At 62.7% G+C, this 56541-nt stretch carries 50 protein-coding genes and 2 pseudogenes (1 of these 52 only partly in view); 26 read left to right on the plus strand and 26 right to left on the minus strand.

Translation table 11 applies throughout. The features are described from left to right. Positions 1 to 137: pseudogene (locus GCT13_RS30220) on the plus strand (IS5/IS1182 family transposase); the annotation flags it as partial. A gap of 411 nt (positions 138 to 548) precedes the next feature. Here GCT13_RS30220 and GCT13_RS30225 read toward each other — a convergent pair. Beyond that, a pseudogene (locus GCT13_RS30225) lies at positions 549 to 884 on the minus strand (transposase); the annotation flags it as partial. 871 nt (positions 885 to 1755) lie between these two features. Between GCT13_RS30225 and GCT13_RS30230 the strand changes: the two are divergent. Beyond that, a complete protein-coding gene (locus GCT13_RS30230) occupies positions 1756 to 3408 on the plus strand; it encodes an MFS transporter (protein WP_152764381.1) in 1653 nt (550 codons plus the stop codon). A 613-nt stretch (positions 3409 to 4021) separates the two neighbouring features. After that, entirely contained in the window at positions 4022 to 4915 is an 894-nt protein-coding gene (locus tag GCT13_RS30235) for an ATP-grasp fold amidoligase family protein (protein WP_321574718.1), read from the plus strand. Positions 4916 to 4950: 35 nt separating this feature from the next. Here GCT13_RS30235 and GCT13_RS30240 read toward each other — a convergent pair whose 3' ends face one another. From GCT13_RS30240 to GCT13_RS30255, 4 genes are all read right to left on the minus strand, one after another. Further along, complete coding sequence (locus GCT13_RS30240; protein ID WP_152764385.1) at positions 4951 to 5619, minus strand: response regulator transcription factor; 669 nt, start codon at positions 5617 to 5619, stop codon at positions 4951 to 4953. An 18-nt stretch (positions 5620 to 5637) separates the two neighbouring features. Beyond that, positions 5638 to 6543: a S1C family serine protease gene (locus tag GCT13_RS30245; RefSeq protein WP_152764486.1), complete on the minus strand. Its 906-nt coding sequence runs from the start codon at positions 6541 to 6543 to the stop codon at positions 5638 to 5640. A gap of 298 nt (positions 6544 to 6841) precedes the next feature. Then, on the minus strand, positions 6842 to 7444 hold the full coding sequence (locus tag GCT13_RS30250) for an isochorismatase family cysteine hydrolase (protein WP_152764387.1): 603 nt from the start codon (positions 7442 to 7444) through the stop codon (positions 6842 to 6844). A gap of 184 nt (positions 7445 to 7628) precedes the next feature. Then, a complete protein-coding gene (locus GCT13_RS30255) occupies positions 7629 to 8270 on the minus strand; it encodes a FadR/GntR family transcriptional regulator (protein ID WP_152764389.1) in 642 nt (213 codons plus the stop codon). A gap of 217 nt (positions 8271 to 8487) precedes the next feature. Here GCT13_RS30255 and GCT13_RS30260 point away from each other — a divergent pair, with 217 nt between their 5' ends. The 3 genes from GCT13_RS30260 to GCT13_RS30270 are packed head-to-tail and all read left to right on the plus strand — an operon-like array spanning position 8488 to position 12352. Next, positions 8488 to 10272, plus strand: coding sequence for a gamma-glutamyltransferase family protein (locus GCT13_RS30260; RefSeq protein ID WP_152764390.1), 1785 nt, complete (start codon positions 8488 to 8490; stop codon positions 10270 to 10272). Positions 10273 to 10309: 37 nt separating this feature from the next. Continuing rightward, positions 10310 to 11782 carry an MFS transporter gene (locus tag GCT13_RS30265; RefSeq protein ID WP_152764392.1) on the plus strand — a complete coding sequence of 491 codons (1473 nt, stop codon included), beginning with the start codon at positions 10310 to 10312 and terminating at the stop codon, positions 11780 to 11782. Positions 11783 to 11812: 30 nt separating this feature from the next. Beyond that, on the plus strand, positions 11813 to 12352 hold the full coding sequence (locus GCT13_RS30270) for a GAF domain-containing protein (protein WP_227747085.1): 540 nt from the start codon (positions 11813 to 11815) through the stop codon (positions 12350 to 12352). A 115-nt stretch (positions 12353 to 12467) separates the two neighbouring features. Here GCT13_RS30270 and GCT13_RS30275 read toward each other — a convergent pair whose 3' ends face one another. Further along, positions 12468 to 13199, minus strand: a complete 732-nt coding sequence (locus GCT13_RS30275; protein ID WP_087736104.1) for a GntR family transcriptional regulator — start codon at positions 13197 to 13199, stop codon at positions 12468 to 12470. 382 nt (positions 13200 to 13581) lie between these two features. On the opposite strand from GCT13_RS30275, the gene GCT13_RS30280 reads away from it, so the two are divergent. The 7 genes from GCT13_RS30280 to GCT13_RS30310 all read left to right on the plus strand — a co-directional run bounded on the left by GCT13_RS30280 (position 13582) and on the right by GCT13_RS30310 (position 21479). Continuing rightward, the gene (locus GCT13_RS30280; RefSeq protein WP_152764396.1) at positions 13582 to 14898 is read left to right on the plus strand and encodes an aromatic ring-hydroxylating dioxygenase subunit alpha; all 1317 of its coding nucleotides are present in this window, start codon (positions 13582 to 13584) and stop codon (positions 14896 to 14898) included. A 58-nt stretch (positions 14899 to 14956) separates the two neighbouring features. Continuing rightward, complete coding sequence (locus GCT13_RS30285) at positions 14957 to 16393, plus strand: glutamine synthetase family protein (RefSeq protein WP_152764398.1); 1437 nt, start codon at positions 14957 to 14959, stop codon at positions 16391 to 16393. 27 nt (positions 16394 to 16420) lie between these two features. Next, a complete protein-coding gene (locus GCT13_RS30290; RefSeq protein WP_152764400.1) occupies positions 16421 to 16744 on the plus strand; it encodes a 2Fe-2S iron-sulfur cluster-binding protein in 324 nt (107 codons plus the stop codon). A gap of 4 nt (positions 16745 to 16748) precedes the next feature. Further along, entirely contained in the window at positions 16749 to 18005 is a 1257-nt protein-coding gene (locus tag GCT13_RS30295) for an NAD(P)/FAD-dependent oxidoreductase (protein WP_152764402.1), read from the plus strand. Next, a complete protein-coding gene (locus GCT13_RS30300; RefSeq protein ID WP_227747086.1) occupies positions 18002 to 18784 on the plus strand; it encodes a gamma-glutamyl-gamma-aminobutyrate hydrolase family protein in 783 nt (260 codons plus the stop codon). The genes GCT13_RS30295 and GCT13_RS30300 overlap by 4 nt, the downstream gene beginning before the upstream one ends. A 4-nt stretch (positions 18785 to 18788) precedes the next feature. Further along, positions 18789 to 19763, plus strand: coding sequence for a LysR substrate-binding domain-containing protein (locus GCT13_RS30305; RefSeq protein WP_152764404.1), 975 nt, complete (start codon positions 18789 to 18791; stop codon positions 19761 to 19763). Positions 19764 to 20117: 354 nt separating this feature from the next. Further along, entirely contained in the window at positions 20118 to 21479 is a 1362-nt protein-coding gene (locus GCT13_RS30310) for an MFS transporter (protein ID WP_152764406.1), read from the plus strand. Between the two features lie 62 nt (positions 21480 to 21541). Here GCT13_RS30310 and GCT13_RS30315 read toward each other — a convergent pair whose 3' ends face one another. Then, positions 21542 to 22093: a 4-hydroxylaminobenzoate lyase gene (locus GCT13_RS30315; RefSeq protein WP_152764407.1), complete on the minus strand. Its 552-nt coding sequence runs from the start codon at positions 22091 to 22093 to the stop codon at positions 21542 to 21544. A 466-nt stretch (positions 22094 to 22559) separates the two neighbouring features. Here GCT13_RS30315 and GCT13_RS30320 point away from each other — a divergent pair, with 466 nt between their 5' ends. Beyond that, a complete protein-coding gene (locus GCT13_RS30320; RefSeq protein ID WP_152764409.1) occupies positions 22560 to 23693 on the plus strand; it encodes a porin in 1134 nt (377 codons plus the stop codon). A gap of 116 nt (positions 23694 to 23809) precedes the next feature. Here the strand turns inward: GCT13_RS30320 and GCT13_RS30325 are convergent, their stop codons facing one another. The 3 genes from GCT13_RS30325 to GCT13_RS30335 all read right to left on the minus strand — a co-directional run bounded on the left by GCT13_RS30325 (position 23810) and on the right by GCT13_RS30335 (position 27265). Beyond that, positions 23810 to 24511, minus strand: coding sequence for a nitroreductase (locus GCT13_RS30325; protein ID WP_152764411.1), 702 nt, complete (start codon positions 24509 to 24511; stop codon positions 23810 to 23812). A 216-nt stretch (positions 24512 to 24727) separates the two neighbouring features. Further along, positions 24728 to 25900, minus strand: a complete 1173-nt coding sequence (locus GCT13_RS30330; RefSeq protein ID WP_152764413.1) for a thiolase family protein — start codon at positions 25898 to 25900, stop codon at positions 24728 to 24730. A 60-nt stretch (positions 25901 to 25960) separates the two neighbouring features. Further along, positions 25961 to 27265: an MFS transporter gene (locus GCT13_RS30335; RefSeq protein ID WP_152764415.1), complete on the minus strand. Its 1305-nt coding sequence runs from the start codon at positions 27263 to 27265 to the stop codon at positions 25961 to 25963. A 326-nt stretch (positions 27266 to 27591) separates the two neighbouring features. Here GCT13_RS30335 and GCT13_RS30340 point away from each other — a divergent pair, with 326 nt between their 5' ends. Both GCT13_RS30340 and GCT13_RS30345 read left to right on the plus strand, forming a co-directional pair. Next, positions 27592 to 28359 carry an SDR family oxidoreductase gene (locus GCT13_RS30340; protein WP_152764417.1) on the plus strand — a complete coding sequence of 256 codons (768 nt, stop codon included), beginning with the start codon at positions 27592 to 27594 and terminating at the stop codon, positions 28357 to 28359. Between the two features lie 11 nt (positions 28360 to 28370). Continuing rightward, the gene (locus GCT13_RS30345) at positions 28371 to 29174 is read left to right on the plus strand and encodes an enoyl-CoA hydratase/isomerase family protein (protein WP_152764419.1); all 804 of its coding nucleotides are present in this window, start codon (positions 28371 to 28373) and stop codon (positions 29172 to 29174) included. 41 nt (positions 29175 to 29215) lie between these two features. Here the strand turns inward: GCT13_RS30345 and gcvA are convergent, their stop codons facing one another. Further along, the gene (gene gcvA, locus GCT13_RS30350; protein WP_152764420.1) at positions 29216 to 30115 is read right to left on the minus strand and encodes a transcriptional regulator GcvA; all 900 of its coding nucleotides are present in this window, start codon (positions 30113 to 30115) and stop codon (positions 29216 to 29218) included. 175 nt (positions 30116 to 30290) lie between these two features. Between gcvA and GCT13_RS30355 the strand changes: the two genes are divergently transcribed. Further along, entirely contained in the window at positions 30291 to 32276 is a 1986-nt protein-coding gene (locus GCT13_RS30355; protein WP_152764422.1) for a CaiB/BaiF CoA-transferase family protein, read from the plus strand. 177 nt (positions 32277 to 32453) lie between these two features. Here the strand turns inward: GCT13_RS30355 and GCT13_RS30360 are convergent, their stop codons facing one another. The 4 genes from GCT13_RS30360 to GCT13_RS30375 all read right to left on the minus strand — a co-directional run bounded on the left by GCT13_RS30360 (position 32454) and on the right by GCT13_RS30375 (position 38475). Then, positions 32454 to 33068, minus strand: coding sequence for an HD domain-containing protein (locus GCT13_RS30360; RefSeq protein ID WP_152764424.1), 615 nt, complete (start codon positions 33066 to 33068; stop codon positions 32454 to 32456). A 91-nt stretch (positions 33069 to 33159) separates the two neighbouring features. Further along, complete coding sequence (locus GCT13_RS30365) at positions 33160 to 34209, minus strand: patatin-like phospholipase family protein (RefSeq protein ID WP_152764426.1); 1050 nt, start codon at positions 34207 to 34209, stop codon at positions 33160 to 33162. A 252-nt stretch (positions 34210 to 34461) separates the two neighbouring features. Then, positions 34462 to 37920: an adenylate/guanylate cyclase domain-containing protein gene (locus GCT13_RS30370; RefSeq protein WP_152764428.1), complete on the minus strand. Its 3459-nt coding sequence runs from the start codon at positions 37918 to 37920 to the stop codon at positions 34462 to 34464. A 273-nt stretch (positions 37921 to 38193) separates the two neighbouring features. After that, positions 38194 to 38475, minus strand: coding sequence for a hypothetical protein (locus GCT13_RS30375; RefSeq protein WP_152764431.1), 282 nt, complete (start codon positions 38473 to 38475; stop codon positions 38194 to 38196). Positions 38476 to 39405: 930 nt separating this feature from the next. Here GCT13_RS30375 and GCT13_RS30380 point away from each other — a divergent pair. Next, positions 39406 to 39603, plus strand: a complete 198-nt coding sequence (locus GCT13_RS30380; RefSeq protein WP_152764432.1) for a hypothetical protein — start codon at positions 39406 to 39408, stop codon at positions 39601 to 39603. A gap of 1004 nt (positions 39604 to 40607) precedes the next feature. On the opposite strand, the gene GCT13_RS30390 is transcribed toward GCT13_RS30380, so the two are convergent. The 8 genes from GCT13_RS30390 to GCT13_RS30425 form a co-directional block, all read right to left on the minus strand. After that, positions 40608 to 40937 (minus strand): hypothetical protein, encoded by a 330-nt coding sequence (locus GCT13_RS30390; RefSeq protein ID WP_152764436.1) that lies wholly within the window; start codon positions 40935 to 40937, stop codon positions 40608 to 40610. A 280-nt stretch (positions 40938 to 41217) separates the two neighbouring features. After that, positions 41218 to 42147, minus strand: coding sequence for a LysR family transcriptional regulator (locus GCT13_RS30395; RefSeq protein WP_152764438.1), 930 nt, complete (start codon positions 42145 to 42147; stop codon positions 41218 to 41220). A gap of 74 nt (positions 42148 to 42221) precedes the next feature. Continuing rightward, a complete protein-coding gene (locus tag GCT13_RS30400) occupies positions 42222 to 43472 on the minus strand; it encodes an acyl-CoA dehydrogenase family protein (RefSeq protein ID WP_152764440.1) in 1251 nt (416 codons plus the stop codon). A 31-nt stretch (positions 43473 to 43503) separates the two neighbouring features. Continuing rightward, positions 43504 to 44268: an SDR family oxidoreductase gene (locus GCT13_RS30405; protein ID WP_152764442.1), complete on the minus strand. Its 765-nt coding sequence runs from the start codon at positions 44266 to 44268 to the stop codon at positions 43504 to 43506. Between the two features lie 51 nt (positions 44269 to 44319). Next, on the minus strand, positions 44320 to 45366 hold the full coding sequence (locus GCT13_RS30410; protein ID WP_152764444.1) for a phosphotransferase: 1047 nt from the start codon (positions 45364 to 45366) through the stop codon (positions 44320 to 44322). A gap of 24 nt (positions 45367 to 45390) precedes the next feature. After that, entirely contained in the window at positions 45391 to 46065 is a 675-nt protein-coding gene (locus GCT13_RS30415; RefSeq protein WP_152764446.1) for a histidine phosphatase family protein, read from the minus strand. A gap of 222 nt (positions 46066 to 46287) precedes the next feature. After that, positions 46288 to 46521 carry a hypothetical protein gene (locus tag GCT13_RS30420; protein ID WP_152764447.1) on the minus strand — a complete coding sequence of 78 codons (234 nt, stop codon included), beginning with the start codon at positions 46519 to 46521 and terminating at the stop codon, positions 46288 to 46290. Positions 46522 to 46630: 109 nt separating this feature from the next. Next, positions 46631 to 47095: an Lrp/AsnC family transcriptional regulator gene (locus tag GCT13_RS30425; protein ID WP_152764448.1), complete on the minus strand. Its 465-nt coding sequence runs from the start codon at positions 47093 to 47095 to the stop codon at positions 46631 to 46633. A 133-nt stretch (positions 47096 to 47228) separates the two neighbouring features. Here GCT13_RS30425 and GCT13_RS30430 point away from each other — a divergent pair, with 133 nt between their 5' ends. Continuing rightward, positions 47229 to 47858, plus strand: coding sequence for a LysE family translocator (locus tag GCT13_RS30430; protein ID WP_152764490.1), 630 nt, complete (start codon positions 47229 to 47231; stop codon positions 47856 to 47858). A 27-nt stretch (positions 47859 to 47885) separates the two neighbouring features. On the opposite strand, the gene GCT13_RS30435 is transcribed toward GCT13_RS30430, so the two are convergent. Continuing rightward, positions 47886 to 48059 carry a DUF1289 domain-containing protein gene (locus GCT13_RS30435; protein WP_152764449.1) on the minus strand — a complete coding sequence of 58 codons (174 nt, stop codon included), beginning with the start codon at positions 48057 to 48059 and terminating at the stop codon, positions 47886 to 47888. Positions 48060 to 48232: 173 nt separating this feature from the next. Here GCT13_RS30435 and GCT13_RS30440 point away from each other — a divergent pair, with 173 nt between their 5' ends. Next, the gene (locus GCT13_RS30440; RefSeq protein ID WP_152764450.1) at positions 48233 to 48553 is read left to right on the plus strand and encodes a YnfA family protein; all 321 of its coding nucleotides are present in this window, start codon (positions 48233 to 48235) and stop codon (positions 48551 to 48553) included. Between the two features lie 157 nt (positions 48554 to 48710). On the opposite strand, the gene GCT13_RS30445 is transcribed toward GCT13_RS30440, so the two are convergent. Continuing rightward, on the minus strand, positions 48711 to 49223 hold the full coding sequence (locus GCT13_RS30445; RefSeq protein ID WP_152764451.1) for a DUF1993 domain-containing protein: 513 nt from the start codon (positions 49221 to 49223) through the stop codon (positions 48711 to 48713). A gap of 308 nt (positions 49224 to 49531) precedes the next feature. Between GCT13_RS30445 and GCT13_RS30450 the strand changes: the two genes are divergently transcribed. From GCT13_RS30450 to GCT13_RS30470, 5 genes are all read left to right on the plus strand, one after another. Further along, positions 49532 to 51094, plus strand: coding sequence for a S53 family peptidase (locus GCT13_RS30450; protein ID WP_152764452.1), 1563 nt, complete (start codon positions 49532 to 49534; stop codon positions 51092 to 51094). Between the two features lie 104 nt (positions 51095 to 51198). Beyond that, entirely contained in the window at positions 51199 to 52872 is a 1674-nt protein-coding gene (locus tag GCT13_RS30455; protein ID WP_152764454.1) for a S10 family peptidase, read from the plus strand. A 226-nt stretch (positions 52873 to 53098) separates the two neighbouring features. Continuing rightward, positions 53099 to 53707 carry a hypothetical protein gene (locus GCT13_RS30460; protein WP_152764456.1) on the plus strand — a complete coding sequence of 203 codons (609 nt, stop codon included), beginning with the start codon at positions 53099 to 53101 and terminating at the stop codon, positions 53705 to 53707. Positions 53708 to 53791: 84 nt separating this feature from the next. Beyond that, the gene (locus tag GCT13_RS30465) at positions 53792 to 54151 is read left to right on the plus strand and encodes a hypothetical protein (protein WP_152764458.1); all 360 of its coding nucleotides are present in this window, start codon (positions 53792 to 53794) and stop codon (positions 54149 to 54151) included. Positions 54152 to 54457: 306 nt separating this feature from the next. Further along, positions 54458 to 54739, plus strand: a complete 282-nt coding sequence (locus GCT13_RS30470) for an RNA-binding protein (RefSeq protein WP_152764460.1) — start codon at positions 54458 to 54460, stop codon at positions 54737 to 54739. 35 nt (positions 54740 to 54774) lie between these two features. Here GCT13_RS30470 and nadE read toward each other — a convergent pair whose 3' ends face one another. After that, positions 54775 to 55611 carry an ammonia-dependent NAD(+) synthetase gene (nadE, locus tag GCT13_RS30475; protein WP_152764462.1) on the minus strand — a complete coding sequence of 279 codons (837 nt, stop codon included), beginning with the start codon at positions 55609 to 55611 and terminating at the stop codon, positions 54775 to 54777. Positions 55612 to 56062: 451 nt separating this feature from the next. On the opposite strand from nadE, the gene GCT13_RS30480 reads away from it, so the two are divergent. Then, positions 56063 to 56541, plus strand: partial view of a L,D-transpeptidase gene (locus GCT13_RS30480; RefSeq protein WP_321574722.1) — the 5' portion only. Its footprint extends 439 nt past the window's final position; 479 of the gene's 918 nt are visible here — the first part of the coding sequence; it begins with the start codon at positions 56063 to 56065; the stop codon falls past the right edge of the window.

Here is a 56541-nt window from a genome sequence, read left to right on the forward strand (position 1 = left end):
CGGTCGGTCGGATCCGGCAGACGGTGTATCGCGGCATCAAGCGGGTCGACCAGCACTTCAAGCTGACAATGGTCGCGAGCAATCTCACGCGCATGGCGCGAATAATGGGCGCGGGGCATACCGGAGCGGTGCAATGAGCCGCCGATGCGCGCGGCCCGCGAGGCCTGGCATCCCCGCGCAGGCGCGTTGCCTGCGCAAACTGATCGGCGCATCCGGATTTCAGTTGGAAATTGCACACGAAACACTCCTGATCATCGCTTCGGTCCTCATGACGAGGTGCTTTTCAACAACCTGCTAGAGCTCGCATCTGGGATACAAACAAGCAGGCTGTAAGAATGAGTCTGATCGCGGATCGGCTTCGGGACAAGACGTTCTTTGAGTCACTGGTCCAATACAGAGCGAAGCGACTCGGACTATCAGCAAACGGTGTGGCAGACAACATGAGGTCTGCCCTCACGCCTAAGCGCGATGAGATCTTGAATCTCATTGGCAAATACAGCGAAGGTGGCACGTCCCACGGCGTTCTGGAAAAACTAATGAGCCTACGCCGCGCGGATCGAGGAGGAGTCGACGACCACGCGCGACCAGTCTATGCGGTCAGCTTCGCGTAGCTTTGCAAGAAGCAGTTCGTGCAGTCGGTCCCAGACGCCGGCGGCCTGCCAGTCGCGTCGACGGCGCCAGCGGCTCATGCCGCTGCCGCAACCCATCTCCCGCGGTAGCAGGTCCCAGCGCAGGCCCGTCTGCAGGATGAACAGGATGCCGGTGAGCACTGCCCGGTCATCGAGTGGTTTGCGTCCAGGGTAGCGTGAACGGCGTGGTTTGGGTGGGGGCAGCAAGGGTTCAATGAGTGCCCACAACTCATCATCGAGTATCGGCTTGGCCATGTCCTTTCCGTTACCGAAACAACGATGAAGCTAACATCAATCGCTGCGAGTTAACAGCCCCCGTGCATCATTTTGTTAAAGGTTCTTAGTCTACCCCTCGCTTTCCTTCCCTGGCTGTCGAATCTCGCCATCGGCCACCACTCCCTATCAATTGCGCAGTTACACAGATATCACGCGGCCATATCCACGTGTGAGCATGCCGCTAGAGGTCCGGTGTGACAACGACGACCTCAAGGTAGAGGTAGACAGGGCGCTGATTGATTTTGCCCGCGTCCGAGCAATCGGGGCGTAACGCATCTCATCGGCTACAGACACACATACCGAATTTGTCGATCTCGGTCGGTTCATCAATTGTCGCCGAGCGAAAGTTCGACTCTACCCGCGTTGCGGTCATCCGATACTGATTGCGCGCTTCCTTGGCGACCATCAGGGAAGTACAGATTGCATGCATGATTAGACCCCAAATAACTGCGTCGCTCTGGACGTTGCTAGGTGCGGCGGGTGCGAACTTGTGTTCCGAAGACGACATCAGCCTACTGAGATCGGCCGGCTAAGTGCGTAGTTTTGCCGGTTTGGCAATGAGAAGGCGTGGGCGCCAGCCGGCGTCACCGCTAGAAAGTGAAGTGCGTAGTTTTTTGTATGCACAGAGATAGTGTCGACATACGAAATGCGTTGCACTGATTGCCGCGATAACGACAGACGCAATACGTTCTACGGTCCTTGCACGAGTCTGCGTACAACGTGCCAACGCACTGATCGGCGGCTTTCCGCAATAGTGAAGCTTTAGCTTCCCCAAACCCGTTCAGCCCGTGAACGGCCGACCGCTTTGCTTGTCCATTACATAGTTGACAGCACAGGGTGGACACGTCTGATGGCCGATCACGCCTCCCCGCCTCTCCACAAAACTCGCGACGAGCGGCATGCGTTCGCCGCTCAGGCCGCCCCTTGCGACGATCTCGCCATTCTCGCGCAACCCGCTGGCGATCGCCCGTGCCACCGCAAGCGGCTCGCCCTCGCAGCGACGATTCTCGGCTCCAGTATGGCCTTCATCGACGGCTCGGTTGTCAACGTAGCGCTGTCTGCGATCCAGAGCGAACTCGGCGCGAACGTCGCGGCGATGCAATGGGTCGTCAATGCGTACCTGTTGCTGCTCGGCTCACTGGTGCTGGTGGGTGGAGCAATGGGCGACAAGATTGGGCGGCGCACGGTGTTCATCGCGGGCGTCGGGTTGTTCACGGCGGCATCGGCGGCGTGCGGTTTCGCACCCAGTTCCGGCGTGCTGATCGGGGCGCGCGCGGTGCAGGGCGTCGGCGCGGCGCTGCTCGTGCCGAGCAGTCTCGCGATCATCGGCGCGGTCTTCGACGAGCGCGAGCGCGGCCGTGCGATCGGCACATGGGCCGGCGTTGGCGCGATCACGTCGGCCGTGGGTCCCGTCGCGGGCGGCTGGCTGGTCGATGCATTCTCGTGGCGCGCGATCTTCTATCTGAACCTGCCGCTCGCGGCCGCGACGATCGCGCTCGCGCTGTCGTCGGTGCCGGACAGCCGCAACGAAGGTGCCGCGCGCCGTCTTGACTGGGCAGGCGCGCTCACGGCAGCCGCCGGGTTCGGCGCGCTCGCGTATGGCCTCACGCGCGCCTCCTCACGTGGTTTCAACGATGAGATAGTGATCGGCGCGATCGCTGCGGGAATCCTCGTCTGTGCGGTTTTCATCGCGATCGAAGCGCGTAGCGAAGACCCGATGATGCCGCTCGACGTGTTTCATTCGCGAGACTTCAGCGGCGCGAACCTCGTCACGTTGCTGCTGTACTTCGGCCTCGGCGGCGCGCTGTTCTTTCTTCCGTTCACGCTGATTCGCGCGCACGGGTACTCGGCGACGGAAGCTGGCGCGGCGCTGTTGCCCTTGCCCGTCGTGATGGGCGGTCTGTCGCGCTTCACAGGCGGGCTCGCGACGCGCCTCGGGCCGCGTGCATTACTGACCGTCGGCCCATTGATCGCGGCTGTCGGCTTCACACTGCTCGCGCTGCCTGCGCTCTTCGAGACGGATCGTGAAACCTACTGGACGAGTTTTTTCCCCGGGCTCGTCGTGCTCGGCCTGGGCATGACAATCACCGTGGCTCCGCTGACAACGACCGTAATGACGGCCGTTCCCGCCACGCGCACGGGCGTCGCGTCGGGCATCAACAATGCCGTTGCGCGCATCGCGAGCCTGCTGGCAATCGCCGTGCTCGGCATTGTGTTCATATGGTCGCATGGCGCGGCGCTCGCTGTGCGCCTCGAACGGCTGAACATTCCGCCCGACCTGCATCGCGCTGGGCAACTGCTCGAACCCGACACGTCGACGCTGGCGAGCGCGCACGCCGTGCCCGCGCGGATTCTCGAGGCGCAGGCGGAAGCGATCGATGCGGGATTGCGGGCTGTTGCGTTGACGTCCGCAGCATGCGCGTTGCTCGGCGCGGCGTGCGCGGCGGCGATGATCCGTGGGCAAAGGGAGAGACAAGGCGAGATTCAGGAGCAGGCACGATAGCGTGCCGGACCGGTTTCCGCTGTACGGCGCAAGTGGCAAGTGGATACGAAGGGACGCGTGATGCGGATCGTACGATCGGGCAAGGGGCGCCTTTCTGTGCAGTCAGTGCGGCCGCGCGGACCTGGTTGCCCGCGACTCGCCACACCTGTTCCGTCTGCCACGCGAAGTCGTGTTCACGGCTATGGCTGGCAACGGAATACGGAAACGTGACTTTCAGCCGCCGACATGTTTCGCCGTTTTCTTTCCATTCGCCTGTTTCTTTGGGCAACGCGACAGGTGGCTCTCGCTGAAGCTGCGGCGCCAGCTGTCGAAATAGCAGGCGCCAAAACCGGTTCACGCCACGACGGTACTTGCACGATATTCAGCGTTTCCGGCCAATAGCACTCGACTTAGCGCCGAAATTGTTGCAATGCCGCGATAGCTGCTAAGCTCAGCGCGATGCGGGTTGTCTCAAAGCGAGGAACCTCGTTTGAACCGGCATCCAGTTCGATGTGTATTCGAAATACCAAGACTCACCGGCATAGAGAAGCATCTCTATGCCCGCAACGCGCGCGGGGAGCGGCTCGTTTCATTGAGACGGTCGTACGCCCCATGCGCAGATTTCAGGTGTACTGTGCGACGACCTTTCAGATCACGGTTAAAAGCGAAAGCAAAAGCTCTGCTGCCGGACTTACTCTTCCTTTCGCTTCTGCATCGAAAAGAAGTAGGGCGATTTCCAAATCTGATCCGGCCGCGCACATTCAACGAACAGATCCTGAGGAGAAGCCTGAAACCTGATCCTCGATACGCTCCTCTGACGGACAAGCTCGGCGTACGCGAATACGTAGGCAGAGTGCTTGGAGAACAGTTTCTCGTTCCTCTGATTTCCGAACCCGCGGGATTTACGCCATCCGTTTTCGATTCTCTTCCGGATTCCTTTGTCATGAAAGCGAATCACGGAAGCTCGTTCGTAGAAGTCGTGCACGACAAATCGAAAGCCAGCTTTGAGGGACTGCAACATCTCGCTACCCGCTGGCTGTCGACCAATTTTTATGGAAACGCTCGTGAGCGTCACTACAGGGACATCGAGCCGCGATTGTTCTTCGAAACGCTTTTGCTCGACAAAAGAGGAGAGATCCCTGCCGACTATAAGGTGCATTGCTTCGGTGGAAAAGCGGGGCAACCCGAGATGTTCATCCTGCATATCAGCGATCGCTTTGGACAAGACCCGCGTGGCAACATCTATGACGTGAACTGGAATCATCTCGACGTATCGGTCGGCGGGTATGCCCGTAGTGTCATGCCGGAGCCGCCTCCCGATAACCTGGCGATGGTTCTTCAAGTCGCTGAGACGTTATCTCAGGGCTTTGACTATGTGCGGGTCGACTTATATGCCTTCGACAATACAATTTACTTCGGTGAATTGACATTTACGCCTGGTGCAGGGGTCGTGCCCATGTTCCCCGATCATATCGATTTGGAGTGGGGCAAACTCTTGAGAACCGTGGGTTCTACGGATACTCAATGAAGTGATTGCATCTGCATTGGCTGCGGCGAAGTGGTCTACACCATGATGAATCCGCGTCGCATTCCGAGCATCACCGCTTCGGTGCGGTTCGTCGCACCGAGTTTGCCGAAGATGGAGGAGAGGTGAAATTTCACCGTGTTGTCCGAGATGTCGAGTTGCCGCGCGATCTCCTTGTTGCCGAGTCCGTCGGCGAGCATCGCGAGCACTTCGATTTCGCGCAACGTCAAGGCTTCGAACGGTTTGCCGGATGCCGTCTCGCGCGGCGGTTTTCGTCCGGCCAGCAGCTTTGCAAGGATGTCGGGTGACAGCACGCAAAGGCCCGCGGCGACGGCTTCGATGGACACAACGATTTCGGCCGGCATCGCGTTGCGCGGCAGGATTGCCACCGCATCGGCGGGCGGCGCATCGAGGATCCAGTCGCTGTCCGTGTCGTCGCTCAACAGGACGAGCGCCGGTGTCGCGTGCGCGAGTTCGAATAACGTCTTGAGCGCGTCGCTCACGTCCGGCTCGATGTCGGTCACGACTACATCCGGCACCGAACCGGCGAGGCAATCGACGAGCGTTTCGGCGTCCGCTGCGCTACCGAGGAACCGAAGTGCCGGGTTCGCCTCGACAAGCGTTTGCAGGCTCGCGCGCACCAGCGACGATGCCGCAATCACCGCGACCCGCATGGGCGCCATGTGTACCATCTGTCCATCCGACATTTCGCCGCTTCCCGGACCTTATCTGCACGCATGCCGTTGAGGGCGTTCGCCCACCGTTACAGAACACGCATGGCGTTCGCCACCTCGGATCAACGCGATTTGCAACTGCTGTCCAATGCTTGCGGAGCCCAGCGCGGCGTGCACGTCGTCCATGTCGCGGCAAGGCTTGCCGTCCAGTTCGATCAGCACATCGCCTATCAGCACGCCCGCCTGTTCCGCGGGACCGCCCGGCGCCAGCGAATTGATCAGCAATCCGCTGCTGAACGGCAGGTTCATTTTGTCGACCCACGCGTCCAGCAGGTTGACCTGCTGCGTGCCGACGCCAAGGTAGCCCCGTGAGACACGCCCTTTAGCCAACAGTTCGTCGGTGACGCGCTCCACGGTCATCCCGGGAATCACCATGCCGGCGCCGCGCATCAGTGCCGACGTGCAGATGCCCATGACCTGCCCGCGCATATCCGCGAGGGCCGCGCCGGAGAAACCCGGGCGCAGGCCGCCGTCCAGCCGCACGAACGCGTCGAGCTGTCCACCTCTCCATGTGCGCCAGGAACCACCTGTGCTGCCGATCACGCCGAAATCAGTGCTAATGCCGAGTTCGTCCGCACGCGCGACGGCGAGCGCAAGATGACCCGGCTTCAGTGAGCGCGGATCGCCAGAATCGATGGGGTCCAGATCCACGCCGTCCAGTTTCAGCACGCCGACGTCGGTGCCCGGATCCAGGCCCGCGAGCACTGCGGCGACGGTACGGCCATCGGTCAACGTGACTTCGATCCCATCCTCGCGCCTGATCGTATGGGCAGCCGTCACGACGACGCCATGTCGCCAGATTACCCCACTTGACGGCATGCGATGCCGGCCGTGTACTGCCACGACACTTCGCCCGACTCGCCCGACAATGTCTGCCAGATTGTCCGAGAAATCCATCAAAGGATTTCCGCTCGAGGATGTGGTTTCCATTTCAAGTCTCCTGCCAGTTGCGATGCGACCTGCTTGCGCCTCGCGTCATCGATTGCTCGGCTATCCATGCGGATAGTGTTGTGACGACGGGTTCACAATGACAGAAGAAGAGGGGGGCGCACACCACCCAAATGGGTAGCCGGATAGATACAGTGCGGATTTCACGATGCGGCGTGAGGCAGAGCGGAGTCGCCGTTGACGAAGCCGCACAGCGCGACCTGGAGCGGCTGCTTTGCTCCCGGGACTGTCGAAATGCCAGCAAACGCTAAGCGAGCATCAACAAGGCATCAGCGAGCGAGAGCACCGTTGTGCGCGAATCGAAGGCAGTTGAAAAAAGATGATCGTGCACGATCTGGTCTGGGTCGTAGCAGCAATCCTTGACCGTGAACAGGCGGAAGTCCGCATCGCTCGCGTACGCAACCGACGACAGCACGACACCCGTCGACGCAATGCCCACCATGAGCAGTGTATCGATACCTTGTGCGCAAAGTTGTGCCTGCAGATCGGTACCGAAGAACACGCTGGCACGATGCGCGATGACGAGCGGTTCAGTAGCCTTCTGGCCGAGTTCCGGCGCGATCTGGTCGTCGACGAAAAGACCAAGTTGCTTGATTCCCTGGCCGTTCCTGTTCAGCGGACTGACTTCCGGATAGCCCGGACTAAAGTGGATCTTGGCGAAATAGACGCTGACGCTTCTGGCCCGCGCGGCGTCACACAGCTTGCGCGTATTGGCGAGCAAAGCGGGCGCGACCGATGGAAATAGCTCCAGGATGTCAGTCTGATAATGCATGACCACCAGAGCGGTTTGCGATGGAACGATCGCCGGAATCGGCATCTTCATGCCGTGCGCCTCGGCGGCGCTTTCCATGTCCTGTTGATGGTCTGCCGGATCGACGGGTCCGGGTTCGATGATGCGTGGCGGCATAAGGCTACGCGATAAAGAAAGTTGCCCGACTCTACCACGATCATCGTGAAGCGAAATTTCAAGGCGCGATGCATGACCGGCTGGCTTGCAGAAAACGTATCCATTTTCCAGCGATTTCTTTCGACGCCTACCGCGTGTGCAATCTCGCCGCGACGTTGGCGAGATGATCGCGCATGCGCGCATAGGCGGCATCCGCATCGCGTTCCAGCATGCAATCGACGATCGCCTTATGCTCTGCCGCGAAGCGTTGCCGATTGCGGTCGTCGACTGTTTTTTCGCGCAACGTCGGCCGCGCGCGCACGCCGTTGATCGCTTCCATCAGCGCGATGATGGCGGGGTTGCGCGTCGCCTGGGCGATCAGCAGATGGAAACGGTGATCCCACTTCTGCCACTCCTCGTCGTCGCGCGCAGTGGCGTTCTTGCGCGCGCAGTTCTCGAGTTCCGCGAGATCCTCGGGTGAGGCTTTGATCGCTGCCAGCGCGACAAAGGCCGGTTCGATGGCGAGCCGCATCTCGGCGATATCGGCGGGACTCGTGCGCGCGCCGAGTCCCGCGACCGTCGGCGTGAACCTGATCGGGCGGCTGCCCAGATAAGTGCCGCGTCCGACCCCACGCCACACCCGCCCCGACGCTTCAAGCGTCGACAGCGCGGCGCGCAGTTCGCGTCGCGACAAGCCGAGCATTTCCGCCAGTTGCCGTTCCGGCGGCAGCGCGTCGCCATCGCGCAGCCCGCGCTTGCTGATGAAGGCATTCAACGCTTCTACGCTCATCGCATGTTCCTCTTCGCTATTTGAACCAATATTTATTGGTTCAAAGTATAAAAAGCATTTGCGGGATTTGCAATGCCAATCGAATCAGAGCTTGACACCGCTTTTTTGTACGCAAACATTAAAAAAACGACAGCGCACGCGCTGGCCAGAACGGAAAAGCGGCGAGCCATTTTCTGGCGAACCAAATACAAATTGGTTCAAAAAGGAGGAGTTCAATATGGGATTCACGACGCGCCCGGAACTGATCGGCACATTCGGCATGGTGGCGAGCACGCATTGGCTTGCCAGTGCGTCGGCGATGGCGGTTCTTGAGAAAGGCGGGAATGCGTTCGATGCCGCGGCGGCCGCCGGCTTCGTGCTGCAGATCGTCGAGCCGCACCTGAACGGGCCGGGCGGCGAGCTGCCCGTCGTGTTCTATTCGTCGCGGGAAGACCGGGTGCGCGTGGTGTGCGGTCAGGGCGTCACACCGGCTGCGATGTCGATCGAACGCATGAAGCAGATGGGCCTCGATGTGGTGCCGGGCACAGGCCTGTTGCCCGCCGTCGTGCCCGGCGCGTTCGGCGGCTGGATGGCGCTGCTGCGCGACTACGGGCAACTGCCGCTCGCCGACGTGCTGAGCTACGCGATCGGCTACGCAAGAAATGGCTATCCGGTGATTCCGCGCATGTCCGCGTCCATTCTCGCGATACAGGAGTTCTTCAAGTCGGAATGGAAGACGTCCGCCGCCGAGTGGCTGAAGGACGGCGAAGCACCGCGCCCCAATGCGCTGTTCGCGAACCCGGCCATTGCGCAGACGTACGAGCGCATTCTGAAACTCGCGTCGTCGAAACACGATCGTGCCGAGCAGTGCGAAGCCGCTCGCCATGCGTTCTATCGGGGCTTCGTCGCGGATGCAATCGATCAGTATTTCCGCAGCACGCCCGTGCTCGATACGTCCGGCAAGCGGAATCGCGGTCTGCTGACGGGCGACGATCTGGCGCGCTGGCAGCCTTCATACGAAGACCCGGCGTCGTTCGAGTACGAAGGGCTGACGGTGCACAAGACGGGGCCTTGGGGCCAGGGGCCGGTGTTCCTGCAACAGCTTGCGTTGTTGAAGGGCTTCGATCTCGCGTCGATGGACCCGACGGGTCCGGACTTCATCCATACCGTGATCGAATGCGCGAAGCTCGCGTTCGCTGACCGCGAAGTGTTCTACGGCGATCCGAATTTCTCCGACGTGCCGCTGCCAACGCTGCTGAGCGAAGCCTATAACGACGAACGCCGCAAGCTCGTCGACGGCAAGCACGCGTCACTCGAGTTCCGTCCTGGCGCGATCGGCGACAGCGCCGCGCGCGCCGCGATCATCGTCGCGAATGCGGGACGCGAGCAGCCGGGCGGATTCGGGCAAGGCGAGCCGACCTTCGCGCCCTTGCCGGAACTGCGTGGCGATACGGTGCATCTCGACGTCGTGGACCGCTGTGGCAACATGGTGTCCGCGACGCCGTCGGGCGGTTGGCTACAGGCATCACCCGCCGTGCCGGGCCTTGGTTTCAACATCACGACGCGCGCGCAGATGTTCTGGCTCGAACCGGGGCTGCCGTCGTCGCTCGGTCCTGGCCGGAGGCCGCGCACGACACTGTCGCCGACGCTCGTCACGCGTGACGGCAAGCCGTATGCCGCGTTCGGTTCGCCCGGCGGCGACCAGCAGGACCAGTGGTCGCTCCAGCTTTTCCTCAAGCACGTGCACGCCGGCATGAACCTGCAGGCCGCCGTCGATTCGCCGACCTTCCAGACCGCGCACTTTCCGGGCTCCTTCTATCCGCGCGCGATGCAGCTCGGAAAGATGTCCGCCGAAGCGCGCATCCCCGAAGCGACGCTCGCCGAATTGCGCCGCCGTGGGCACGATCTGACGGTCGCCGAGCCGTGGTCGCTTGGCCGCGTCTGCGCCGTCGGCATCCGGGACGGCCTGATGTGTGGCGCCGCGACGCCGCGTCAGATGCAGGCGTATGCGATCGGCCGTTAAACGTCACATCTCATAGCAGATCTTCTGGAGCGCTGTCATGTCATCCATTGCTGCCCGCCTCGAGCGGCTGCCCCTCTCGGGCTTTCACCGCAAGCTGCTCGTGATCGGCGGACTCGGCTATATGTTCGACGGACTCGATTCGACGTCGCTTGCGTTTCTACTGCCCGTGGTCAGCAAGCTGTGGCACCTGTCGAGCGTGCAAAGCGGGCTCGTCGCGAGCAGCACGTATATGGGGTACTTCTTCGGCGCGTTCCTGTCGGGGGTGCTCGCCGACATCATCGGCCGGCGCCGCATCATGATGTCCGCGCTTTCGATCTATTGCGTCGCGTCGTTTGCGAGCGGCATGGTTAACGACTGGCACGCGTTCTTTGCGCTTCGCATCCTGGCCGGCTTCGGCTCGGGTGCGGAAGCCGTCGTCATCGCGCCGTTCCTCGCCGAGTTCATTCCGCGCCGCTATCGCGGCATGTTCTGCGGCGCGCTCGTCGGCTTCATGTCGTTCGGCTATGTGACGTCGTCGATTCTCGGCTATACGGTGATCGGCAAGTTCCCTGATGGATGGCGCTATATGGCCGTCATCACCTCGCTGCCGGTGGTCATGCTGCTGTGGTGGCGCAAGACGCTGCCGGAATCGCCGCGCTGGCTCGAAGCGCAGGGCCGCGTTCGCGAGGCGCTTTCTATCGTCGAGACCGTCGAGGCGTGGTTCGCGAAGCAGGGCATCGCGCTGTCCGAGCCGTCGTTCAGCGAAACTCCCCTGGCTGTTCCCACGAAACCGCGCGGGGCATTGGGCAACGTGGCAGCGATCTGGTCGCGCAAGCTCGCGAGAACGACTGCGGTCAGCTGGCTGATGTGGTTCTCGGTCGCGTTCGCGTACTACTCGTTTTTCTCGTGGATTCCGAGCCTGCTCGTCAAGGAAGGGCTGACGATCACGAAGAGCTTCGGCTACTCCATTGCGATCTACGGCGCGCAGATTCCGGGCTACTTCTCGGCGGCGTGGCTCAACGAAAAGATCGGCCGCAAACGCGTGGTCGCGAGCTACATGCTGCTCGGCGGGGTCGCCGCGATTGCGCTTGCCTTCTCACACACGGCGACGCAGATCATGGTGGCGGGCATCTGCCTGTCGTTCTTCATGAACGGTGCGTTCGCGGGTGTCTATGCATACACGCCCGAAGTCTTCCCGACGGCGGTGCGCACGACGGGCACGGGCAGTTCGTCTTCGTTCGGCCGCATCGGTTCGGTGAGCGCGCCGATCCTGGTCGGCTTCGTGTATCCCGCAGCGGGCTTTCTCGGCGTGTTCGGCATGACGACGGCGGTGCTTGTCGCGGGTGCATGCGTGGTGCTCGTGTTCGGCATCGAAACGCGTGGTCGCTCGCTCGAAGAGATCGAAGCGCAAGAGCTTGGCGCGCGCGCCGCGCCTTCTCCGCTTCCATCGCGCGATGCGGCGTCCGCCGCGACATCGGAACAGCAGGCGGCTTCCAGCGGACGTGCCGGCGCCGCCGCCAAACAGTTTTGAGCACGCGAATGCACAGGGATGAACCGCATCATGCAGCATGACTCCACGCAGCACCACGCGCTCTCGATCGCCGATGTCTCGCTCCTTGCGCACGCGATCCGTCAGACCGACCAGCCGAAGGCCATCTTCGAGGCTGTCGAGCAGGTCGCGCAGAATGCGATCGGCTTCAGGCTTTTCACGATCATGTGCTTCGATGCGGAGCGATTCGAAGTCGAGCGGCTGCACTCGAACATGCTCGACGTGTATCCGCTGAGCGGCCGCAAGAAGAAACACGGCAGCGTGTGGGGCGAGCACACGCTGCGTGACCTGAAGCCATTTCGCGCGACGACGCCCGATGGCATCCGCGTCGCATTCGACGATCACATGGTGATGACGGGCATGGGGCTCGGATCGATCCTCAACATACCGGTGGCGTACAACGGCCGATGCGTCGGCACGATGAACATGACGCACGTCGCAGGCTGGTACACGCAGGCGCATGAAGAGATAGGCCTGCTGCTTGCAGCGTTCATCGCGGCGCCGCTTGCATTGCATCAGGCGGCGAGCGTAAGCCCGAGTGGGGTGTCGTGAAAGGTCGAAAGTCTGCTGAAGTCGACTCCTGACTACTGTCGCAAAGGAAATTGGTCATCAGGCAAAACGACACGACGCGCAACGGCCGCACCCGGCGATGGACGGTTGCGCCGCTTTACAGAACAGCCTCGGCGACGAGTTGCAACGCCGGGGCAAGCTTCATATACACCTCGGGACGCTCGAGCGCGTAAGTCAGATTCCTTTGCGCGATCTGTACGTGTTCGGTCGCGAGCGCCTGCGCGCGCGTGCCTTCGCCGTGCTCCATTGCCTGCACGAGGCTGTGATGCTGCTGATGGGCCATGAAGAGCCATTGACGCCCTTCTTCAATGGCGGACTGCATCGGCAGCATCGCGCTGGCTGCGGCGAACGGCAGGCGATTGTTCATTTCGATGGCGCGAATCAGTGCCGCGTTGCCAGAGCCCTCGACGATCAGCTTGTGAAAACGGTTGTTCATGTCCGTATATGCGGCGTAGTCGTCGAGATCGAGTTCTGATTTCGCGAGCAGCCGGTCGCCCGCGCGCAGGCATTCGCTCAACGCGTTGGACAGTTGTCGCGGCACGCCATGTTCTGCGACCAGACGCGCAGCCATGCCTTCGAGGTGCCCGCGCACTGCGATCGCATCGGAGATTTCCGCGGACGTGATGCGCCGCATGACGTAGCCGCCTGCCGGAGACGGCTCGACGAGCCCTTCCTGTTCGAGCGTCGTGAGCGCCAGCCGAACCGGCGTGCGCGATGCCTTGAGCCGCTCGGCGAGCGCCACCTCGCCCAGGCGTTCGCCTGGCGCAAATTCGCCCTTCAGTATCAGGTCGCGCAAGTACACCAACACGCGTTCTTGCTGGGATTCCATTTCTTCTCTCCAGTGGCGGCCAGGCCGATGCGGGACGCCGTATGTGTCGCTGATTGTAGATCAAGTGAGCTGATGCCACGCGTTGGCTTTCGCGAGATTTGGCACGCATGTTTTTGGATGTATGCAACACGCACGCAGATGGTCAATTGCTCCAAAGTCTCTCGTTCCAGGGAAAATCCTGGTGAATGTAAAAATATAGATATAAATCAATGAGATATGTAATTTATTTTGTGACTTTGTGAGTCTGCCGACAAATCAGAGGCGTTTCGATTGCATACATAGCTTGAATATTTGAATTCTTAGGCCTATTCTCGGTCTTCATCAGCAGCCGGTTTGCATACAGAGCGCCGGTTGATGCATTCAACACAACCGGAGGCAAGCCATGATGAGTTCCCAGCAAAACGAGACGATCACGCGCGTCGGCCAAGGCACACCAGCCGGCCGGTTGCTGCGCAATTACTGGCAGCCCGTTGCGCTGGTCGAGGAACTGCCCGCCACGCGTCCCGTGAAAGCCGTGCGGCTGATGGGGCAGGACTTCGTCGTGTTCAAGGACGAACAGGGCCGCTACGGCATGCTGGACCGCGACTGCCCGCACCGTGGCGCCGACCTCGCGGCAGGACGTCTCGAAGCAGGCGGTCTGCGCTGCGCATTCCACGGCTGGCTCTTCGACGTCAACGGAGCCTGCCTGTCGACACCCGGCGAGCCCGTCGGCAGCACGTTGTGCAAGAAGGTCCGTCAGAGTGCGTACCCGGTGGTGGAGCGCAGCGGCATCCTGTTCGCCTATATCGGCAACGGCGAGCCGCCCGCCTTCCCGAATTTCGACTGCTTCGCTGCACCGGGCGAATACACGTTCGCGTTCAAGGGCCTGTTCGAATGCAATTGGCTGCAGGCGCTCGAAGTCGGTATCGATCCCGCGCACGCGTCGTTTCTGCATCGCTTCTTTGAGGACGAGGACGTGAGCGAAAGCTATGGCAAGCAGTTTCGCGGCGCGTCGGCGGACTCGGATATGCCGATCACGAAGGTGCTGCGCGAATACGAATCGCCGGAAATTCTCGTGAGTCCCGCCGACCATGGATTGCGCCTCATCGCGAAGCGCCCGCTCGACGACACGCAGACGCACGTGCGCGTGACCAACGTCGTATTCCCGCAGGCCTTCGTGATTCCGATGAGCTCCGAGATGACGATCACGCAGTGGCACGTGCCCGTCGACGACGAGAACTGCTACTGGTACGCGATTTTTACGAGCTTCGGCGCGCCGACCAACAAGGAGCAGATGCGCGCGCAACGTCTCGAACTCTACGAGCTGCCGGACTACACGTCACGAAAGAACAAGCGCAACCACTACGGCTTCGATTTGAAGGAGCAGTTGACCCAGACCTACACGGGAATGGGCTTCGACATCAACGTGCACGACCAGTGGGCCGTCGAGTCGCAAGGCCCGATCCAGGACCGCACGCGCGAGCATCTGGGCACGACCGACAAGGGGATCATCGCGTACCGCCGTCTGCTGGTGGACGCGATCGAGAAGACGCAAGCGGGCGAGAAGACGCTGATGATGCTCGACGAACAGGCGGCCGCGCACCTGACGGGACCCGCATCGATCGACGGCATTGGACCGGCGCAAGGTTGGGACGAGTACTGGAAGGAGTCCGACCTGAAGCGCCGCAACGCTGCTCGTTGGCCCGCGCCCAAGGCTTGAATCGCATCCCGCAAACCAGAATGGAGCGCGCGGGCGCCCGAGCGCCGCGCGAATCGACATGTCCTTTGTAGAAACCCACGGCTTGTGGACGGACGACCAGCATGCTGCCTACGCCGAGTTGCTGGAACGCCTCAAAAAGCGCGATGTTCAGGTCGTTCGTTTTTCGTTTCCCGATCAGCACGGACTGCTGCGCGGCAAGACGCTCGTCGTCGATGAAGCGATCAAGGCGTTCAAGTGCGGGGTAACGCTCACTACCACGCTGCTTGCCAAAGATACGTCGCATCGCACCGTATTTCCTGTGTACACGACGGGCGGCGGCTTCGACATGCCCGAGATGCAAGGGGCCTGCGACACCATGATGATCGCGGACCCCGAAACCTTCCGCGTATTGCCGTGGGCGCCGCATACCGGCTGGGTACTGTGCGATGCCTACTTCAACAGTGGCAGGCCGGTGCCGTTCGGCACGCGGCATCTGTTCCGACGCGCGCTGGAGCAACTCGGCAATCATGGCTTCGAGTTCTGCTCCGGACTCGAAGTCGAGTTCCATGTCTTCAAGGTCGCCAGCCCGAACATGAAGCCGGAACACGCGGGACAACCAGGCGTGCCGCCCGACATCGAACTGCTGTCGCATGGCTATCAGTATCTGACGGAGCTGCGCTATGACGCCGTCGATGAAGTGATGGAGATGCTGCGGCGTGGCATCGAAGGGCTCGGGTTGCCTGTGCGGTCGCTTGAAGTCGAATATGGGCCGAGCCAGTTCGAGTTTACGTTCGCGCCGACGAAGGGCGTTCGCAGCGCCGACGACATGATTCTGTTCCGCAGCGCGGTCAAGCAGATCTGCCAGCGCAATGGCTATCACGCGACTTTCATGTGTCGTCCGCGGATTCCGAATGTGGTGTCGAGCGGATGGCATCTGCATCAATCGCTCGTGCGCGTGGCCGATGGAAAGAATGCATTCATGCCCGGCGACAACACCGCGCCGCTTTCGGCAAGCGGCCAGCACTATCTCGCGGGCCTGCTTGCTCACGCGCAGGGCGCGACTGCTTTGTCGACGCCGACCATCAACGGCTACCGGCGCTATCGGCCGTACTCGAACGCGCCGGACCGCGCGAACTGGGGACGCGACAACCGCGGCGCGATGCTGCGCGTGCTGGGTGGCGCGAACGATCCCGCGACGCGCATCGAGAACCGCGTCGGTGAACCGACTGCAAATCCGTATCTGTACTTCGGCTCGCAGGTGCTATCGGGACTCGACGGTCTGCGGCGCAAGCTCGCGCTTCCTCCATCGGCCGACACGCCGTACGAAACGCAAGCCGATGCGCTGCCTCGCACGCTGGGCGACGCAATCGCCGCGCTGCGCACCGACGAATGTCTGCGCGAAGGCTTCGGCAGCGCGTTTATCGACTACTTTTGCAAGCTCAAGGAAGCGGAGATCGACCGCTTCAACCTGGAAGTCACCGAGTGGGAACACCGGGAGTATTTCGAAACGTTCTGATGGTGTTTCCATCGAAGGAGAGAAGTCATGCCTATCGTCACCTACATTCTGCGCGACGGTGACCGCAGAGAAATCGATGTGCCCGCCGGCACCAGCGTGATGGAAGCCGCGATACACAACAACGTCCGTGGCATCGACGCCGAGTGCGGCGGTTGCCTGTCGTGCGCGACGTGCCATGTCTATGTCGATGCGTCGTCCACTGCGGAGATTCCATCGCCCGACGACTCCGAGCTGGAATTGCTCGATGGCGTGGCCGCCGAACGTCGTCCCGAGAGCCGGCTGAGTTGCCAGCTTGTCGTAATGCCCGCGATGCACGGTCTGGTCGTGCAGATTCCGCCGAAGCAGGGCTGACATCATGAAACGTACGCTGGTGATCGTCGGCGCGTCGTATGCGGGCGTGCAACTCGCGGCGTCCGCGCGGGAACTCGGATTCGACGGAGATATCGTGCTGCTCGGCGATGAGCCCGACGCGCCGTATCAACGTCCGCCGCTGTCGAAGGGCTTTCTCACGGGCAGCTTTGCGGAGGAGCGCCTGCCGCTGCGTTCGCAGGCGTTCTTCGAAGAAGGGCACATTCAATGGAGGCCGTCGACGCGCGCGAGCCGTATCGATCGCGAGAGAAAAGCAGTCGAACTGCACGACGGCACGCGCATCGCGTACGACCATCTCGCGCTGGCGACGGGCGCGCGCGTGCGCAAGCTCGAGTGCCACGGCGCGGCGCACGATGCCGTTCACTATCTTCGCGATCTGCGCGATGCAAGGCGGCTCGCCGAGTCCGCGCGTACGGCACGACGTGCCGTCGTGATCGGCGGCGGCTACATCGGGCTCGAGGCAGCGGCGTCATTGCGTCAGAGCGGGTTGGAAGTCACTGTTGTCGAGACGGAGCCGCGTTTGCTCGCGCGAGTCGCGTCGCCGTGGATGTCCGCCTTCATGCAGCGCGCGCACACCGCGCATGGCGTCTCGTTCGTATTCGGACGCAAGGTGGTGAAGCTGCACGACACCTACGATGTAGTGTCCGTCGAACTCGACGATGAAACACGTCTGCTTTGCGATCTCGTTGTCGTGGGCATCGGCGTGATCCCGAACACGGAACTCGCGGCGGAATGCGGATTGAAGGTCGCAGGCGGCATCTTCGTGGATTCGTATGCGCGCACCAGCGACCCGGCGATCGTGGCCGCGGGCGATTGTGTGTCGTTCGTGCCTCACTGGGCCCCTGACGGTTCGCCGGCGTGCCGCATCGAGTCGGTGCAGAACGCGAACGATATGGCCAGAACGGCAGCCGCTTGCGTCGTCGGGCGCGCCGAGCCGTATCGCGCGCTGCCGTGGTTCTGGTCGGATCAATACGATCTGAAGCTGCAAATGGCGGGCGTGAACGCAGGCTTCACGGACTTCGCCGTGCGCGGCTCTGTTGAAGACAATCGGTTCTCGTTGTTTTACTTTCGCGGCGAAGCGCTCATCGCAGTCGATAGCATCAATCGGCCGCAGGATCACATGCTGGCCCGCAAGCTGCTCGCAAACGGCGCACCGGTTTCGCCGGCGCAGGCCGGCGACCCGCAATTCGATCTGAAGACGCTCGCAAGCGGCGAACAACGCGTCGCGCAAGGAGCGGCATGATGCGCGACCGCAATCGAAGCCGGCCGCTGGTGGGCGTCGTGTGCGACCGCTTTTTCGTCGGCGAGCACGATCTGCATAGCGCGAAGCACAGCTATGTCCGCGCGTTGATGGCAGGCTCGCGCGTGAGCCCCGTTCTGATTCCCGCCTCTCAAGACATCGATTCGATCGAAGGGTATCTCGACGGTGTGAGCGGTTTGCTGTTTCCGGGCGGCGCATCGAATGTCGAGGCGAGGCGCTACGGCGGACCTGTCGATGCCGACATGCTCGTCGATCCCGACCGCGATCACGTCGCGCTGGAACTGATGCGTGGCGCAGCCGCGCGGGGCATGCCTTTTCTCGCGATATGCAGGGGCTTCCAGGAAATGAACGTGGCCTTCGGCGGGACGTTGCACGCCGACATTCAAGCGTCGGGGCACTCGGCGGACCATCTCGAAGACCTCGATGAAGACCTGCACATTCGCTATCGATACCGGCACGACGTCGAACTCGTTGCGAAGGGCACATTGTCCGCGCTCGCGGGTGGGCGACGCGTGCGCGTGAATTCGCTGCATCGGCAGGGCGTGGCGGCCCTCGCGCCAGCGCTGACTGTCGAGGCGCGCGCCTCTGACGGGCTGATCGAGGCGTATCGCCTGAGCGGGCACGACTTCGCGCTGGGGGTGCAGTGGCATCCGGAAGCGATGATGGAAAGCGATGCGCTATCACGCGCGCTCTTCGAAGCATTCGGCGCAAGCTGCCGCCGTTACGCCGCGCTACACGCAGCCGCTCATCACGAGAGTTAGACCCATGTCAGCAGACCGCATCGACCTCAACCTGTTGCGCGTGTTCGACGCGATATTCGAGGACCGCAATCTCGCGCTCGCGGGCAAGCGTCTGAACCTCAGTCAGTCCGCGATCAGTCACGCGTTGGCCCGGATGCGCGACGTGCTCGGCGATGACCTGTTCGTGCGCACGGGAAGGGGCATGGAGCCGACCGTGCGCGCAATAGGCATGGCGGTGCAGGTGCGAGGGGCGCTTGCGCAAATCAGGGCCGCTCTGGGCGTGGATGCTTTCGACCCGAGTGTCGCGCGGCGCAAGTTCGTGGTGGCCGCGAACGACTACATCACGTCGCTCGTGCTGGGACGGCTCAGTCAACGCCTGCGCGCCGATGCGCCGCTGGTGGACCTGGTCGTGCGGCCGTCGACACGGCTCGATCTCGCGGGACAGATCGACGTCGGCAAGATCGATATCGCGGTCGGCATATTCGCCGATGTCCCGTCACGCTTTCGCTCGGCGAAGCTTTGGGAGCAGACGGACGTCCTTCTGCTTCATCGCGACCATCCGATCGCGGACCGGCCGATCACGCGCGACGATCTGCTGTCGTATCCGCTCGTTGCGATTTCACAGGGCGGCGAGGAGGAGGGCGCCGTGGGCGGCTTTATCGTCGAGCGAGGGCTGGCGCGGCAGTCGGAAATGTTCAATCGCGAAGCGTTCAACCGCGCCTTTGCAAATGCCGTCGAACCGCCACGGATGCGCATGTCCGTCGCGCATTCGCTTGCGATTCCCGCACTGCTTCGTCATAGCGACATGCTCGCATTGGTGCCATCGTCATTGGGCCGCGAACTGGCGCGCCATGGCGAGCTGAAGATGTGCGCGACGCCCTACGATTGCCCCAACGTCACCGTGTGCGCCGTCTGGCATGAGCGCAACGACGTCGATCCCGCTTTGCAATGGCTGAGGCATCAACTTGCCGATGTCGCGCGCCAGGTCCGCAGCGGTTGATTCGATCCGTTCAAGATCGATATGCAAACAATTCACTGCACGGCAGCTTGTGCGCTGACTCGAGCGAACGTCGCCGAATCGGCGGGAAATGCGCGCGTTTTCTATTCAATGCGGTTGCATCGCGAGAACACTTCGACATTTCTCACTTCATTGCATGCCGCGCTTTCGTAATCGCCCGGGTTGTTCGGCCGATTTTGCGATCCTAAGCTTGGCGCTCGCTGGAAATCGCGTTGTTGCACCTAGCGGCGTTCATGCGAACCGCGCGAACGAATGGCTTTCGACACAGGCGGGCAGGGCAGGGACCGGGCTTGCATCGGCCGCGCCGACAATTCAACTCCCTTCGATGAGGATGCAATGGAAGAGACCAGGACCGTCGATGTACAGGCGCTCATCAATGAGCACCCGTTCTCCCGCTTTCAGTGGCTCGTGTTTGCGATGTGCTTCGTGATCGTGCTGATGGACGGCTTCGATACGGCGGCGATCGTTTTCATCGCGCCTTCGTTACTTTCGCAGTGGCATATCGGCAAAGCGGCGCTTGCGCCCGTGCTGAGTGCCGCACTCTTTGGACTCGCTTGCGGCGCGCTGCTCTCGGGTCCGCTGTCGGACCGAATGGGGCGACGACTCGTATTGATATCGGCTGTGCTGCTATTCGGTGTTTCGTGTTTCGGTTCGGCGTACGCAACGGACTTGACCGAACTGACTGCGCTGCGCTTTATCACAGGCGTCGGCCTGGGTGCAGCGATGCCTAACGCCGTTACGTTGATGAGCGAATTCTGCCCGGACGCCCGACGCGCGACCATCGTCAATCTGATGTTCTGCGGATTTCCATTGGGTGCTGCATTTGGCGGATTTCTCGCGGCATGGATGATTCCGCAGTTCGGCTGGCGCAGCGTCCTGCTGTTCGGCGGAACGGTGCCGTTGCTGCTCACGGCGATGCTCGTATTCATGTTGCCCGAGTCGGTCCGTTACATGGTGGCCAAAGGGCACCCGGTCCATCGGATTCGCAAGGTACTGGCTCGGATCAGCGCGCGCGCCGGTTCCGCGCAAGCGTTCATCATGCAGGAAAGCGTGAAGCATGCGCACGGGAGCGGCGGCATACGCATTGTGCTTTCGCGTTCGTTCATCGTCGGCTCCGTGATGCTGTGGCTTTGCTACTTCATGGGTCTCGTCATCTTCTATGGACTCGTCAACTGGATGCCCGTCCTCCTCAAAGAGGCGGGAATGAGTTCGCAGCGCGCCGCGCTGGTTTCCGCGCTGTTCCCACTGGGTGGCGCCGGCACGGTGTTGTGCGGGATGCTGATGGATCGCTTCAATGCGAACCGCGTCGTCGGCGCAGCGTATGCATTGGGTGCGATCAGTGTGTACGCGATTGGCCAGGCGATCGGCAATATCGGCTTGCTGGCGTGCGCGGTGTTCGTTGCGGGCGTGCTGGTGAATACGGCGCAGGCGTCGATGCCCGCTCTCGCGGCGGCGTTCTATCCGACGGCGGGGCGCGGAACGGGTGTCGCGTGGATGCTGGGGGTGGGACGATTCGGCGGGATTGCGGGTTCGTTTCTCGTCGCTGAACTGTCGAAGCAGCAGGTCAGCCTGTCCGGCATCTTTACCGTCGTGGCAATCTCAGGTGCGGTGTCGTGCGCGGCGCTGCTGATCAAACAGGCAACCAGCAACAACACCGTAGCGTCCGAAGTGCCTGACGGCGAATCGCTCGCGCACTAGAAAAAACGAGCCTCGGTTGAGGCTCGCTTTGTCGATGCTTGCTCGCAAGCCGCCATTGCATCTCAATGCAAGAGTGGCTCGATGTTGTAAGCGATGCGACCCGCCGGCAGGAAGAAAAGCGCAATCACTGCGCCACCCTTGGCCTCCGGATAATGATGGCTGCCCGGCGCGGGCGCGGTCCAGCCGCCATGGCACCAGCCATTCGGTCCCGCGAGCGTGGCCCCTTCGTCGAGCGGCACGACCAGATTGAATTCCCCGTACGGGTGGGCGTGATAGTCGCCACGGAAGCTGCCTTCGGGATTGTTCTGCATGTTGTCGGTGCTGTCCATCAGCACGGCTGTGATGCTGAAGTAGAACGTCTCCGCGCAGGGCGCAACGAGCCGCGCGCGCCGATATCTCGGCCCGGCAATTTCGACGTCGGCGGCCCAGCCTTCTTTCACGCCTTGGGTAACGAGCGTGGAAAGATCCTTGTATAGCTCGCTGTCGACGCCGTATTTCGAGTTCAGCCATTGCTCGACTTCAGTACCCGTCGTCATGTCCTTGACCTCTTCGAGAAAAGGCAGGCAGCGCGCGATGAGTTGATCTTTGGTGCTGGTGACATCGGATTGAGACATTCACGTTCTCCTTGAATCGAATTGTCCTGATCGCTTTTACGGCAATGTCACGATGCCATAGCGATTCCGGCTAAAGAAGCGAATTCATTTCAACACCACAATGAACGCGGTTCATATCGCGGATGCCGATCTTGCACGCCGAGAAAGAAGCCTGTTTTATCACTTCGTTCAATATCGGATTGAACACATTTCACCGGCTATTTTCAGCCGACCTTCGACCCGGAAATTGACTCGCTTCTAGCGAATTTCTCTTCGCTCATTCGATGGTCGAAAAGATTGCTGCCTTCAACATGCAAATCAGAGCGGCAAGATTCTTCCGCAATTTTTTCGCTGCTTTGAGTGCCGTCGACGGCTCAAGGTTTTCCCCGTTGTTGCTTTTATTGTCCAACCCTAAGCTCGCCGCGATGCTTTTACCAATGACCAGATTTTGGCATCCGAATTAACCAATGGAAATCAAGGAGACGTCATGAAATTCGGCAGCATTGCGGCAGTGGCAGCAGGGGTGTTCAGCGCTTCGGCTTTTGCACAAGGCAGTGTCACGCTGTACGGCGTCATGGACACTGGTATCGAATACGTTTCCCACGCCAATGCAGCGGGGGATCATGTCATTCGGATGCCGGGCATCACGGGCGAAGTGCCTTCCCGTTGGGGCATGCGCGGCGCGGAAGACCTTGGCGGAGAACTCAAGGCGACCTTCATTCTCGAAAGCGGGTTCAATCCTCGCGGCGGCGATTCCGGGCAGGGCGGCCGCCTGTTTGGACGACAGGCGTGGGTCGGGCTCGAGGGGCCGTGGGGCGCACTGACTTTCGGACGCCAGTACACGATGACGTATTGGGCGATGGCGGATGCCGATATTCTCGGCCCGGACATCTACGGCATTGGCTCACTGGATGCTTTTGTGCCGAATGCACGAAGCGACAACACGGTCGTCTACAAAGGCAAGTTCTACGGCATGACGATCGGCGCATCGTGGTCCTTTGGACGCGATAGCGCGGGCACGGGCAACTCGCCGGGGCAAGGCACCTGTGCGGGACAGGTACCCGGCGATGCGAACCAGTGTCGCGAATGGAGCGCGATGCTCAAGTACGACGGCACGTATTTCGGCATTGCCACTGCCTACGACGAACAGCGCGGCGGCAAGAATGCGGCCGCGAACTTCTTCGACGGGGCCGCCGCTCCATTCCCGATTGCATCCAGCGGTGACAAGGACGCGCGCCTTCAGGCGAACGGCTATGTGAACCTGGCGGGCGTGAAGATCGGCGGGGGATGGCTGGGCCGTCGGGTGGAGTCGGGGGGAAGCGGAGGCGACGTCCGCTCCAATCTGTTCTACGTCGGCGCGCAGTACTACGTGACGCCCGCGTTCGCAGTCGATGGAGAAGCATATCGCGTCATCGTCCAGCAGCAGGATGCGCGTGCAACCATGGCGAGTTTGCGCGCGACTTACTTCCTGTCGAAGCGGACTGCTGTGTACGGCAATGTCGCGTACCTGTGGAATAGCGCGCACGCTCGCTATTCCGTCAGCGCGGGCGGCGGTGGCACGACGCCCGCGGCGGGCGTGGGGCAACTCGGCGCGATCGTGGGCGTACGGCATTCCTTCTGAGCTGGCGCGGCGTGCAGAACGCCGCGATGCGTCGGACTCCACCGACCCGACGTATTGCGGCGTTTGACGACGGGAGCACTCAGTGACCCGCCGTGTCGTCTGCCGTATTCAATCGGTCAGGAATCGAATCCGAGGAAACTGGAAAAGCCTTGAACAGGCTCACGCGCCATATCGAGACTATTTAGCGCCGAGTTCTCGTCCGCGAATCCAAGACTCATACCGCAGACAACGTCGAAGTCCGCAGGAAATCCCAAGTGCGTCGATATGATGTCCTGATAGCGCGCGAATGAGACCTGCGGACACGTATTCAAACCGACGGCGCTCGCCGCAATCATCACGGTTTGAATAAAGATGCCGCAGTCGAGCCAGCTGTACTTGCTTAGAGAAGAATCGACGGCAAATATCAGGCCGACGGGCGCGCCGAAGAAATCGAAGTTCCTTGCCGTTGCACGAGCACGTTCGTGGATGTCCGTCTTCGAAATCCCTAGCGCGCCGTAATATGTCGCGCCAAACGCTTCCTGCCTCGTTCGCATGGCTTCGGGCAACGGGTCGGGCAAGTGCCGCAATGGCGGATGGCGATCTTCAATTTGGGCTCGCCTCAATGCGTCGCTAAGCGACAGCTTGTCTTCTCCCGCCAATACATAGACCCGCCAGGGCTGTGTATTCGAATTGCTGGGCGCGGATCGTGCGACATCGAGAATCTGTTCGATAACGTGACGTGGAATGGCATCCGGTCTGAAGCATCTGACAGCGCGACGCGATCTGATGACTGCGTCGACGATGGATGCATTCGGATGAGAGTGGCGGTCGAGTTTCATGAGTAGATCGTGCTTGCCAGGTTCATCGCGATGATGACATATCGAATGCATCGATCGCGGTGAAATCTGTGCAAGCCAGAAATGAATGCGGCAGGGGCAGATGTAACGTGATGCGGCCGAACTGCTCGACAACCGCCGCCGATAGACCGGGCTGCTCGCCGCAATGAGAGCACGGGAGCCTGCTTACGGCTCGCTCGTGCGCGCGAGCCTTCCCGTTCAGGTGGACAGAATGGTGACGAGTGCCACAGCGGAATCGCCGGCCAGTTGGCCGCCGTTGTTTTCGGCAAGCGCCACCTTCGCGCCAGGGCGTTGCCGCGCGCCTGCTGTGCCGCGCAACTGCTGTGTAAGCTCGACGATCTGCGCAACGCCCGTCGCGCCGACGGGATGGCCACGCGACAGCAGGCCACCACTAGGATTGACCGACACGCGGCCGCCGATACCCGTATCGCCGGAGCGGATCAGCCCTGGCGCATCGCCGGGCGCGCACAGGCCGAGGTTTTCGTAGTGGATGAGTTCAGCGGGCGCGGACGCATCGTGCAATTCGACGACGTGTATGTCTGACGGACCGATGCCCGCTTCTTCATAGGCGGCCTTTGCCGCGCGGACCGCGACGAGTTCGTCCGACCCGTCGGCCTTCGCGGATACGATGGAACTTGCGCGAATGAACACAGGACGAATGTCGCGCGTTGCTGCGTAGTGCTCCGAGCAGATGAACACGGCCGCGCCGCCGTCGCCGATCGACGAACACATGAATAGCGTCAGCGGGTCGCTGACCATCCGGCTCGCCAGTACTTTTTCAACGCTCGTTTCGTTGCGGAACTGCGCATGCGGATTCAACGAACCCGCGTGGCGGCTCTTGACCACCACGCGCGCGAAGTCGCTTGCGTCGGCGCCCGTTTCTTCCATCCATTTGCGCGCTTTTGCGGCGTAGAGATCCATGAAGAGCGAACCTGTGCCCGTCGTCACGCCTTCGGGCAGCGGCTCTTCGAGATCGACAGCCTTCGCGAACGCCCCGAATGAGACCGCCTTGTCCTCGTGCGTGAGCTTCTCGACGCCGACGGCGAGCGCCGTTTCGCACTGTCCCGATGCAACCGAGAGCCACGCGAGATTCAGCGCCGAACTGCCGGACGCGCATGCGTTCTCGATGTTGTACATCGGCTTGCCGTCGAGCCCCGTATTGCGCAACGACGATTGAGCGCGAATCATCTCCTGTCCCGTCACGACGCCTGCCGCCGCGTTGCCGAAAAACACGCGCTCGACGTCGTTCGCGGTGACGCCGGCATCCTTCAGTGCGAGCGACACCGCTTCCTCAGCGAGCGACTTGAGATAGCGTTCGAGAAACTTGCCAAAGGACGTCATGCCGACGCCACCGATTACCACTTTGCGCATTACTGCCTCCAATGATCAACATCTGAATGTGTTGCGATGACGGTGTCCCGCGCATCGCGCTTAGTCGAGAATCTTTCCGCGCGTCTCCGGCATGCGCGCGTAGACGACGAAGCCGATCGCACATACGGCTGCCACGTAGACCCACAGGTATTGCGACAGACCGGAATTCGACATCGCGGTCACGATGTAGGGCAGCGTGCCGCCGAACAGCGCTGCCGATACAGCGTAAGGCAGCGCCACGCCGGTGGCGCGTACCTGTACAGGGAACTGCTCGGCCATGACGGAAGCACAGGTTGCGGCGAAGCCCGACGAAAGCAGCATGCCGATCGTCGCGATCACCGTCGCGCTCCAGAAGTCATTGGCCAAAAAGTGAAGGGCTGGCCATGCGAACAGCGCGGAGCCGCCCGCGAACGCGAGCAGTACCGGCTTGCGGCCGATGCGATCCGACAACATGCCGATAAACGGAATCGCGATGAGCGAAACCACGATCGAAATCACGCTTGCGCCGAACGCGTCATGCAGCGGCAGGCCCGTGCGCAGGTGAGCTAGCGTCGGGAACAGTACGAGCCAGAGATAGTTGCAGAGATTGCCCGCCATCGCGATGCCGATCACGCGCAGTGCCGCGCGGCGGTGCTCGCCGACGATCACGAGGATGGGATGCCGCTCGCGTCGATGAGCTTGCGTGGTTCGCTTGAATGCGTCGGTTTCGGCGACGGCGAGCCGGACCCACAGCGCGACGAACCCGAGCAGTCCCGCGATCGCGAAGGCGATTCGCCAGCCCCAGTTCGCCATGCCGGCGGGATCGATCATCGAAGTGAGGACGGAGCCGATCGACGCAGCGACGAGCACGCCCGCATTGACAGCGAAGTGCTGCCACGAGCCCGCGAAGCCCCGCCGTGACGGCGCAGACGATTCGATCAGAAACGTCGATGCGGAGCCGAATTCGCCGCCCGCCGCGAAGCCCTGGACGAGCCGCGCGAGAACGAGCACGAGTGGCGCCGCCATGCCGATGGTTTGGTAGCCGGGACATAGCGCGATCACGAGCGAGCTGCCGGCCATCAGCGCTACCGACAACGTGAGACCGTTCTTGCGTCCGCGCCGGTCGGCGAATGCGCCGAGCAGCGCGCCGCCGACCGGCCGCATCACGAAGCCGACCGCGAACACGGCAAACGCGGAGAGCAGCGAGACACGATCGTTGTGGGCCGGAAAGAAATGTCGGGAGAAGAGCGGCGCGAAGGTCGCGTAGATGAGCCAGTCGGTGAACTCGACGATCGTGCCGAGTGTCGCCGCTACGATGGCCTTGCGCTGGGCGCGCGTGAACGGTGTCGCCGCTGCGTCGGCAACGTTCGGAAGGGCGGTATCCATGATGTCTCCGTGTCTCTTTGTGACGAATGCGCCGGCTACGCGACGCATGCAGTGAGTGCCTGGCTCTGCGCTTTAGCAGTGCAGACCGGTTATCCGGCCTGGCACATGAACCGATCGTAGGTTTTGCGAGCGGCGCCGCGCAAACGACATTTTTTGCGCTCTCGATTGAGATTTTTTGTAGTGAACCAGCGGGCCGCCGACGTGCGCGGGTGAGCGTTTTCAATTGACGCAAAGTCAATCGAAGCCGCGAAAAATGTCGTTTGAGCGTGTGTGGTGTAGCGCCCTAGCATGAGATGCACAGGCTTTCCAATTCACGGAGACATCACATGACTGCTTCACCCCACAACCACGCCACGGAGGTCGCAATCGTCACGGGCGGCGCGAAGGGCATCGGGCTTGGCATCGCTGCGGCGCTGGCCCGCGACGGCCGGCGCGTTGCGCTTTTCGATCTCGACCGCGCGGCGCTCGATCACGCGGCAAGCACGCTGGCCGCTTCCGGCGCGGACGTGATCGGCTTGCCTGTCGATGTCACGAAGGGCGAATCCGTGAACCAGGCGGTGGACGCCGTGATCGAGCGTTTCGGCCGGATCGACGTGCTGGTGAACAATGCGGGCATCGTGCGCGACAAGCGCATCACGAAGATGAGCGATGACGACTGGGATGCCGTCATTGACGTGAATCTGAAGTCGCAGTTCCTGTGCTGCCGCGCGGTGCTCGCGCACATGATCCCCGCGCGCTATGGGCGCATCGTCAACATCTCGTCGCGTGCATGGTTGGGCGGCGTCGGGCAGTCGAACTACTCGGCGGCAAAGGGCGGCGTGGTGAGCCTCACGCGCAGCCTCGCGCTCGAATGGGCCAGTGCCGGCATCACCGTGAACGCGATTGCGCCGGGAATCGTCGATACGCCGCTCTTTCGCACGTTCGATCCCGATCTTCAGGAGCGGCTCAAGAAGTCCGTGCCCGTGCAGCGCATCGGCACACCGGCCGACATCGCACAGGCGGTGCTGTTCTTCGCGCAACGGGAAGCCTCGTACATCACGGGGCAGATGCTCTACGTGTGCGGCGGCCGGTCGCTGTCGTCGCCGAGCGTGTGACGGAGGATGCCATGACAGTTCACTACAGCGTGTCGGACCATGTGGCCGTCATCAGACTTGACCGCCCCGAGGCGCTCAATGCGCTCGACCTCGATAGCCTCGAAGCGCTGCGTGCCACACTTTGCGCCGCGCGCGACGACGATGACGTGCGAGTGATCGTGCTCACGGGCGCGGGACGCAAATCGTTTTGCGTCGGCGCCGATCTGAAGAACACCGTGCCGCCTTCGACGAACTTCGGGTCGTCGTTCGTCCGGTCGATCGACCGCGCGGCAGCCGAGGGTATCTATGTGCGGTTGATGGATCTGAGTTCGCTGCGCGTTTTCAAGCCGATGATCGCGGCGATCAATGGCTATTGTCTTGGCGGCGGGCTCGAGCTTGCGTTGCAGTGCGACTTGCGGATCGCCTCGAACAATGCGGTGTTTGGCTTGCCCGAAGCCGTCGTCGCGAGCATCCCGGCCGTGTGTGGCATTCAGGCGCTGCAAAAAGCGGTGCCGTCAGCGATCGCGATGAAGATGCTGCTGACGGGCGGCAAGATCGATGCGTCGTACGCGGAGCGGGTGGGTCTGATATCCGACGTCGTCGAGCCCGAAGCGCTGATCGACAAGGCGCTCGAACTCGCGGGCACGATCGCGGCGAACGGCCCGCTCGCAGTGCAGATGATCAAGAAGGTGGCGCAGACGAGCAGCAACGTGCCGCTCACGCAGGCGCTCGAATTCACGGAGCTGGCGTGGGGCGCGATGCGCGACTCGGAAGATCGCGTCGAAGGCCGCAAGGCGTTCGCCGAGAAGCGCAAGCCTCAATTCAAAGGGCGGTAGAGGGCGTTAAAGCGTGGGGCGTTAAACGGCGCTCAAGCGGGTCAGCCTCGTGCATCGCCGATCGACAGAAGCCAGTTGCGGAATGCCGCCAGCTCGGGTTTCGACAGATGCTCGCGCGGGTAGACGAGGTAGTACGTGAACGCGCCCTGATCGAGCACGAACGAAAACGGCGTCACGAGCGTGCCGTCGCGCAGCTGATCGGCGACGAGCACGCGCTGCGCCATCGCGATGCCATGTCCTTGCGTTGCCGCGAAATAGGCAAGGACCGAGCTTTCGTAGCTGAGCCCGCTTAACGGATTGACGCCGCGCACGCCCGCGGCGTCGAGCCATTTGGCCCAGTCCTCGCGGCGCGCCATCGAATGCAGCAGTGGCACGCCGCGCAGGCTCCCGGGCGTTGCGTCATTCAGGTCGGGATGCGCGCGCAGGAACTCGGGGCTGCACACGGGCACCAGTTCGTTCGGCACGAGCCGGTCGGAGCCGATATCGGACGAGGGTGCATGCGAGAGGCGGATTGCCGCGTCGACGTCCTCCGTATTGAAGTCGACGGGCTGCAGCGACGTCGTGAGGCTGACTTCGATGTCCGGATGCTCGCGGTGAAACGTCGACAGGCGTGGCAACAGCCAGTTCATCGAGAACGTCGTATAGCCGCGAATCTTGAGTGTGCGGCGGCGCCGCGCTTCCGTGAGATTGATCGTCGCGGTGCGCATGGTTTCGAAACCGCGCGCGACATCGGCGAGATAGCGTTCCCCCATCGGCGTCAACGCGATGGCGCGATGGCCGCGCTCGAACAGCTGTACGCCGAGCTGGTCTTCGAGCAGCTTGATCTGCCGGCTGACGGCGGCGGGCGTGACGTTGAGTTCATTTGCGGCGAGCTGCACGCTGAGCAGGCGCCCGCATACCTCGAAGGCTCGCAGCGCGTTGAGTGACGGAAGGGTTCGCATCGAAAAATGTTAGCACGCGCGCCGCGTAGCGCGACCTGGGGAATCCGCACGGTACGGGCGCACGCGTTCGCTTCAGCAATTCTCAATCGAGTGCGAAAGAAATGTCGTTTGTCGGCGGCTTCTTCGCGCCGTATCGTTGCTTCAAAGACAATCAGTGAGACTCCCGGAGACAACCATGTTGGATGATGTGCGAGTTCTGGCCTGGGGCGCGAGCCATGCAGTGAGACTCTGCGCCACGCTCATCGAGCGCGCCGGGGCCCGAATCTCCGTTGCTGAAGCGGCATCGCCCGATGACTTCGCGCACGACGTGATCATCGTTTCGTCGGACGTGTGCACGGCCGCGCAGAGAAGCGCCATTGCGGAGTTGAAGGCTGCGGGCAAGTACATCGTGTGCGACATCACTGCAATGGGACCACAAGCCTCGCGCGCGGGCACGGCCTGGTCCGACGCGCAGGTTCAGGCGATCAGCGGCCTGATGGATACGACGGGCTTCGCGAACGGCGAGCCGGTACGGATCGGCGTCCCGTTCGCGGAGATTTCGGCGGCTCTGTACGCGTCCGCTGCGATTGCAGCGGCGCTGCGGGTGAAGCGTCTGCGCGGGATCGTGCAGAACATCGATGTCACGCTCTTCGGCTGCGCGGCAAGCGCACTGACGACCTTTCTACCGGCGGCCTTCGCAGGGGCCGCGGCTGGCCGGGTCGGCAACCGGCATCCCGCATGCGCGCCGTGGAACGCGTACAGGACGCGCGATGGCTGGATACTCATCTGCACCAGCACGGAAGAGCAATGGCGAAAGATCAGGCGCGTGGCTGGCGTGCCGCGACTCGACGCGCCTCGCTTTGCCACGTTGCGCGACCGCGTGCGCAATGTCGACGAACTCGATCGGCTGATCGAAACGTGGACGGCGACGCTGAACACTGACGAATGCTCGGCACTCTGCGAGCGCATCGGCGTCGCGGCGGGACCCATCGTGACGGTCAAGGGTCTTTCCGCCGAGCCGAATTTCCGCATGCGCCACGCAGATGCGGCAAGACAGATCGACGCCGGAGGTATCGATCGCGAGACGTACGGGCACGTGTCGGTGTTCGGCGTGTCGCGGCTCGCGGATAACGCGCATGCCATGTCGCGGACAACCGTCGATAGCGACGCTCTCGCGCCCCATGTCGGCCCGCTAACGGGAATCAAGGTCGTCGAGATCGGGCAGTACACGACGGCGCCGCTCGTCGGCAAGCATCTGGCGGCGCTCGGCGCGCAAGTCGTGAAAATCGAGCCGCCCGATGGCGAAGTCGCACGATCGTGGACACCGGGGCAGGCCGGCACCAGCTATTTTTTCGCGCTCAACAATACGGACAAGCAGACCATTTCGCTCGATCTGAAGCAGGAAGCGGATCGCGCGTATCTGCGCACACTGCTTGCCGACGCGGACGTGCTCGTCGAAAACCTGCGGCCGGGCGCGCTCGCAAAGCTGGGCTTCGGACGCGAGGCGCTCGGCGAGATCAATCCGCGTCTGATCTATTGCTCGATCTCTGGCTTCGGCATCCGGTCCGCGTATCCTGCAAGGCCCGCCTTCGATACCGTCATTCAGGCCATGAGCGGTCTGATGGATCTGACGCGCAGCAACGGCGAGCCCGTCAAGCTGGGCGCGTCTGGCGCCGATATTCTCGGCGGACAGGCGGCGCTCTTCGCCATCGTCGCGAATCTCGCCGGGCCTTCGCGACAGGCGGGGACGTTCGTTGAAATTTCGATGCAGGACGTAGCCGCGTGGTGCGCGCTGTTTGCGTCGGGTAATCCCGCGCCTGCGGGAGTCGTCGTCTTGTGTATCGACGGCCATGTGTGGCTCGACAGCGACGAGCGTCTTTCGGCGGATGCGCTCGTCGAGTGCGCGACGCGGGCGCGATGCGCTTCGCTGACACGAACGTCCGCCGTTGCTGCGCTGGCCGACGCCGGCGTACGCGCTGTGCCGATCGCGCGTGTGCACGAACTCATCGCGGACAGCGATTTTCTCGCGGATGTGCTGAGCGTAGCGCGCGACGCCAAGGGCACCTTCTGGCCGGTCTTAAGGGTGCCGTACCGGCTTTCAGCTACGCCGGCCCGCATTTGCAACGTACCGGGCGAACCACGCTCCCCGATGGTATCGGCCGCATGCGTGAGCCTGACGTAAGTTCTCCATGACACGAATCGCTGACCTGATTTGCGTATCCAATGCGTGACAACGTACATGTGCCGCAATGCAGCTTGCCGTGCCGCTCTTTGTCTGCAGGCACGTGGTCGACTGTCGCGCGGATGCCCGTCGACGAACTGAACATCGACAAGGTACGTCGGTGCGGTGATCGCTGGTTCATCGCCGCATCGGCAGGTCCAGCCGCCACGTCAGATTGCTGCGCGCGCGCGTTTCGCAGCGAGCGTGAAAAAAGTCCGTGAGATAGATGCGGGGACGCGCCAGCAGGTCGCCCAGGATGGTCCGTTCGTGCAGGTCGTATGCACGGTCATCGAGGTCCGGCCGCTCGGCACGCAGGCGTTCCCCGTCCCGACGAAAAAGGCCGCGCGAAGCGCCGAGCACGGCAAGGTCGATATCGCACGCGAAACGTTCGTCCAGTCCGGGCGGCACGTTCGTATGCCGCGTCGCGAGGATCATGTCGCAGATGTGCTCACACGCCGCGATACGGCCGTCCGCCCATTGCCGGAACCAGTTCGCGCTGCGTTGCTCGTTGTCGCGCGCGCCGGGCGCGTAGATCACGTCGTGGCACCACACTGCAAGCTCGACGGCATCGGGATGCGGAATCTCGTCGCGCGCCCGGTCGAAATCGCGCAAGCAGCGGCGCACATGCAGCAGCGTGTGGTATTGACGTGCCGGTTCCGCATAGCGCTGCGCGAGGTCGGCGCAAACGGCCTCGGCACGCATGCCGCCGCTGCGTAACCACAATGCGATGAAGCGCGCCTGAGTCTGCGTCATTGCGTTCGATTCCCGTCATGTGCCGATGTGCACTCGTCCGGCGCGGCACGCAACGCGGCGTCGCTGTCCGGCGGCCGGAGCGTCGCGATGTTCAAAGAAACTCCCTGCGAATGTCGATGCTCGATCGTTGCCCGATGTTGCGGTAGTGATGCACGAGCCACATATCCGCCTCGTGCCGCCCCTTGTCGTGCAGCCCGCACAGGAAATCCCAATCGGCGTTGTACTTGCTGGACACGCTCAGCGTGCACATCGCGTCGTCGGATCGAATGGAATGGATCAGCATTTCCTTCATCTCGCCGCGCTCGATCTTGCCCTGCTGGATCAGTTCGGTCACGAACGCGATCGCTCGCATTTCACGCATCAGCGACGAGTTGAAGCTGATTTCGTTGATGCGATTGAGAATCTCAGCGGCCGAGATCGGCACGCCCCGGCGAACGAGCGGATTGATGTGGACGATCACGATGTCACGCGTATTGCAGTTGTAAATCAGCGGATAGATGGCCGGGTTGCCCATGTAGCCGCCGTCCCAGTAGTGCTCGCCGTCGATGGTGATCGCCTGGAACAGCGTCGGCACGCACGCGGACGCGAGCACCGCGTCCACACAGACGTCGTCGCCCGTGAAGAGGCGGATCTTCCCCGTCTCCACGTTGGTCGCACACAGGAAGAGACGGATGGGGCAGTGCTTGCGCAACGCGGCGAAGTCGACCTGGTTTTCGAGCACCTCGCGCAGCGGATTCAGATTGTTTGGATTGAACTGGTAGGGCGAGAAGACGCGCAGCATCATGTCGGCAAACGCGTAGAGCGGCGAATGATCGAGCCCGAAGCTGTGCGTCCCTTTCAGCCAGGGCATCCAGCGCAGCGGGTTGTAGCGGTCGGCGGAATGCGAGACGGCGCGCCAGAAGTCGTGCAGCGCCTGGCGCGCACCGTCCGCGCCGCCTTTCGACAACCCGTACGCGAGCACGGTGGCGTTCATCGCGCCGGCGCTGGTCGCGCTCACGCCCTCGATCGTCAGACGGTCGTCTTCGAGCAGCCGGTCGAGCACGCCCCACGTATACGCGCCGTGCATCCCGCCGCCTTGCAACGCCAGCGCGACCGGCTTGCGCGCGTCGTCGCCTTGAGCTCTTGTGTTCTTCGTCGTCATTTTCTGTCTCGTCGATCGCTGCGGAACGTATTGCGTATCCGGCGCGGTGCGTCAGCCGGTCTCGCGCCGATGCGCCGCTCGACAGCCGGCGAGATCGGCTCGATCAAGGCTCGATCAAGGCTCGATCAAGGTTCGATCAAGGCTCGATCAAGGTTCGATCAAGGCCCAGTCAAGGCCCAGTCAAGGCCCAGTCAAGGCCCGATTAAGGCCCGATTAAGGCCCGATCAGGCCCGGTCAGCCCGATCAGGTCCATCATCCTGTGCCCGGCGCCAGTGCATCGAGCAATGCTTTGGCCTCTCGCATATCGGCGGTGTCGAAGCCCTCCGACAAGCCGTCGTACACCTGGGACAACACCCGCCGCGCGTCGTCCGCCTTGCCCTCGTCTTGCCACAGACGGGCGAGGCTCGACGCGGCGCGCAACTCGAGCGATCTCGCGCCCAGACGGCGAGACACGTCGAGCGCCTTGCGAAAACAGTGTTTGGCTTCGTCGCGGCGAGCCGATGCGCGATCGTCGTCATTCTCGCCCCCGAGCAACAGGCTGCCCTTGAGCCGATACAGTTCCGCCTCATACCAATGCTCGTCCGATTTTTCGACGATCGCCATGGCCTCTTCGAGTGTCCCCATGCCGCTCGCCGTGTCACCCGCGCGCCGGTAGCTGTCGGCGAGGAGCGCCAGAAAATACGAGCGATGGTCTTCGCCGCCGGCAGCGCGGTCGGCGGCGAGGCCTCGCCGCATCTGGGCGATCCCCTCGTGGATATTTCCCAGCTCGCTCAACACCCAGCCGCAGAAAATGGTTCCCCACGCGAGCCAGTAGGGCAGCCCCTGTTCGGTCGACAGCGTGATGACGGCTTCGGCATGCTCGCGGGCCAGCGACGATTCACGCCGAAGCTGATGCAACTCGGCCGCGTAGGCGAGGGCGAATGCCAGATTCGGGCCGTGGGCGATCTTATGCGCAAGAGCAAGCACCTCCTGGCAGCGCTTGCGGGCCTGGTCGGGGTATCCCTGAAGCCATAAGGTCAGCGTGAGGAAGTTCAGCGCCCGGATGCCGGGGTCTACGCCGTGCGCGAACGCATGGGCCTGATGCTGCTCCGGATCGTAGATCGCAAGCGCCTGTTCATGATGGTTGCGGGCGTCGGCGAGGTTCCCCTGCAGGAACAGGCACGCGCCGAGTGCGCCATGCGCTTCGACGAGCAGGGCGGGATCCTTTGCACGCCGCGCCACGTCGAGCATCTGCTTGCCCAGTTCGCGCGCCGTCGCGTACTCCCCGTGCGTCATGTAATGGATTCTCAGGCCCAGTTGCGCCGCGAAGCGCTGCGCCGCGTCGCCCGTCTGCTCGCATAACGCCAGCGCGCGAGTATAGGCCGCAGCGACTTCCGCCGAGCCGTAGCCGCGCACGGACATCAACGCCGGCCCCAGCGAGAGCCGCAGCGCCAGTTCCCTTTGCCTGCGCTCCGGCGTGTCGGGCAGACGCTCGAGCAACGTCAGCGCCGCTTCGAGGTGATGCATCGCGTCGAGATGTGATGCATGGCGCAGCGCCAGTTGCGCGGCGCGATGCAGATACTCGACGGCCTTCGGAAGGTTTCCGCTCAAGCTGTAGTGGTGCGCCAGTTCGCTGCTGTAATCGGCGATGCTGGCGGGAAACAGCGCCTCGATCGCCTGCGCGGTTCGCTCGTGCAGCGCACTGCGCCGCTCGGTGAGCAGCGAGTGCCCGGCAACTTCCTGCGTGAGAGCGTGCTTGAACGAATAATCCACTTCCGGAAACGCGGGCCGCTCGTAAATGAACTCTGCGGCCTCCAGATGGGAGAGCAGCTGGCGCAGATCGTCGTCCGCACGGGCGATCTGGTCGCCGCAGATGAGCCGCACCAGGCTGAACGAAAATTCCTTGCCGATCACAGCGAGCGTCTGCAGCAGTTCTTTCTCGGCGACGGGCAGCCGATCGATACGGCCCGCGAGGACGCCTTCGACGGTCGTCGGAATGTGCAACGCCGCGGGGGGACGCTCGATCCGGTAGCGGCCCGGCTCGCCGAGCAGCGATTTTTCCTCCGCGAGCGTCTGGACCACTTCCTCCATGAAGAACGGATTGCCTTCCGTCTTCTCAAGGATCAGCTGCTTGAGCGGCGCGAGGCCCGGGTCATCGCCGAGCAGCGCCGCAAGCAGTCCCTGTGCCTCGGCGGGGCCAAGCGGTTCGAGCCGTAGCCGCGTGTATTGATTCTCGTGTTGCCAACCGGGCCGGTACTCGGGCCGATAGTTGACGAGAAGCAGAATCCGCGTTTTCGGCACGCGTTCGATCAGGTAGGCGAGGAAGGCTTCCGTTTCGCTGTCCAGCCATTGCAGGTCCTCGAACAGCAGCTCGATCGGCTGGTCCTGGCTCTCGCGCGCCAGGAGTTGCGTGATCGCGTCGAAGGTCCGGTCCCGCCGGATCTTGGGGTCCATCTCCTCCAGCGCCGAACCGGGTTCGCCGATGCCCAGCAGAAAGAGCAGGTAAGGCACGAGACCCTCGAAGCTGCGTTGGAGTATGAGCGCCTTGCCCATCATTTTTTCGCGACATCGGCGCTCGTCGTCACGCGCGGTGATCTGGAAATAGTTCTTCAGGAGCTCGATCAGCGGCAAATTGGCAAAAGCCTTGCCGTGCGATACCGAGAACGTTTCGAGCACCAGACAGCCGTGTCGCGAACGCTCCTTGAATTCATGGAACAGCCGCGACTTCCCGACACCTGCTTCACCGACTACCCCGACGACCTGTCCGCGCCCCTCCCGGGTCATCTCAAGCGCCCTGTTCAAGTGCTCCATTTCGACGTCGCGGCCGACGAACCGGGCCAATCCCCGATGCGCCGCCAATTGCAGGCGCGTGCGCAGCGCGCCGGGGCCGAGGACTTCATACACCGATAGTGGCGCGGGAATGCCCTTCAGTTGGGTGGCCCCCAATGACTTGAACTCGAAATAGCCTTCGGCCAGCTTGTGGGTGGACTCGCTGACCAGAATCGACGTGGGGGCGGCGATTCCCTCCATCCGCGACGCAATGTGGATCGTGTGCCCGACGGGATCGTAATCGGTGTGCAGGTCGTCTGTGCGGATCGAACGCACGACGACTTCGCCCGTATGGACGCCGACGCGGATCTGCAGCGGAATGCCTTTCTCCAGACGGACCCGGTCGGCGTGGCGGTGCATCGCGGCCTGCATGCGCAGCGCCGCGAAGAGTGCGCGCTGCGGATGGTCCTCATGGGCAATCGGCGCGCCGAACAGCGCGAGAATGCCGTCGCCGAGTGACTTCGCCACATAGCCTTCATAGTAGTGAACGGCTTCCATCATCAGCGCGACGACGGGGTCGATGAGGCGATGGGCCTCCTCCGGGTCCAGGTCGTGGATCAAGGCGGTGGAGCCGGCCATGTCCGCGAACAGCGCGGTGACGGTCTTGCGCTCGCCGGCGGTTTCGCCCCGCGCATCCATTGCTGCCTGCTCGGCCAGGATGCGTTCGGCGAGGTGGTGCGGCGTGTAATGGATAGGTGCCGGGAACGGCGACGAAACAGACTGCGGACGCGGAACAGGCGTCGCGGATACATCGGTCAGCGGCGTGCCGCATGCATTGCAGAATCTGGCCGAAGGACTCGCCTCATGGCCGCAGCGCGGACACGTGCGCGACAGCACGGCCCCGCACGCTTCGCAGAATTGCGCCCCGGTGAGGTTTTCGAATCCGCAGTTTGCGCAGCGCATACTCCCTTCCCATGCCGAGCGCCATTATTTGAAGCTTATGCTCCTCGCCCGTTTGCGGCAAACCCCGGTTGAACTGCAAATCACGGTGGACTGTGCAGTCAGCGTCGGGGCCCATCGTGCCGAATGAACGGCAGGCCGGTGTTTCGATCGAGCGAGGATCGCAGGGAAAGAAGTCACGTTTTGCGCGCGCGTCGGCAGTCGGTACCCGGGCGCGAAGTGACGAGTGCGGTGCAGTGCGGGGCGCCGGCTGACCTGCGCCCCGCGACCGGCCGATCAATTGCCGCGATACATCGGGTTGGTGTTATCGGCCATGGAAGGGCCAGCCGACTCGTATCTGACGGGCTCGTCCCCGCCGACACCACTATGGCGTTCATCCATCATGCGTGCCTGGGCTTCTTCCACGGCCAACGTTTGAGCGCTTTGACCGCGTTGCGATGCAGGTCCGCCGTCATCGGGGCGATAGAATGGCGCCGGGCCATAGCCGCTTGCGAAGGCAGGTGCGGCCAACGAGGCGGAGCTTGCAATCAGCAGAGTGGCGATAAATTTCGTGTTCATAGGTAGTCCTATATTAATAATTGAATGCCCGAACGTAACCGGATCAGGATCATTGGGGTGCGCTATTCAACGTTGATGGGATGATGTAAAGGCCCGCCGCGCGCAGACAGAGAGGCTTGAACGAACAATCGCTGGAATCCAGGCAATATTGCTGACGCCGCGGCGAAAGCACGGAACCGGTCGTTGTCGCGTCCATCGCTGCAAATGCACGGGTTGTGCCAAGCGGGATTCATGAGGCTCAAGAGCGATCGTAAGTCCGGAAAAACAAAGAGGATTCGGGCTCGACCGCAACCTCTTCCGGCGTAACCGAGGTGTGACGATGTCCGGCTGCCAGCCAACACTGCCCGGTTCGCTGTCTGGTCTGATCCAACAGAGCTGGTCTGGCCCGCGCGTGGCGACTCGACTCAGTGAGCGATTCGTGGGGACGTGATGCGGCAGAACCGGTTTGGAAAAGACTGATACGGCGAGGCCTGGACGCAGAGAAAATTTGGAACACTAAAGTTAGGAGAGCTTTACGCGAAAATTCTAAAAAGGAAGAATTAATTCAGGCCAAAAAATCGCACCGAAATCAATAAGCCTCTTTTGAATCTGGAATTCATTGAGTTGTAGGGAATGAGCGTACATGTCCTTGGGAGTCTCTCGCGTTTCCTGGTCACTCGACGCGAAAGGCGCGTCGAGGAAGGCGGTTGTGGCAGATCTTTGTATGACGAAACACGCTCTATCAACGATGTGGTTCTAATGCATTATTTTCATGCGGAACCGTCCCGAATTCCGATTTAACATTTGGAGCCCGGCCTGAAGCTACCGAAGTCGCAGGCCGGACGATAAAAGACTGGAACAATCTACCGACATATCAAACGGCCTTTGCGTTCATGGGTAATTAATGCTTGCAGGCAACGTTTAATCCAGATAATACGGAGCGAGACAAACATGCTGAGCCCTCACGAATTCGCTACTCTCATGCTGGTCAAGGCTGCGCCCGAACAGATCGACCTTAGTCGCGAAGAACTGGATACGCTTCTGGAACGTCAACTGGTAGTGCTGGAAAAATTGGCGTCCGAAGTGCAGCGTCCCCGTCTCACACTCCATGGGGTTTCGGTCCTCCAGGCCATTGCCCGAAAACACTAAGCACTCAGCTCGCGCGGATCCGGCAACCTATCCGGGGAATCATCTCGCAAGGCGTTTGGGGCAGGGTATCGCCGTTCGTCGTACGCGTGATGTGTTCCGAAGATGGGTGACGAGCGAATCAATCTCGCTTGACCGCTGAAAATCACCCGTCATGTGCGTGCCACTTCCGGCGCGCATCATTGGTTTGCGTGCACCATCCGCAGTGGGACGCGCGTCTCAGGCGTGCGGTGTCCGCGTGTGGATCGCTACATCCAGGAGCTTCATGATGCTCAGCCAGCAACAGGTAGCCGCAATCCGGATGGCGACCCTTGATCGCCTTTTCGACTTGAGCAACGCGGCTGCCGAGGGGGCGACAGACTGGCTGCACCTGACATGCAGGTGAGCCGCGCGACTCTTGCGGATTCGTTCGGCACCACACGGAACCACGGATTACAGGTCGCGAAGCAATAGCGGCCGGGAACCGACGACCCATTTGCATGAGCGAGCTCTAATAAGGTGTACTTCATTGGTTCGTCATCGGCTGGCGGCTGTTCCGCAGCCGCCAGCCGAAGCCATTGGGCCGAACGGCGTGAGTTTGAGTGGAGATGACAATGGAGGTACGCCGTGGCAGCCACGGTGACAGGTTCGATGGTCCTGCTATTCGCAGCCGTCTTCGTGGTTGGACACTGGTATCACGCCGGGATGCTTCAATCGCGCTGGCATGTCGTTGTACTTGAGTGGCGGCGGCACCTTTAACCCTACCAGGAGACGTTATGCACTTCTATCACCACGGTGTAGCGATACAACCGGCGGTTGCAAGAAGCGGCAATACTTTTGTCGCGCGCGTATCCATTCTCGAGGAAGATGGCGAGCTCACCTCACTTGGTGACCTGGGACATTTTGCGAACCGGCAATCAGCGTTTGCGTTTGCCGTGAGGTGCGGTACTGCATTCGTTGACGAAGAGCCGATGCCGCGGCCTCCCTGTGACATCCGGCACGCTTGAAGCGTAGCAGCAGGCTGCCGTTTAAATTCTTCTGGCGACGTGGGATATGCGGCTGGCCCCGCGAACCGGCGAGAAATCGCGCAACGGGACGATGTAGCGCAGCATGTCGGGCGCCTCCCGCAACACGAATTCGAGCCCTGGCACCATCAGCAGCACGCGCGTGGGCACGTCGATATGAGCCAGCACGATGGTCGCGAGCGGATAGGGGCGCGCAATGCGCGTCACGAAACGCGCGCCGATACGTTGAACGGCGAGCGCAATGGCCATCGCGATGATCGACACGACGGCGCCGTCAGGCCAGGAGTGCATCGGCGCATCCACGATGCGCTCGATGTCGTCAAAGGAAATCATCAATGCAATGTCCTCGCGTCTTCCCTTCGTAGCGGGAGAACGGGAGACAGTTCCCGACAGCGATGTCGATCGCCGCGCAACGCGATAGCGTGCGATGCGGGCTGCGTGAAACCGGCGCACAACGCTGTCCGCAAGCCTCGAATAACTCGCCGTTCTTCAGCGTCATGCCGGTCCGCACAAACTGTGCCGCATCTTGCGACGCAGGCGTCCCCATGCACGCCGTATGTGGCGACAACGATAAAACTATTTGCGGAACGGGAAGCGTGGCCCGATCTGAATCTCAATGCGCGGGTACGTGTGACTCGCGCGGCGGCTCGCGCATTTCGTTCATCAGCCGGATCACTTCGCCGCGCACCCAGCGGTTCGCCTGATCCTGCTCGCCGCTCCGATGCCAATACATGTGCCATTCGAGCTGCGCAAGCGGAAACGGCAATTCGAGAATGCGCGCGTCGTAGCGCTGCAGCAGTTGCACGGGCGCGGTGAGTGCGAGATCGGTGCGCAGCGCGATCAGCGGCGCGACCATGTAGTGCTGCACGCGCATCTGCAACTGCCGGCGCTTGCCGAGCTTGTGCAGCTCGGCGTCGACGAGCCCGCTGCCCTGGCGGCGGCTCGATACCTGGATGTGGCCGAGCGCAAGATAGTCGTCCATCGTCAGCGTGTCGCCCGCAAACGGATGATCGTGGCGCAGCATGCATGCGTAGCGGTCGCTGCCGAGCGGCGACTGATGGAGTTGCGGATCGTCGATGAGCGGCACGTCGATCGCGAAATCGATCTTGCCTGCCGCGAGGGCGGCCGCCACTTCGCTACGCGGCGTGAAATAGCTTTCGATGCGCATGCCCGGCGCCTGTTGCTGCAACACTTCGCCGAGCGCGGGCAGCAGGATCGCTTCCATCAGATCGGGCATGCTCAGGCGAAACGTGCGCTCGGACGCCGCGGGTACGAACACGTCGCCTTCCGTCGCGGTCGTCTCCAGCAATTGCAGCGCTTCGCGCACGCGGCCGATGATGTTTTCCGACAGCGGCGTGGGCACCATGCCCGACGGCGTGCTGACGAAGAGGGGATCGTCGAACGCCTTGCGCATGCGCGCGAGCGCGTTGCTGACGGCGGGCTGCGTGATGAACAGCATCTCTGCTGCGCGCGTCAGGTTGCGCTTGTCGTAGATCGCTTCGAATACGACGAACAGATTCAGATCGAGCTTCGGTGGACGCATCGCACGGTCTCCTTTCGCCCGACATCATAAGCGACGGGTGGACGGCGATGCGCCCTCTTGCAGCGCTGCAAACGTCAATCGCGCGGCGGCACGTTCAGATACGCGGCGCACGCGCCCAACGTCTCCTTGCTCGCCTTGATTTCCATGCGCGCGATGGCCTGCAGATGCACTTCGTCGGGACCGTCCGCGTAACGCAGCGCGCGGCCCCAGGTCCAGTGATCGGCGAGCGGCGTATCGGGGCTCACGCCCATCGCGCCGAACACCTGCATCGCGCGATCGCAGACGGTCGTATGCAGCAGCGGAATCAGCGCCTTGATCATCGAGATTTCCTTGCGCGCCGCCTTCGCGCCCACTTCGTCGATGAGCCACGCGGTCTTCAGCACGAGCAGCCGCGCCTGATCGATTTCGATGCGCGACTTCGCGATCCACTCGCCGACCGTGCCGTGCTGATGCAGGTACTTGCCGAACGTCTTGCGTTCCTGCGCGCGCTCGATCATCAGTTCGAGCGCGAGTTCCGCCGCGCCGATCGAGCGCATGCAGTGATGAATGCGCCCTGGCCCGAGCCGCGCCTGCGCGAGCGCGAAGCCGCCGCCTTCTTCGCCGAGCAGATTCGATGCGGGGACGCGCACGTTCGTGAACGTGACCTCGCAATGTCCTTCCGGCGAGATATGGTTCATCACGGGAATGTTGCGCACGACCTCGACGCCCGGTGTGTCGGCGGGCACGAGAATCATGCTTTGCTGCCGATGGCTTTCCGCATCCGGATCGGTCTTGCCCATCACGATGAAGATCTTGCAGTTCGGATGCGCGGCATTCGTGATGAACCACTTGCGTCCGTTGATCACGTAGTCGTCGCCGTCGCGGCGAATCGACGTCGTGATGTTCGTCGCGTCCGACGAGGGCACGTCCGGCTCCGTCATTGCGAACGCGGAGCGGATCGTGCCTTCGAGCAGCGGCACGAGCCACTGCTCGCGTTGCACGGGCGTCGCGAACATGTGCAGCAGTTCCATGTTGCCGGTGTCGGGCGCGTTGCAGTTGAAGACCTCGGGCGCCCACGAAATGCGCCCCATGATCTCCGCGAGCGGCGCGTATTCGAGGTTCGTCAGGCGCGTGCCGGGCTCGTCGTCCTTCAGGTGCGGCAGGAACAGATTCCACAGGCCTTCGGCTTTCGCTCTCGCCTTCAGCTCTTCGATGAACGAGACGGGATAGCGGCCCGCGTGCACTTCATCGAGCCATTGACGCTGGCGTGGCACGATGTGCTCGTCCATGAAGGCGCGCACGCGGCGGCGCAAGTCCTCAACCTTGGGGCTGTAGCCGAAATTCATGATGTGTGTCCTTTGCGTTTCTTTGTGTGGGCTAGATCGTCAGGCCGCCGTCGACGACGATGCATTCGCCGTTCGTATAGCTCGCCGCGTCGGACACGAGATACAGCACCGTGCCCGCCATTTCGTGCGGCTCGCCGTGGCGGCGCAACGGGATGTTGTTGATCCAGTGGTCGTAGATGTCCTTGTTTTCGAACAGCGCGCCCGCGAATTTCGTTTTCGTGAGGCCGGGCAGCAGCGCGTTCACGCGGATGCCGAGCGGCCCGCATTCCTTCGCGAACGCTCTCGTCATGTTGACGACGGCCGCCTTCGTGATCGAGTAGATGCCTTGCATGTCGCCGGGCTGCAACGCGTTGACGGACGCCGTGTTGACGATCGCGCCGCGTCCTTGCTCTCTCATCAGCTTGCCCGCTTCCACCGACATGAAGAAGTACCCGCGCACGTTCACTTCGACGGTCTTGTTGTAAGCGGCGAGGTCCGTGTCGAGGATGTGCCCGAAGTACGGATTGGCCGCCGCGTTGTTCACGAGAATATCGAGCCGCCCATGTTTTTCGCGGATATGCGCGAACGTCGCGGCGATGTCCTCCATGCGGCCGACGTGGCACGCAAGCGCTTCGGCGCGGCCGCCTGCATCGCGTATGTTCGCCGCCACCTGCTCGCAATCGTCGATCTTGCGACTCGATACGATCACATGCGCGCCCTGTTCGGCGAGCAGCTTCGCGATCGCTTCGCCGATGCCGCGGCTTGCGCCCGTGACGAGCGCGATGCGGCCCGTGAGGTCGAAAAGGTTTGTGCTCATAGGTGTCTCCTTCATGTCTTTATCGATGAACGGGATGGATGCGATGAACGGCTAGGAAATCAGCTCGGCGCCGAGTTGCGCGAGCGGCTCGACCATCGCGCCCACGACGTGTGCCTGCGCGCTCGACGCATTGCCTTGCAGCGCGCGCGCCTTCACGCCCTGCGCAATCGAAGCGAGCCGGAAGAAACTGAACGCGAGAAAGAAAGGCCAGTTGTCGATCGCGGGCAGGCCGCGCAGCGCGCAGTATTGCGCGACGATCTCTTCCTCTTCGGGCACGCCGAGCGCCGCGCGGTCCTGGCCGCGCAGCCCCGGAATATGACCGTCCGACGGCAGGCGCAGGCACATGCAGAAGTACGCGAGATCGGCAAGCGGATGACCGAGCGTTGACAGCTCCCAGTCGAGAATCGCGCGCACGCGTGGCGCGTCGTTCGCGAAGATCAGGTTGTCGATGCGAAAGTCGCCGTGAACGAGGGAAGGGCGCTGCATATCGGGTCTGTCATGTGCCTGCGCGGGACAGTGCGCGGGTAGCCAGTCGATCAGCGCTTCCATTGCCGCGATGCGTTCCGTTTCGGCGGCGCGATATTGCTTGGTCCATACGCCGATCTGACGCTCGAAGTAGTTGCCGGCGCGTCCGTAGTCACCGAGCCCCACCGCTTGCGGATCGACGTCGTGCAGCGCTGCGAGCGTCTGCACGATCGCCGCGTAGTAGCCGCGCCGCGCGTCGCGATCGACTTCGGGCAGCGCGGGGTTCCAGAAGATGCGGCCTTCCTCGTAGCTCATCAGATAGAACATGCTGCCGATCACATCGCGGTCCTCGCACAGTTGCAACGCGCGCGCGACGGGCACGGGCGTGTCGGCGAGCGCGCGCAGCACGCGATATTCGCGGTCGACGGCGTGCGCCGACTTGAGCAGTTGTCCCGGCGGTTGCCGGCGCAGCACATAGCGCTCGCCTTGCGCTTCGATGAGCCAGGTCGGGTTGGACTGGCCGCCCGCGAATTTCGTCGCGCACATGGGGCCGCGAAAGCCCGCGATGTGCTGCGCGAGATAGTGCGTAAGCCGCTCGATATCGAGCGTGGTGTCGTGTCGATCGCGAGTCATGTCGTTCGATGCGTTGCTCGTAGGCTAACCGTAGGTTTGAAAAGCACGGCGCTGCGGATCGTCGAGATGGCCGATGCCGTTGAAGCTCGACAATTGCAGCGTTTCGCGATTGAAGAAGTAATGGCTGACGCTGCTATTGCGGATCTGCATGTTGAGCGCGATGGCCGTCTCGGCGGGCGCGTGCAGGATCTGCTGCGTTAGCGCCGCGATCACGCCGCCCGAGCTGATCACCAGCACGCGCTGTCCGCCGCCGTGCTGGATCGCAGCGCGGGCATCGGCGACGCGCTGCTGGAAGGCACTCCACGTTTCGGGCGCGCAGTCATCGAGCGCGCCTTCCGCCCACAGATGCAGCACTTGCCGCAGCGCCTTGAAGAAATCGCGCGAGCTTCGGGTCGCGCGTCGGGCGAGATCGGTGTGCTGCTCGCCGAGCGCGCGAAAGAGCGCGTGGAAATCGTATTCGTCGAGACCAGGGTGGACTTCGCATTCGACGGCCGGCGCGCCCAGCCCGCGCCAGATCGCGTCGACGGTTTGCGCGTGGCGTCGCAGCGTGCCCGACATCACGCGGTCGAACGCGATGTCGCGCTGCGCGAAATATTCGCCGAGCCAGATGCCTTGCTGTTCGCCAGTCACCGAGAGCCGGTCGTAGTCGTCCGCGCCCAGCGACGCCTGGCCATGCCGTACCAGATAGAGTTCCGCCATCGCTTGCTTCGCCTTGCAGAAGGTGAGGCCAGCATAGCGGCGGGTCGTGCATTCCTGAAGTTTATTTGTTGAATCTGAGGCTATTCATTGTGATGATGATTGCGCGCAACTAACTGTCAGTCGCTTCTGAGTTCTGCGTTCGACGCGGCGAGTATCGACGACCGTCACGCGCCTCACTCGCGAGTGGCGCCGAACGCTATCAACCTCCGGCGCGTAGTCCGCTTAACGGTTGCCGTCAAGCAGATCGTTCAGCAGCGTATCGAACTCGGCTTGCGCATCTTCGAGTTCCTGTAGCGCCGCGTCGAACGTCTGAAGCGCCATCTGCGACGGACGGCCGCTGCCGGCCGGAGGGAACTGCGATTGGAGCGTGGCAAACGCGGTTTGCACCTGCTTCGTCGCGTTCAGGACGCGCTCCATCGCGCGGGCTTCTTCGGCTCGCGCCGCTTCGTGATCCATGCTCATGCTCCGTGATTCATTTGTGCCGCAATGGCGAGGCGCCCACTATGCCATGAGTTCGCGACGCGTCGCCGGGCAGTTCGCCTTGACCGCGTCTTGCGATACGTCGTCAGAGAAGCGGCAAGCCGCCATTGGCCTTCACTTCGCGCAACGACAGCGACGATTCCACCGACGTCACGCCCGGCAGACTGCGCAACTGGTCGCGCATGAACGTGCCGTAGTCGTCGAGGTCGCGCGCGACCACCTGCAGGATATAGTCCGCGCTGCCCGACACGTTGTGACACGAAAGGATGCGCGGGATCGCGAGTATCTCGCGCTCGAAACGCGTCGCCGTCGCGCGGTCGTGCACGGCGAAGCGCACATACACGAAGGAGACGACGCCGAGCCCCAGCGCCGCGCGCGACAGCACCGCGCGATAGCGCTCGATAGTGCCATCGCTTTCGAGCCGCTTGAGCCGCCGCGCGCACGGCGTTTCGCTGAGCCCGACCGTTTCGGCGAGCTTCGCATTCGACATCCGGCCATCCGATTGCAAGGCCGCGAGGATCGCGAGGTCTGTTTTGTCGAGGTCGTTCATGCTGGGTGGAATTCCATTTAATGTAGAGAAATTTTAGGGCATTCCACTAATGCTGTGCGCTGTCAGACCGAAAATCGCCAGCATTCGCTAGCAGGGCGAAGGCATCATGAACGCCTCAACACGCGAGGTCGTCATGGTTTCCGCTCATCTTCTGATCATGTATGTGGCCGCGCTCGTCGTGGTCTTCGCGCTGCCCGGTCCGGACATGGCGCTCGTGCTTCAGACGAGCATCGGCCGCGGCGCGCGCAACGGTTTCGCGGCCGCCGCCGGACTCGGCATTTCACGCGCGACGCACGTGACGCTGTCCGCGTGCGGCGTCGCCGCGCTGTTGCGCAACGCGCCGTGGCTGTACGAAGTCGTGCGCTATGGCGGCGCGATCTATCTCGCGTGGGTAGCCGTGCAGATTTTCCGCTCGCCCATGTTCGCGATGCCGACGGATGGCGCGCAGCCTGGTGGAAGCCGTCCGCTGCGATCGGCGTTCGTCAAGGGGCTGCTGACGAACCTGCTGAATCCGAAGGCGCTTCTGTTCTGCTCGGTGCTGCTGCCGCAATTCGTGCGTCCGGAGGCTGGGCACGTCGCATGGCAGGTGATCGAACTGGGTGTCGTGCTGGTCCTGATCGGCGCGTGCTTCGATGCCGCCTATGCTGTCGGCGCGGCGCGCATCTCCGGCTGGGTGCGCTCGCATCCGCTTGCGCAGACGTTGCAGCGCTGGACATTTTCTGCGGCGCTGATCGGCTTCGCGGTGCGGCTGTCGCTCGACTGAGGGGCCGCCGCGCCGCGCGCTTCCCGCCTACTTGCGAATCATCGCCGCGCGCTCCGACTTCTGGTCGATGACCTTGCGGCGATGCTTGTCCTTCATCTTCTTCCATCCCTTGCATTCTTCGCGGGTGCGCAGACAGCCGAGACAATAGCCGGTCTTGCTGTCGAACTTGCAGACGTCGATACAGGGCGATTTGACACTCATGCTGGCTTGCTCGTGATCGTTGAAAGGGCGGGGGAGCGATGACTGTCGCACGATGCTCCGGGCACGGGCAAAGTGATTGTGTTAATAAGAGCGATAGACGGCGAGGCCGAAGTCCTCGCCGACGCTCTTGCGCACGCCGCGTGCGTATCGACCGATTACTCCCACACTTGCCGATGAAGACCCTGTTGCTGTACGTCGTGACCGCGATCGCCGAGATCGTCGGCTGCTATCTGCCCTGGCGCTGGCTCAAGGACGGCGGCCCTGCGTGGCTGCTGGTGCCGGGCGCGTTGAGCCTCGCGCTGTTCGCGTGGCTGCTGACGTTTCATGGCACGGCGGCCGGCCGCGTCTACGCTGCATATGGCGGCGTGTATGTGGCCGTCGCGATCCTCTGGCTCTGGGGCGTCGATCGCGTGCGCCCGAGCGCGTGGGATCTTGCGGGCGCGGCGCTCACGCTGGCGGGCATGGGGATCATCGCCTTCCAGCCGCGGGTTTGATGTCACTTTTGAGGGCTGTCCGGGGTCCCGTTTTTCGGCTCGCTTCACGTCCCGACTTGACGGCCCATTCAATGCCGCTGTTCGCGGCCTCTTCATGCCTGTGAGCGCGAACGGGCGGCGAGCCAGTTCGCGCTTCCGACAGTGGTACTGATCTGCGTTAGCTGTTCAGCTTGCCGAGGTAATCGAGCTTGCCGAGTTCCACACCGTTGTGACGCAGGATGTCGTATGCGGTCGTGATATGGAAGTAGAAATTCGGCATTGCGAAGCCGAGCAGATAAGACATGCCGGTGAACTCGACCGGGCCGCTGCGCATTTTCAGCGTCACTTCGCGCGTTTCCGAACCGTCGATCTGCGCGGCGTTGAACTCCTTCAGATAATCGATCGTTTTCTGAATGCGGGCGTGCAGTTCGTCGAACGCGAACTCCACGTCTTCGTACTTCGGCGCTTCGACGCCCGCGAGACGCGCCGCGCAACCCTTCGCGGTGTCCGTCGCGATGTGCACCTGACGGGCCAGCGGGAGCATGTCCGGGAAGAGCCGCGCGCCCGTGAGCACGGACGGATCGATCTGTTTTTCCGCCGCGTGCGCCTGGCCCTTGCCGAGAATCGCCTGCAGGTTCGTGAGGCCGCGAATCAGCACGGAAATGGATGCCTGATACATCGAGATGGTCATGGGTGGTCCTCGAATTCGAAGTTCTCGCGCGCCCTCCGGCACGCGGTCGCATAGCGTAACGCAACAGCGCGATTGCTGCTGGAGCAGCGTACCGCGATTCCGATGCGCGACAAAGCTAGCCGTTCGGCCAGGTGTCGAGCGTGCAGGAACTGTGTTCGAATCAATTGGTCGGACGGTTGGTTTTCTGTCTCATGACGACGGCGTGTTCGCGGCGCGACGGGTTGCAGCGCGCCCGTCCGCATGTGCCCGTCATGCGCCAGTCGTGTGTCTAACCCGTGGCCCCGCCATGCACTGGGAGAATCGAAACCATGACGAAGCATCCATTGCCCGGCAGCGAACGCCAGGTCGCAGCCGGTTCGAAGGTCGTCGCACAGTGCGACCCGTCGGAAACGATTCAGGTCGTCGTCGTGCTGCGCCGCAAGGACGAACAGCAGTTCACGCAGTTGATGAAGAAGATCGAGGCGGGCGCGCCGGACGCAAAGCCGTTGTCGCGCGACGAACTCGAGCAGCGGTTTGGCGCAGCCGCTGAAGATGTCGCGAAGCTCAAGGCCTTCGCGTCGCAGCATGGGCTGGCCGTCGTGCGCGAGGACGCATCGGCGCGCACGGTCGTGTTGAGCGCCACGATCGCGCAGTTCCAGGCCGCGTTCGACGTCAAGCTGCAGCACTACGAGCATCATTCGATGGGCCGGTTTCGCGGCCGCACGGGCGCGATCAGCGTGCCCGACGACCTGCATGGCGTCGTGACGGCCGTGCTCGGCCTCGACAACCGTCCACAGGCAAGGCCGCATTTCCGCATCCGTCCGCCTTTCGTGCCGGCGAAGGCGCGCCAGGCGGCGTCGTTTACGCCGCTGCAGCTCGCGTCGATGTATCAGTTCCCGCAAGGCGACGGCAGCGGCCAGTGCATCGGCATCATCGAACTGGGCGGCGGCTATCGCACCGCCGATCTCACAAGCTATTTTTCGAGCCTCGGCGTGGGCTCGCCGAAGGTGTTGGCCGTCGGCGTCGACCAGGGCGGCAACCATCCGACGGGCGACCCGAACGGACCGGACGGCGAAGTCACGCTCGACGTCGAGATCGCCGGCGCAATCGCGCCCGCCGCTACGATTGCCGTGTACTTCACGACCAACAGCGACGCCGGCTTTATCGACGCCGTCAGCCGCGCGGTGCACGACACGAAGAACAAGCCGTCCGTGATTTCGATCAGTTGGGGCGCGCCGGAAAGCGTGTGGACGTCGCAATCGATGACGGCCTTCAACGATGTGCTCCAGTCGGCGGCGGCGATTGGCGTGACGGTGTGCGCGGCGTCGGGCGACAGCGGCTCGACGGACGGCGCGGGCGACGGCAGCGATCACGTCGACTTCCCCGCGTCGAGCCCCTATGTGCTCGCGTGCGGCGGCACGAGCGTGCAAGGCTCCGGGCAAAAGGTCACGCATGAAGTGGTCTGGAACGATGGCGCGGACGGCGGCTCGACGGGCGGCGGCGTGAGCGGCGCGTTCCCTGTCCCCGCCTGGCAGGAAGGTTTGTCCACGAAGGGCACGCAGGGCGGAAAGACGGCGCTGACGGGGCGCGGCGTGCCGGATGTCGCGGGCGATGCGTCGCCGCTCACCGGCTACGACGTGCTCGTCGACGGCAACAACACGGTGGTCGGCGGCACGAGCGCCGTCGCACCGCTGTGGGCGGCGCTGATCGCGCGCATCAACGGCGCGAAGGGCACGCCCGTCGGCTTCGTCAATCCGAAGCTGTACAAGGCGGCGGGCGCCTGCAACGACATCACGCAGGGCAACAACGGCAGTTATGCGGCAACCACGGGGTGGGATGCCTGCACGGGATTGGGTAGTCCCAATGGTGTGAAGGTGGCGGCGGCTTTATAGTCTGATCAGCGGGCGCTCGTATGTCGGGCGCCATGCTTCGGGCGGCGATGAACGCATCGCAAGACAAGACCAGGCAACATGTGTACGCATTCGATGGAGCGATCATGACGAATACCGAATCAGCTTCCGGCAGTTTGCATTCGCCTCACAACTCTCAGGCCGCGCATGGGTCGACGGCTGCGAGCGTGCCGCACGCCACCGGCGACCAGCCGTTCTTCGATCCCGTCGCCTACGGCAACGGGCCCGACGACTCGGTCACCGACACCAGCGAGGGCGCCGCGATCACGAAGCACGCGGTCACGATCGGCGGCAAGAAGATCAGCTACACGGCAACGGCGGGCCATCTGGTGACGGTCGATCCGTCCAGTTCGCAGCCGAGCGCGAAGATGTTCTACGTCGCGTTCACACAGGACGACCAGAAGGAAGAAACGCGGCCCCTCACTTTCTTCTACAACGGCGGGCCGGGATCGTCGTCGGTGTTCGTGCTGCTCGGGTCGTTCGCGCCGCGCCGCATCAAGACGTCGATGCCGGGTTTCACGCCGCCCGCGCCGTATCAGATGGAAGACAACCCGGACAGCCTGCTCGACAAGAGCGACCTGGTGTTCATCAACCCGGTGGGCACGGGCTACTCGGCTGCCGTCACGCCGCGCAAGAACCGCGACTTCTGGGGCGTCGACCAGGACGCGGATTCGATCAAGCAGTTCATCAAACGCTTCCTGACAAAGAACAACCGCTGGAATTCACCGAAATTCCTGTTCGGCGAGTCGTACGGCACGGCGCGCAGCTGCGTGCTCGCGTACAAGCTGCACGAGGACGGCGTCGATCTGAACGGCGTCACGCTGCAATCGTCGATTCTCGACTACACGCAGGCAGGCAACCCGATCGGCGCGCTGCCCACGGCCGCTGCGGACGCGTGGTATCACAAGAAGCTCGGCATTGCGCCACGGCCGACGGACCTCGGCCAGTTCGTCGAAGAAGTGGCGCAGTTCGCGCGGACCGACTATCTGAACGCGCTGCGCAAGTTCCCGACAACCGACAACGCAGTGGTCGAAAAGCTGAGCGAGTACACGGGCATCGACAAGACGACGCTGCTCGCGTGGAGCCTCGACATCGCCGGCTACGACAGCCGCGGCAATTCGCTGTTCCTGACCACGCTGCTCAAGTCGCAAGGGCTTGCGCTCGGCGCTTATGACGGTCGCGTGACGGCGATCGAAACGGGCATCGCGGGCAAGATCGACCCGAACTCGGGCGGCAACGATCCGACCATGACGGCCGTCACGGGCGTCTACACGACGATGTGGAACGTCTATCTGAACGAGCAGCTGAAGTTCACGTCGAACTCGGCGTTCACGGATCTGAACGACCAGGCGTTCAAGTACTGGGACTTCAGCCATTTCGATCCGACGGGCGAGCAGAAGGGCGTCGACAGCAAGGGCAACATCATCCTGTACACGGCGGGCGATCTCGCGGCCGTGATGGCGCTCAACGTGGACCTGAAGGTACTGTCGGCGAACGGCTTCTACGATTTCGTCACGCCGTTCTATCAGACGGTGATCGATTTGCAGCAGATGCCGCTTCTCAGCCAGCAGGTGCGGGACAACCTGTCGGCGCGCTTCTATCCGTCGGGGCATATGGTGTATCTCGACGGCGGCTCGCGCACCGCGCTCAAGGCCGATCTCGCGACGATGTACGAATCGACGGTGAGCAACACGGAGGCGCTCGGACGCGTACGCGCACTGCAGGCGCGAACGGCAGCGAGGACGCCAGGCACGCACTAGTGGCCTCTTGGCGTCGTGGCGTTGGCGCGACTGCGCCGGCGCCGCGTTCGGCGCGCAACGGCAAGGGCATCGCGGCATGATTCGCGATGCCCGCGATGTCTTTGACGCTCCCGGCATTGAAAAGCCAAAGCGATTCAAGGCGTATGTATTTACGTCATCCGCCTCGGATGTGTTTTAATTGTCTGCCGAATTAACTCTTCCGCGTCGTGACGACGCGCGCTGATTAATGACTGCAGCGAAGGCGAACGCGCTCGACGAGGCGCACACGAGTCGAATCGAATCACCCGCGCGTCGCGCTACGCATGCTGCCGTTGTCGCGCAAACGATGCGCATGCGCTGCCTCATGCTTGCCGCGATGGTGGCGGGCTTGCATCTGCATGTGCCGATCGCGTTTGCACACGACGCGTCGATGCTCGACGAGCGCGTCACACAAGAGACCATCGCCGAAACGATCTGCAGGCCGGGCTACGCTGACACCGTGTCGCCGCCGTTCGACGACCTGATGGCGCACAAGGACCGGCTGCTCTCCGAGCGTGGCATCGATCCCGACCACGGCACGCGCTATGCGCTGGACCGTCGCGTGCCCGTCGTGCTCGGCGGCTCGCCGGATGCGCCGGACAATCTTGATCTTCTGCCGTGGGGCGGGCATCGCGGGGAGCGCCGCAAGGAGCTGCTGACCGCGAAGCTCAAGCGCTGCGTCTGCGAAGGGCGCATGTCGCTGAGCAACGCGCAGGCCGCCATCGCGGGCAACTGGTCCGCTCACTATGCGGGCTTCGGCAGCGCGCCTTGCGGCGACGATCGAGGCGTCGCGCTCAGCGGCAACGATGGCTCCTGAGGCTCGCTGCATCGGCGGCTGGACGCGAGCCCGCCTTCCCGGCGGCCGGAACACCGGCGAACCGTCTCTTTCTGGAGAATCGACATGAAGCAACTCATTCGCGCAACTGTCGTGGCCGTCGTGGCCACGCTCGGCTGTCTTGCCGCCAGCCACGCCGCGTTCGCCGTGACGCCGTCGCCGTGCGGCAAGGACGACGTATTGCAGATTCGCGGCGATACGCCCGGCGCGATCAGCTACGACGTGTACAGCCAGCTGCGGCCCCTTACAGCGCGGCGTCTCGCGCTCTTTCAGGAAGCGGGCACCGTGAAGCGTCTGCCTGACGGGCTCGACGTGTGCGAGATCACCGATGACGGCGTCGCCGATCCGACAGCCGTGCTCGTGCACGTGCCGCGAGGCAAGATGGCGTGGTGGGTGAGTGCGGCGAACGTCGAAGACGCTGATTGAATTCGCCGGCGGCCCGAGAGTCGTTTGCTGCGTGGTGCGAATATGGCTACGCTGGGAGACTGCAAGTCGAGGTCGACAGCCTTGCATTGGACCAGAGCAAGTGCTCTGCATGGGGCTGGAGCAAGTGCTAAAGCACTAACTCTGGTCGACCGCTCTGCGTGGGAGCAGAGTAGGTGCTCTGCATGGGGCTGGAGTAAGTGCTAAAGCACTAACTCCAGCCGACAGCTAAAGCGCCAACTCTGGTCGACAGCAAAACCATGAATCGCTGGGGCTGCGTGACCATCATCAACGGAGGGCGTCGCGCGTATGAAGATCATCGTGTGGAACATTCCCGAGTCCTGCTCCGAGCAGGAAGTGCGCGATTTTCTCGGCCGCGAGCTCGGCCATTATGCAAAAGAGATCGAAGTGTTCGAGCAGGGCACGCCGAACGCCTATGCGAACGTGGACGTCGATGCCGACGAACCGTATGTCGCCGATATCATCGCGCAGCAGTTCAACGGCAAGCTCCTGGGCGGCGTTCCGCTGCAGGTCAGCGCCGTGCCGTTCGGTGCCAACGAGACGCCGCCGACGCCGCCGCGTCGCGAATAGCGTCCGCACGCGGCTCCGCGAAACGAAACGCGCACTCAGCCGAACGGCGTATAAGGCAGCGCGCGCTTGTGGTGGGTGCTCTCGTAGAAGCGCATGACGGTTTCGAATACCGCTTCGCTGATGGGCTTGCCTTCGAGGAAATCGTCGATGTCGTCGTAGCGGATGCCGTATGCGTCCTCGTCCGGACGTTGAGGTCGCAACATCTCGAGGTCGGCCGTCGGCACCTTGTGCGCGAGTGCGTCGCTGGCGCCGAGCGCAGCAGCGAGCGCGCGCACGCGCCGCTTGTTCAGGCCCGCGAGCGGCAGCACGTCGGCGCCGCCGTCGCCGAACTTCGTAAAGAAACCCATCACCGATTCCGCCGCGTGATCCGTGCCGATCACGATGCCGTGCCGCGCGCTCGCTGCCGCGTACTGCGCGATCATCCGCTCGCGCGCCTTGATGTTGCCGTGCACGAAGTCCCGTTGCGAATCATCGTCAAAGCGCAAGCCGCTCGCAAGCAGCGAATCGAGCATCGCGTCGGCGGCGGGGCGGATGTCGACGGTCAGCGTTTCGTCGGCGCGGATGAACGCGAGCGATTGCTGCGCATCCGTCTCGTCGTGCTGGACGCCGTGAGGCAAACGCATCGCGACGAAGCGCGCTTCGTACCGCGTGCTGCGCAGCCGCTCCACCGCGAGTTGCGCAAGGCGACCCGCCGTCAATGAATCGACGCCGCCGCTGATGCCGAGCACATAGGTCGACAGTCCGCTTGCGCGAAGGTAGTCGGCGAGAAACGCGACGCGCTGCTCGACCTCGTGCGCGGCATCGAACGTGCCGGCAACGTGCAGTTCCGCTGCGATCCGCCGCTGACGCGCGGCGCGTTCGTGCTGGTCCATCGAAGCCCCCTGAAAAGCGCGCTCACATGAGCGTCGATGATTGCATGAATGCGCCTGATTGGGTGCGCCATCATGCGTTGTCTGGTTTAATGTCGAATAACCATGATCAAATCTCGACGATTAAGGCTTTAAATCGATGATGCATGGCCGTCAATCATCGCAAGGCACTGCGTTATACGTTTGTCATTTTGCAGCAGGCGGGATCCGGGCGTGTCGCCGCCGAATCCAGAAACGCCCGGCGGCACGCCACAAGCGGCTGTGCGGGTTGGGCAACAAGCAGTGATGTTCGATCACAATGAACAGCAAAAAAGAGAACATGGCAGTTTGTCCGCCTGCACGAGAGAGGGCGGATTCACAAAACGATGAAGAGCGCAATGTCGACGGGGCGAGGCGAAGCGGGAAGATCGCGGGAACGCGGCGGCGTGCGCGCCTCGTCGCGGCGCGATTCGCGTTGAGCTTTTTCTCTGCGTCGGCTGTGGCCGTGCCGGCGTTCGTCGCAAGTCTCCATGCCGCTCATGCTGCCGATGCGCTGCAAGATCCGGCGAATCCCGCCGTCGATGCGTCGGCCGTCGCGGCGCGCGATGCCGCAGGTGGCGCGGACCCGCGCCGCGCGCTGTTGATGCGCAATGCGTTCGCGCGTGACGTGACGCGCCGTCTGAAGGTGCCCGTCGCCGAGCAGCGCGCGTATGGCGATCGCGTGCAACAGGCGCTCGAGGAGAACGAGCTTGGGAATCTGTCGGGCGAGTATGTGGTGCTCGTCGATCGCAACGAGAACGTGCAGGCGCTCTTCATCTACTTTCGTGCGATACCCGCCGACACGTGGCAGATGATCGGTGCATCGCCCGTCGCGACGGGACGGCCGGGCCAGTACGATCACTTCATCACGCCGCTCGGCGTGTTCGAGCACACGCCGGACAACATGGATTTCCG

It is taken from the genome of Paraburkholderia franconis (genome assembly GCF_009362735.1).
Classification (GTDB): domain Bacteria; phylum Pseudomonadota; class Gammaproteobacteria; order Burkholderiales; family Burkholderiaceae; genus Paraburkholderia; species Paraburkholderia franconis.

What these genes read in the sequence shown, in the direction of transcription:
- GCT13_RS30230 (WP_152764381.1), top strand. Translation starts at nt 1,756, where the DNA reads ATGGCCGATCACGCCTCCCCGCCTCTCCACAAAACTCGCGACGAGCGG.
- GCT13_RS30240 (WP_152764385.1), bottom strand. Translation starts at nt 5,619, where the DNA reads ATGTCGGATGGACAGATGGTACACATGGCGCCCATGCGGGTCGCGGTG.
- GCT13_RS30245 (WP_152764486.1), bottom strand. Translation starts at nt 6,543, where the DNA reads ATGGATTTCTCGGACAATCTGGCAGACATTGTCGGGCGAGTCGGGCGA.
- GCT13_RS30250 (WP_152764387.1), bottom strand. Translation starts at nt 7,444, where the DNA reads ATGGAAAGCGCCGCCGAGGCGCACGGCATGAAGATGCCGATTCCGGCG.
- GCT13_RS30255 (WP_152764389.1), bottom strand. Translation starts at nt 8,270, where the DNA reads ATGAGCGTAGAAGCGTTGAATGCCTTCATCAGCAAGCGCGGGCTGCGC.
- GCT13_RS30260 (WP_152764390.1), top strand. Translation starts at nt 8,488, where the DNA reads ATGGGATTCACGACGCGCCCGGAACTGATCGGCACATTCGGCATGGTG.
- GCT13_RS30265 (WP_152764392.1), top strand. Translation starts at nt 10,310, where the DNA reads ATGTCATCCATTGCTGCCCGCCTCGAGCGGCTGCCCCTCTCGGGCTTT.
- GCT13_RS30270 (WP_227747085.1), top strand. Translation starts at nt 11,813, where the DNA reads ATGCAGCATGACTCCACGCAGCACCACGCGCTCTCGATCGCCGATGTC.
- GCT13_RS30275 (WP_087736104.1), bottom strand. Translation starts at nt 13,199, where the DNA reads ATGGAATCCCAGCAAGAACGCGTGTTGGTGTACTTGCGCGACCTGATA.
- GCT13_RS30280 (WP_152764396.1), top strand. Translation starts at nt 13,582, where the DNA reads ATGATGAGTTCCCAGCAAAACGAGACGATCACGCGCGTCGGCCAAGGC.
- GCT13_RS30285 (WP_152764398.1), top strand. Translation starts at nt 14,957, where the DNA reads ATGTCCTTTGTAGAAACCCACGGCTTGTGGACGGACGACCAGCATGCT.
- GCT13_RS30290 (WP_152764400.1), top strand. Translation starts at nt 16,421, where the DNA reads ATGCCTATCGTCACCTACATTCTGCGCGACGGTGACCGCAGAGAAATC.
- GCT13_RS30295 (WP_152764402.1), top strand. Translation starts at nt 16,749, where the DNA reads ATGAAACGTACGCTGGTGATCGTCGGCGCGTCGTATGCGGGCGTGCAA.
- GCT13_RS30300 (WP_227747086.1), top strand. Translation starts at nt 18,002, where the DNA reads ATGATGCGCGACCGCAATCGAAGCCGGCCGCTGGTGGGCGTCGTGTGC.
- GCT13_RS30305 (WP_152764404.1), top strand. Translation starts at nt 18,789, where the DNA reads ATGTCAGCAGACCGCATCGACCTCAACCTGTTGCGCGTGTTCGACGCG.
- GCT13_RS30310 (WP_152764406.1), top strand. Translation starts at nt 20,118, where the DNA reads ATGGAAGAGACCAGGACCGTCGATGTACAGGCGCTCATCAATGAGCAC.
- GCT13_RS30315 (WP_152764407.1), bottom strand. Translation starts at nt 22,093, where the DNA reads ATGTCTCAATCCGATGTCACCAGCACCAAAGATCAACTCATCGCGCGC.
- GCT13_RS30320 (WP_152764409.1), top strand. Translation starts at nt 22,560, where the DNA reads ATGAAATTCGGCAGCATTGCGGCAGTGGCAGCAGGGGTGTTCAGCGCT.
- GCT13_RS30325 (WP_152764411.1), bottom strand. Translation starts at nt 24,511, where the DNA reads ATGAAACTCGACCGCCACTCTCATCCGAATGCATCCATCGTCGACGCA.
- GCT13_RS30330 (WP_152764413.1), bottom strand. Translation starts at nt 25,900, where the DNA reads ATGCGCAAAGTGGTAATCGGTGGCGTCGGCATGACGTCCTTTGGCAAG.
- GCT13_RS30335 (WP_152764415.1), bottom strand. Translation starts at nt 27,265, where the DNA reads ATGGATACCGCCCTTCCGAACGTTGCCGACGCAGCGGCGACACCGTTC.
- GCT13_RS30340 (WP_152764417.1), top strand. Translation starts at nt 27,592, where the DNA reads ATGACTGCTTCACCCCACAACCACGCCACGGAGGTCGCAATCGTCACG.
- GCT13_RS30345 (WP_152764419.1), top strand. Translation starts at nt 28,371, where the DNA reads ATGACAGTTCACTACAGCGTGTCGGACCATGTGGCCGTCATCAGACTT.
- gcvA (WP_152764420.1), bottom strand. Translation starts at nt 30,115, where the DNA reads ATGCGAACCCTTCCGTCACTCAACGCGCTGCGAGCCTTCGAGGTATGC.
- GCT13_RS30355 (WP_152764422.1), top strand. Translation starts at nt 30,291, where the DNA reads ATGTTGGATGATGTGCGAGTTCTGGCCTGGGGCGCGAGCCATGCAGTG.
- GCT13_RS30360 (WP_152764424.1), bottom strand. Translation starts at nt 33,068, where the DNA reads ATGACGCAGACTCAGGCGCGCTTCATCGCATTGTGGTTACGCAGCGGC.
- GCT13_RS30365 (WP_152764426.1), bottom strand. Translation starts at nt 34,209, where the DNA reads ATGACGACGAAGAACACAAGAGCTCAAGGCGACGACGCGCGCAAGCCG.
- GCT13_RS30370 (WP_152764428.1), bottom strand. Translation starts at nt 37,920, where the DNA reads ATGCGCTGCGCAAACTGCGGATTCGAAAACCTCACCGGGGCGCAATTC.
- GCT13_RS30375 (WP_152764431.1), bottom strand. Translation starts at nt 38,475, where the DNA reads ATGAACACGAAATTTATCGCCACTCTGCTGATTGCAAGCTCCGCCTCG.
- GCT13_RS30380 (WP_152764432.1), top strand. Translation starts at nt 39,406, where the DNA reads ATGCTGAGCCCTCACGAATTCGCTACTCTCATGCTGGTCAAGGCTGCG.
- GCT13_RS30390 (WP_152764436.1), bottom strand. Translation starts at nt 40,937, where the DNA reads ATGATTTCCTTTGACGACATCGAGCGCATCGTGGATGCGCCGATGCAC.
- GCT13_RS30395 (WP_152764438.1), bottom strand. Translation starts at nt 42,147, where the DNA reads ATGCGTCCACCGAAGCTCGATCTGAATCTGTTCGTCGTATTCGAAGCG.
- GCT13_RS30400 (WP_152764440.1), bottom strand. Translation starts at nt 43,472, where the DNA reads ATGAATTTCGGCTACAGCCCCAAGGTTGAGGACTTGCGCCGCCGCGTG.
- GCT13_RS30405 (WP_152764442.1), bottom strand. Translation starts at nt 44,268, where the DNA reads ATGAGCACAAACCTTTTCGACCTCACGGGCCGCATCGCGCTCGTCACG.
- GCT13_RS30410 (WP_152764444.1), bottom strand. Translation starts at nt 45,366, where the DNA reads ATGACTCGCGATCGACACGACACCACGCTCGATATCGAGCGGCTTACG.
- GCT13_RS30415 (WP_152764446.1), bottom strand. Translation starts at nt 46,065, where the DNA reads ATGGCGGAACTCTATCTGGTACGGCATGGCCAGGCGTCGCTGGGCGCG.
- GCT13_RS30420 (WP_152764447.1), bottom strand. Translation starts at nt 46,521, where the DNA reads ATGGATCACGAAGCGGCGCGAGCCGAAGAAGCCCGCGCGATGGAGCGC.
- GCT13_RS30425 (WP_152764448.1), bottom strand. Translation starts at nt 47,095, where the DNA reads ATGAACGACCTCGACAAAACAGACCTCGCGATCCTCGCGGCCTTGCAA.
- GCT13_RS30430 (WP_152764490.1), top strand. Translation starts at nt 47,229, where the DNA reads ATGGTTTCCGCTCATCTTCTGATCATGTATGTGGCCGCGCTCGTCGTG.
- GCT13_RS30435 (WP_152764449.1), bottom strand. Translation starts at nt 48,059, where the DNA reads ATGAGTGTCAAATCGCCCTGTATCGACGTCTGCAAGTTCGACAGCAAG.
- GCT13_RS30440 (WP_152764450.1), top strand. Translation starts at nt 48,233, where the DNA reads ATGAAGACCCTGTTGCTGTACGTCGTGACCGCGATCGCCGAGATCGTC.
- GCT13_RS30445 (WP_152764451.1), bottom strand. Translation starts at nt 49,223, where the DNA reads ATGACCATCTCGATGTATCAGGCATCCATTTCCGTGCTGATTCGCGGC.
- GCT13_RS30450 (WP_152764452.1), top strand. Translation starts at nt 49,532, where the DNA reads ATGACGAAGCATCCATTGCCCGGCAGCGAACGCCAGGTCGCAGCCGGT.
- GCT13_RS30455 (WP_152764454.1), top strand. Translation starts at nt 51,199, where the DNA reads ATGACGAATACCGAATCAGCTTCCGGCAGTTTGCATTCGCCTCACAAC.
- GCT13_RS30460 (WP_152764456.1), top strand. Translation starts at nt 53,099, where the DNA reads ATGACTGCAGCGAAGGCGAACGCGCTCGACGAGGCGCACACGAGTCGA.
- GCT13_RS30465 (WP_152764458.1), top strand. Translation starts at nt 53,792, where the DNA reads ATGAAGCAACTCATTCGCGCAACTGTCGTGGCCGTCGTGGCCACGCTC.
- GCT13_RS30470 (WP_152764460.1), top strand. Translation starts at nt 54,458, where the DNA reads ATGAAGATCATCGTGTGGAACATTCCCGAGTCCTGCTCCGAGCAGGAA.
- nadE (WP_152764462.1), bottom strand. Translation starts at nt 55,611, where the DNA reads ATGGACCAGCACGAACGCGCCGCGCGTCAGCGGCGGATCGCAGCGGAA.